Source organism: Streptomyces sp. NPDC058619, assembly GCF_042717785.1.
Lineage (GTDB): Bacteria > Actinomycetota > Actinomycetes > Streptomycetales > Streptomycetaceae > Streptomyces.
Genome location: NZ_JBHXQN010000049.1, coordinates 1 through 47611 on the forward strand (window position 1 = coordinate 1; position 47611 = coordinate 47611).

The 47611-nt window shown below is 73.2% G+C and carries 42 protein-coding genes; 16 read left to right on the forward strand and 26 right to left on the reverse strand.

Annotated elements, in window-relative coordinates; translation table 11 throughout:
* Together ACFWTC_RS30870 and ACFWTC_RS30875 are read right to left on the reverse strand one after the other, a co-directional pair.
* Nucleotides 1-918, reverse strand: a 918-nt coding sequence (locus ACFWTC_RS30870; protein WP_384074865.1) for a transposase, incomplete at its 3' end; no start/stop codon positions are given.
* Between the two features lie 187 nt (nucleotides 919-1105).
* Nucleotides 1106-2620, reverse strand: a complete 1515-nt coding sequence (locus ACFWTC_RS30875; RefSeq protein WP_384029338.1) for an iron-containing alcohol dehydrogenase — start codon at nucleotides 2618-2620, stop codon at nucleotides 1106-1108.
* 12 nt (nucleotides 2621-2632) lie between these two features.
* Between ACFWTC_RS30875 and ACFWTC_RS30880 the strand changes: the two genes are divergently transcribed.
* From ACFWTC_RS30880 to ACFWTC_RS30915, 8 genes are all read left to right on the forward strand, one after another.
* Nucleotides 2633-2989, forward strand: a complete 357-nt coding sequence (locus ACFWTC_RS30880; protein ID WP_383927105.1) for a hypothetical protein — start codon at nucleotides 2633-2635, stop codon at nucleotides 2987-2989.
* A gap of 254 nt (nucleotides 2990-3243) precedes the next feature.
* On the forward strand, nucleotides 3244-4146 hold the full coding sequence (locus ACFWTC_RS30885; protein WP_384029340.1) for an alpha/beta fold hydrolase: 903 nt from the start codon (nucleotides 3244-3246) through the stop codon (nucleotides 4144-4146).
* 258 nt (nucleotides 4147-4404) lie between these two features.
* The gene (gene fxsA / locus ACFWTC_RS30890) at nucleotides 4405-4569 is read left to right on the forward strand and encodes an FxSxx-COOH cyclophane-containing RiPP peptide (RefSeq protein WP_383927111.1); all 165 of its coding nucleotides are present in this window, start codon (nucleotides 4405-4407) and stop codon (nucleotides 4567-4569) included.
* A gap of 29 nt (nucleotides 4570-4598) precedes the next feature.
* Nucleotides 4599-6881, forward strand: coding sequence for a radical SAM/SPASM protein FxsBH, inactivated beta-hydroxylase extension form (gene fxsBH, locus ACFWTC_RS30895; protein ID WP_383927114.1), 2283 nt, complete (start codon nucleotides 4599-4601; stop codon nucleotides 6879-6881).
* 158 nt (nucleotides 6882-7039) lie between these two features.
* Entirely contained in the window at nucleotides 7040-7777 is a 738-nt protein-coding gene (locus ACFWTC_RS30900; protein ID WP_383927209.1) for an AAC(3) family N-acetyltransferase, read from the forward strand.
* Between the two features lie 43 nt (nucleotides 7778-7820).
* Nucleotides 7821-9215 carry a TIR-like protein FxsC gene (locus ACFWTC_RS30905; RefSeq protein WP_383927212.1) on the forward strand — a complete coding sequence of 465 codons (1395 nt, stop codon included), beginning with the start codon at nucleotides 7821-7823 and terminating at the stop codon, nucleotides 9213-9215.
* Entirely contained in the window at nucleotides 9199-13212 is a 4014-nt protein-coding gene (fxsT, locus tag ACFWTC_RS30910) for an FxSxx-COOH system tetratricopeptide repeat protein (RefSeq protein WP_384029342.1), read from the forward strand. The genes ACFWTC_RS30905 and fxsT overlap by 17 nt, the downstream gene beginning before the upstream one ends.
* Before the next feature lie 74 nt (nucleotides 13213-13286).
* Complete coding sequence (locus tag ACFWTC_RS30915; protein ID WP_383927119.1) at nucleotides 13287-14183, forward strand: DUF4231 domain-containing protein; 897 nt, start codon at nucleotides 13287-13289, stop codon at nucleotides 14181-14183.
* A gap of 28 nt (nucleotides 14184-14211) precedes the next feature.
* On the opposite strand, the gene ACFWTC_RS30920 is transcribed toward ACFWTC_RS30915, so the two are convergent.
* The 4 genes from ACFWTC_RS30920 to ACFWTC_RS30935 all read right to left on the reverse strand — a co-directional run bounded on the left by ACFWTC_RS30920 (nucleotide 14212) and on the right by ACFWTC_RS30935 (nucleotide 17998).
* Nucleotides 14212-14691 (reverse strand): hypothetical protein, encoded by a 480-nt coding sequence (locus ACFWTC_RS30920; protein WP_383927122.1) that lies wholly within the window; start codon nucleotides 14689-14691, stop codon nucleotides 14212-14214.
* An 88-nt stretch (nucleotides 14692-14779) separates the two neighbouring features.
* A complete protein-coding gene (locus ACFWTC_RS30925; protein WP_383927125.1) occupies nucleotides 14780-15664 on the reverse strand; it encodes a S1 family peptidase in 885 nt (294 codons plus the stop codon).
* Nucleotides 15665-15797: 133 nt separating this feature from the next.
* Complete coding sequence (locus tag ACFWTC_RS30930; protein WP_383927128.1) at nucleotides 15798-16613, reverse strand: DUF1684 domain-containing protein; 816 nt, start codon at nucleotides 16611-16613, stop codon at nucleotides 15798-15800.
* 77 nt (nucleotides 16614-16690) lie between these two features.
* Nucleotides 16691-17998: a DUF5685 family protein gene (locus tag ACFWTC_RS30935; RefSeq protein ID WP_384029344.1), complete on the reverse strand. Its 1308-nt coding sequence runs from the start codon at nucleotides 17996-17998 to the stop codon at nucleotides 16691-16693.
* Nucleotides 17999-18281: 283 nt separating this feature from the next.
* Here ACFWTC_RS30935 and ACFWTC_RS30940 point away from each other — a divergent pair, with 283 nt between their 5' ends.
* A complete protein-coding gene (locus ACFWTC_RS30940; RefSeq protein ID WP_383927133.1) occupies nucleotides 18282-18734 on the forward strand; it encodes a cell division protein SepF in 453 nt (150 codons plus the stop codon).
* A 9-nt stretch (nucleotides 18735-18743) separates the two neighbouring features.
* Here ACFWTC_RS30940 and ACFWTC_RS30945 read toward each other — a convergent pair whose 3' ends face one another.
* Both ACFWTC_RS30945 and ACFWTC_RS30950 read right to left on the reverse strand, forming a co-directional pair.
* Nucleotides 18744-19916: an acyl-CoA dehydrogenase family protein gene (locus tag ACFWTC_RS30945; RefSeq protein WP_383927136.1), complete on the reverse strand. Its 1173-nt coding sequence runs from the start codon at nucleotides 19914-19916 to the stop codon at nucleotides 18744-18746.
* A gap of 242 nt (nucleotides 19917-20158) precedes the next feature.
* Nucleotides 20159-21847, reverse strand: coding sequence for an MFS transporter (locus tag ACFWTC_RS30950; protein ID WP_384029346.1), 1689 nt, complete (start codon nucleotides 21845-21847; stop codon nucleotides 20159-20161).
* A 302-nt stretch (nucleotides 21848-22149) separates the two neighbouring features.
* Between ACFWTC_RS30950 and ACFWTC_RS30955 the strand changes: the two genes are divergently transcribed.
* Together ACFWTC_RS30955 and ACFWTC_RS30960 are read left to right on the forward strand one after the other, a co-directional pair.
* Complete coding sequence (locus ACFWTC_RS30955) at nucleotides 22150-23283, forward strand: glycosyltransferase family 39 protein (protein ID WP_383927142.1); 1134 nt, start codon at nucleotides 22150-22152, stop codon at nucleotides 23281-23283.
* Between the two features lie 295 nt (nucleotides 23284-23578).
* On the forward strand, nucleotides 23579-24712 hold the full coding sequence (locus ACFWTC_RS30960) for a phosphatase PAP2 family protein (protein WP_383927144.1): 1134 nt from the start codon (nucleotides 23579-23581) through the stop codon (nucleotides 24710-24712).
* 307 nt (nucleotides 24713-25019) lie between these two features.
* On the opposite strand, the gene ACFWTC_RS30965 is transcribed toward ACFWTC_RS30960, so the two are convergent.
* Together ACFWTC_RS30965 and ACFWTC_RS30970 are read right to left on the reverse strand one after the other, a co-directional pair.
* Entirely contained in the window at nucleotides 25020-26000 is a 981-nt protein-coding gene (locus ACFWTC_RS30965; RefSeq protein ID WP_383927147.1) for a helix-turn-helix transcriptional regulator, read from the reverse strand.
* A gap of 76 nt (nucleotides 26001-26076) precedes the next feature.
* Complete coding sequence (locus ACFWTC_RS30970) at nucleotides 26077-26958, reverse strand: transglycosylase family protein (RefSeq protein WP_384029348.1); 882 nt, start codon at nucleotides 26956-26958, stop codon at nucleotides 26077-26079.
* A gap of 298 nt (nucleotides 26959-27256) precedes the next feature.
* Here ACFWTC_RS30970 and ACFWTC_RS30975 point away from each other — a divergent pair, with 298 nt between their 5' ends.
* Together ACFWTC_RS30975 and ACFWTC_RS30980 are read left to right on the forward strand one after the other, a co-directional pair.
* Nucleotides 27257-28060: a hypothetical protein gene (locus ACFWTC_RS30975; protein WP_383927152.1), complete on the forward strand. Its 804-nt coding sequence runs from the start codon at nucleotides 27257-27259 to the stop codon at nucleotides 28058-28060.
* A 210-nt stretch (nucleotides 28061-28270) separates the two neighbouring features.
* Nucleotides 28271-28633: a hypothetical protein gene (locus ACFWTC_RS30980; protein WP_383927155.1), complete on the forward strand. Its 363-nt coding sequence runs from the start codon at nucleotides 28271-28273 to the stop codon at nucleotides 28631-28633.
* A 35-nt stretch (nucleotides 28634-28668) separates the two neighbouring features.
* Here the strand turns inward: ACFWTC_RS30980 and der are convergent, their stop codons facing one another.
* From der to ACFWTC_RS31005, 5 genes are all read right to left on the reverse strand, one after another.
* Nucleotides 28669-30126 carry a ribosome biogenesis GTPase Der gene (gene der, locus ACFWTC_RS30985; protein WP_383927158.1) on the reverse strand — a complete coding sequence of 486 codons (1458 nt, stop codon included), beginning with the start codon at nucleotides 30124-30126 and terminating at the stop codon, nucleotides 28669-28671.
* A gap of 75 nt (nucleotides 30127-30201) precedes the next feature.
* Nucleotides 30202-30789 (reverse strand): lysophospholipid acyltransferase family protein, encoded by a 588-nt coding sequence (locus ACFWTC_RS30990; protein WP_383927215.1) that lies wholly within the window; start codon nucleotides 30787-30789, stop codon nucleotides 30202-30204.
* 52 nt (nucleotides 30790-30841) lie between these two features.
* Nucleotides 30842-31576, reverse strand: coding sequence for a (d)CMP kinase (cmk, locus tag ACFWTC_RS30995; protein WP_383927161.1), 735 nt, complete (start codon nucleotides 31574-31576; stop codon nucleotides 30842-30844).
* Between the two features lie 253 nt (nucleotides 31577-31829).
* Complete coding sequence (locus ACFWTC_RS31000) at nucleotides 31830-32918, reverse strand: prephenate dehydrogenase (RefSeq protein WP_383927163.1); 1089 nt, start codon at nucleotides 32916-32918, stop codon at nucleotides 31830-31832.
* 136 nt (nucleotides 32919-33054) lie between these two features.
* Nucleotides 33055-33522, reverse strand: coding sequence for a YidB family protein (locus ACFWTC_RS31005; protein ID WP_384029350.1), 468 nt, complete (start codon nucleotides 33520-33522; stop codon nucleotides 33055-33057).
* Nucleotides 33523-33683: 161 nt separating this feature from the next.
* Between ACFWTC_RS31005 and ACFWTC_RS31010 the strand changes: the two genes are divergently transcribed.
* The 3 genes from ACFWTC_RS31010 to ACFWTC_RS31020 all read left to right on the forward strand — a co-directional run bounded on the left by ACFWTC_RS31010 (nucleotide 33684) and on the right by ACFWTC_RS31020 (nucleotide 35311).
* Nucleotides 33684-34025, forward strand: coding sequence for a DUF952 domain-containing protein (locus tag ACFWTC_RS31010; RefSeq protein ID WP_383927168.1), 342 nt, complete (start codon nucleotides 33684-33686; stop codon nucleotides 34023-34025).
* Nucleotides 34026-34107: 82 nt separating this feature from the next.
* The gene (locus ACFWTC_RS31015) at nucleotides 34108-34569 is read left to right on the forward strand and encodes a Rieske (2Fe-2S) protein (protein WP_383927171.1); all 462 of its coding nucleotides are present in this window, start codon (nucleotides 34108-34110) and stop codon (nucleotides 34567-34569) included.
* Between the two features lie 28 nt (nucleotides 34570-34597).
* Nucleotides 34598-35311, forward strand: coding sequence for a DNA polymerase beta superfamily protein (locus ACFWTC_RS31020; RefSeq protein ID WP_384029352.1), 714 nt, complete (start codon nucleotides 34598-34600; stop codon nucleotides 35309-35311).
* A gap of 39 nt (nucleotides 35312-35350) precedes the next feature.
* Here the strand turns inward: ACFWTC_RS31020 and ACFWTC_RS31025 are convergent, their stop codons facing one another.
* The 11 genes from ACFWTC_RS31025 to ACFWTC_RS31075 all read right to left on the reverse strand — a co-directional run bounded on the left by ACFWTC_RS31025 (nucleotide 35351) and on the right by ACFWTC_RS31075 (nucleotide 47416).
* Nucleotides 35351-36370, reverse strand: a complete 1020-nt coding sequence (locus tag ACFWTC_RS31025) for an ADP-ribosylglycohydrolase family protein (protein WP_383927177.1) — start codon at nucleotides 36368-36370, stop codon at nucleotides 35351-35353.
* A complete protein-coding gene (locus ACFWTC_RS31030; protein WP_383927180.1) occupies nucleotides 36367-37110 on the reverse strand; it encodes an NUDIX domain-containing protein in 744 nt (247 codons plus the stop codon). Before ACFWTC_RS31030 ends, ACFWTC_RS31025 begins: the two co-directional genes overlap by 4 nt.
* Entirely contained in the window at nucleotides 37107-38186 is a 1080-nt protein-coding gene (locus ACFWTC_RS31035) for an AAA family ATPase (protein ID WP_383927183.1), read from the reverse strand. The genes ACFWTC_RS31030 and ACFWTC_RS31035 overlap by 4 nt, the downstream gene beginning before the upstream one ends.
* A complete protein-coding gene (gene pnuC, locus ACFWTC_RS31040; protein ID WP_383927186.1) occupies nucleotides 38183-38791 on the reverse strand; it encodes a nicotinamide riboside transporter PnuC in 609 nt (202 codons plus the stop codon). The genes ACFWTC_RS31035 and pnuC overlap by 4 nt, the downstream gene beginning before the upstream one ends.
* A 127-nt stretch (nucleotides 38792-38918) precedes the next feature.
* Nucleotides 38919-40319, reverse strand: a complete 1401-nt coding sequence (locus ACFWTC_RS31045) for a pseudouridine synthase (RefSeq protein ID WP_383927188.1) — start codon at nucleotides 40317-40319, stop codon at nucleotides 38919-38921.
* Nucleotides 40320-40346: 27 nt separating this feature from the next.
* Nucleotides 40347-40991: an SMC-Scp complex subunit ScpB gene (scpB, locus tag ACFWTC_RS31050; protein WP_383927191.1), complete on the reverse strand. Its 645-nt coding sequence runs from the start codon at nucleotides 40989-40991 to the stop codon at nucleotides 40347-40349.
* Complete coding sequence (locus ACFWTC_RS31055; RefSeq protein ID WP_384029354.1) at nucleotides 40988-42133, reverse strand: segregation and condensation protein A; 1146 nt, start codon at nucleotides 42131-42133, stop codon at nucleotides 40988-40990. The genes scpB and ACFWTC_RS31055 overlap by 4 nt, the downstream gene beginning before the upstream one ends.
* A 60-nt stretch (nucleotides 42134-42193) precedes the next feature.
* Entirely contained in the window at nucleotides 42194-42703 is a 510-nt protein-coding gene (locus ACFWTC_RS31060; protein ID WP_383927197.1) for a hypothetical protein, read from the reverse strand.
* On the reverse strand, nucleotides 42688-43848 hold the full coding sequence (locus tag ACFWTC_RS31065; protein ID WP_383927200.1) for an AAA family ATPase: 1161 nt from the start codon (nucleotides 43846-43848) through the stop codon (nucleotides 42688-42690). Before ACFWTC_RS31065 ends, ACFWTC_RS31060 begins: the two co-directional genes overlap by 16 nt.
* A gap of 326 nt (nucleotides 43849-44174) precedes the next feature.
* Nucleotides 44175-45290, reverse strand: a complete 1116-nt coding sequence (ald, locus tag ACFWTC_RS31070) for an alanine dehydrogenase (protein WP_384074863.1) — start codon at nucleotides 45288-45290, stop codon at nucleotides 44175-44177.
* Between the two features lie 152 nt (nucleotides 45291-45442).
* Nucleotides 45443-47416 (reverse strand): tetratricopeptide repeat protein, encoded by a 1974-nt coding sequence (locus tag ACFWTC_RS31075; RefSeq protein WP_383927206.1) that lies wholly within the window; start codon nucleotides 47414-47416, stop codon nucleotides 45443-45445.
* Nucleotides 47417-47611 lie beyond the last annotated feature (195 nt).

Here is a 47611-nt window from a genome sequence, read left to right on the forward strand (position 1 = left end):
CTCCGCGACCTCGGCGGACTCGCGCAGGGTGCCGTCCTGGTCCAGGGCGGGATGCCAGAGGCCGTCGGGCAGGGCCCGGATCGCGCGGCGGACCGGCTCGGTAACCGCGCATCCGACTGAAAACCGCAGGTCCGGGCCGTGCTCGCGCAACGTCCGCAGGTGGGCAAGGAAGGCTTTCGCGCTGCCCGCGCTGTCGGCGCGAACGAGGATGTCGGTGCCATAGCGGTGGGCGTCGGGGATTTGCGCGAGGGCATCGCCGAGGACCGCGATGTGATCGGCGGCGGTGTTGGCTCCGGCGTTGCCGGGTCGCAGCCGCCCCGCCAGGGCCTCGCCGGTATTGGCCAGGAAGCACAACAGCGGGTGGTAGCCGAAGCCACCCTTGTAGGTGGGTGCGGCCTGTTCCTTCTCCGAGTGGCAGGTCACCAGCGTGGCATCGATGTCCAAGACCAGGCCGGGCAGTTCGCGTCCGCCAGCCTTCACGGCAGGGATGCCCTCGCCGTGCTCGGCGGCCTGCAGCCAGGCGATCTCCCGCGCTGACGCACGGGCCGAGCGCAGCCGGTCGAGCACATTCCCGTCAACCGCGGCCAGCAGGCGCCAGGCCGTGGGCGTGGAGGCCACCGGGCCGAACACCTCGCCCTGGTCCCGTAGCACGGACAGGTCCGCGATCGCCTCGCCGCCGTCGGCGAGCATCACCGCAAGGTCAGTGGCGACGCGGCCCGGATCGTGTCCGGTCCCGCGCGGCCGAAGTGGCCGTAGCGCGGCGGAGTACGCGGTGGTCAGCCCGGTGGCATCGGCGAGGTCCGAAAGCAGCCGTGCCCCAGCGTGCCCGGCCACCCCCGTTCCATCGGCGGATATGACAAGCGGGGGACGCGAACCGATAGCCTGCACGCAGAAAGTGCCTTCCTCTGACGACGACAGAACCCCTCGACAAGGTTCATCGTCCCAGTTCAGAAGGCACTTTCGCGTTCCCGCTCAGATTCCGGGCCCCACACGAAGTGAAACCGCGAGGCTAGAGCGCCGCCGGGGACGGGGAGGGGCCCGCCCGGTGCGTGGTGCACCGGGCGGGTCCCCGTTCCCCCACCGCCCTCGACCGGCGGGCCGGGGGTCACGCCCCGGCCGGGGCGCCCTCCGCGTTCCCGTAGTACGCCTGCCGCATGAGCTGCCGCATGTCGTCGATCATCGGCATCCGGGGGTTGGCCGGGGCGCACTGGTCGGCGTAGGCGTTCATGGCCTGGGTCGGCAGGGCCTCCACGAAGGCCCGCTCGTCCACGCCCTCCTCGGCGGGGGTGGCCGCCGGCAGGCCCATCGGCAGGACCGGGTCGACGATGGCGACGTCCGGGGTCAGCGCGTAGTCGGCGAGCGGGTACTTCTGGGCCGCGGCCGGGTCGGAGATGACCGCGAAGGGGGTGACCTCGGAGCCGGTGCCCGAGGTGGTCGGGACGGCGACCATCTTCGCCTTGCCGCCCGGCGAGGGGAACGTGTAGGCGCGCTTGCGGATGTCGAAGAACTTCTCCTTCGTGTCCCCGAACTCCACCTCCGGGTGCTCGTACATCAGCCACATGATCTTCGCGGCGTCCATCGGGGAGCCGCCGCCGAGGCCGATGATCGTGTCGGGCCGGAACTCGCGCATCAGCGCGGCACCGGCCCGTACGGTGGCCAGCTCCGGGTTGGGCTCGACGTTGTCGATGACCTGGACGGCGACCGCGCCTTCGCGGGCCTGGAGGATGTCGGTGACCCGCTGCACGAAGCCGAGGGAGACCATCGTCCTGTCGGTGACGATCGAGACGCGGCTGATGCCGTCCATCTCGCCGAGGTAGCGGATGGAGTTGCGCTCGAAGTAGATCTTCGGCGGGACCTTGAACCGCTGCACGTTGTTGTTGCGCCGTCCGATCCTCTTGATGTTGACCAGGTTCACCGCGGTCACGTTGTTGGAGACCGAGTTGTGGCCGTAGGAGCCGCAGCCGAGGGTCAGCGAGGGCAGGAAGGCGTTGCAGACGTCGCCGATGCCGCCGAACGTGGAGGGGGAGTTGGCGATGACGCGGATCGCCTTGACCCTGCGGCCGAACTCCTCGACGAGCTCCTCGTCCTCGGCGTGGATGGCGGCGCTGTGACCCAGCCCGTGGAACTCCACCATCGCGGCTGCGAGTTCGAGGCCGTGCTCGGTGCCGGAGGCCTTCAGCGCGGCCAGCACCGGGGAGAGCTTCTCGCGGGTCAGCGGCTCGCCGTCGCCGACCTCGCCGCACTCGGCGAGCAGCAGGGAGGTCCCGTCGGGGACGGTGAACCCGGCCTGCTCGGCGATCCACCGCGGGGACCTGCCGACGACGGCCGGGTTCAGCTTCGCTCCGGAGCAGTCGGCGGCGCGGGCCGTCGTACCGAAGACGAACTGCTCCAGCTTGGTCTTCTCGGCGGCGCTGACCACGTGGGCGCCGAGGCGCCTGAACTCGGCGATGCCGGCCTCGTAGACCTCCTGGTCGAGGATGACGGCCTGTTCGGAGGCGCAGATCATGCCGTTGTCGAAGGCCTTGGAGAGCACGATGTCGTGGACGGCGCGGCCCAGCTTGGCGCTCTTGTGGACGTACGCGGGAACGTTGCCGGCGCGCCCAGGGCCGGCTTGCCGCACGAGTAGGCGGCCTTGACCATGGCGTTTCCGCCGGTGGCGAGGATGGTGGAAACGCCCGGGTGGTTCATCAGCGCGCCCGTGGCCTCCATGGAGGGGACGGCGACCCACTGGACGCAGTCCTCGGGGGCGCCGGCCTGTCTCCTCGACGGCGAGCTGCGCGAGCTCGCCGTGCCGGGCCAGCGCCGCCAGAGAGGCCTTCTTGACGATGTGGTCGACCTGCTCCTGGTTGAACGACTCGAACCGGCCGAGCGCCGCGAGCGCGCCCTGAACCAGTCCGCCCACCATCTCGTTGGCCTGCATGACGGGAACTCCTTCATTTCGCCCCGGTCCGAACCGGCGATCCGCTGTTTTCCTGACGGCTCAGCCTGATGACTCAATTCCACACCCGAAAACGGAAGCCGCGGCGCCGAAAAAGCCCTTTCCGAGGGGGCCGAAGGGCCGTTCACGCCGGTTCACACCCCTCCGAACCCCTACGTGACCTGGGCATACGCCGAGCGACCAAAGACCCCGTGCGCTTGTGAAAACTTTCACAAGAATTTCGCGCGAAGTGCGCCCTACCGCGCTCCTCCCCCAGCGAGCACAATCACCGTGACGGCTCGCGTCGACCATGAGGGAGGGAGCGGGTGCGCCATCAGGTGCGTACCGCCGACGGCCGCGCTCTGACCGTGGAGCGCTGGGGCGATCCGGGCGGCAGGCCGGTCTTCCTGCTCCACGGCACCCCCGGCAGCCGCCTGGGGCCCGCGCCCCGGGGCATGGTCCTCTACCAGCGCCGGATGCAGCTCATCGCGTACGACAGACCCGGCTACGGCGGCTCCGACCGCCACCCCGGCCGCACCGTCGCGGACGTGGCCCAGGAGGTGGCCGCGATCGCCGACGCCCTCGGCCTGGACGCCTTCGCCGTGGCGGGCCGCTCCGGCGGCGCCCCCGGCGCCCTGGCCTGCGCCGCCCTGCTCCCGGACCGGGTCACCCGAACGGCGGCCATGGTGGGGCTGGCCCCCTGGGACGCGGAGGGCCTGGACTGGTTCGCCGGGATGGCCGACTCCAACGTCCAGGAGTACACCACCGCCTTCGACGACCCCGAGGAGCTGGCGGCCCGGCTGATCCCCCGCGCCGACGGCATCCGCAAGGACCCCCGCCGGCTCCTGGACGAGCTGCGCCAGGACCTGACGGCCAACGACCGCATGATCGTCTCGGACGCGGGTCTGCGGTCGATGCTGCTGCGCAACTACCGTGAGGGCCTGCGGACTTCGGCGTACGGATGGATCGACGACGCTCTTGCCTTCAGCCGCCCCTGGGGCTTCGACCCGGCCGACATCCGCTGCCCGGTGCTCATCTGGCACGGGGAACTGGACGTGTTCTCCCCCGTCGGCCACTCCCGCTGGCTGGGCCGCCGGATCCCCGGCGCCACCACCACCATCGACCCGGCCGGCGCCCACTTCGCCGCCCTGCGCGCGCTGCCCGACGTCCTGAACTGGTTGCTCCGCGACGTCCCGGCACCCCCGGTCAGCGAGCAGCAGCCCGCATAGCGGAGGCGGGGCCAGGGCCGGGACCGGGACCGGGACCGGGACAACGAAACCGTCCGGCGCAAGAAATGGATCTTGCCGTGCGGCGAACGGCCGAATACGCCTACCGTGAAATCCGCCGCGCTTTGCCTAGAATGCTTGACCAGGCGTCATGTCTCGGTTGCCAATGGGGTGTGGCCGAGTAAAGTCCACGCTTGACAGCAGCATGCCGTTGCTGTCATTCACATGCCCATTCCACATGGCTCCCCCAAGGACGGTGTCGTGAACACTTCCGCAGCCCCCGCGACCAGCACGGTCAAGGCCCGCCGGACCCCGCTCGCCCAGATCGACGTCCGCAGCGCCTCGGCGACGGCGACGCTCGGCCGTGTACTGCCGGCGGAATCCGGTCGTTCGGTTCAGGCACCGATCTTCAACTCCGCTCTCTGACGGTGTAGTAAGCGCTCTAGACTGGTGGAATGACCGGCCTGATCGCATTTCGCGAGATCGTCCTGAAAGTTCACAGCAGATGCGATCTTGCTTGTGATCATTGCTACGTCTACGAACACGCAGATCAGAGCTGGCGGGCCCGTCCAAAGGTGATCTCCCCCGAGGTCGTCTCGCACACCGCGTCGCGGCTCGCCGAGCATGCCCGTGACCATGCACTCCCCTCTGTCACGGTGATTCTCCACGGAGGGGAACCCCTGTTGGCCGGCACCGCCCGGCTCCGGCTCGTGTGCGAGGAGTTCACCCGGGCGCTCGCCGGAACGGCCGTCCTGGACCTGCGGATCCACACCAACGGGCTCCAGCTCGGCACACGCCACCTCGACCTCTTCGACGAGTTCGGCGTGCGGGTCGGCATCTCCCTCGACGGGGACCGCGCCGCCAACGACCGCCACCGCCGCTTCGCGGACGGCCGGACGAGCCACCCCCTGGTCCTGGCCGCCGTCGCCCTGCTCCGCTCCGCGCCCTACCGCCACCTCTACCAGGGCCTGCTCTGCACCGTGGACGTCGCCAACGACCCGGTCGCCGTCCTGGACGCGCTCGTCGAACTCGAACCCCCGCGCGTGGACTTCCTCCTCCCGCACGCCACCTGGGACACGCCACCGGTCCGGCCCGACGGCGCCCCCGACGCGTACGCCCGCTGGCTGCTGCGGGTCTTCGACCACTGGGAGCGCCTCGAGCGCCCGGTACCCGTACGGCTCTTCGAATCCCTGCTCTCCACCCTGCGCGGCGGCCCCAGCCTGACCGAGTCCCTGGGCCTGGCGCCCACCGACCTCGTCGTCGTCGAGACCGACGGCACCCTGGAGCAGGTGGACTCCCTCAAGAGCGCCTACGAGGGGGCGGCGGCCACCGGGTTCAACGTCTTCGACCACGCCTTCGACCAGGTCGCGGCCCACCCGGGGGTCCGCGCCCGCCAGCTCGGCCTGGCCGGGGTCAGTGAGGCGTGCCGCCGGTGCCCCGTCGTACGTTCGTGCGGCGGCGGGCTCTACACCCACCGCTACCGCGACGGGCACGGCTTCGAGAACCCCTCCGTGTACTGCACCGACCTGCGCGAGCTCGTCGACGGCGTCGAGGGCCGCACCTCCGCCCGGGAGACCGCGCCGCAGCTCGCCGACCCGGCGGAACTCGCCCGGTCCCAGGAGGAGCTGACCCGGGTGCTGCTCGCCCGGCTGCACGCCGACCTCGCCGAGGAGCCCGCCTGGGCCCGGGCCTGGGAGCTGCTGACCGCGGTGGAGCGGGCCGGGGACGCGGGCGCCGACGCCCTGGACGCCGTACTGGACCACCCGTTCACCCGGACCTGGGTGCTGGCCGCCCTGGACGGCGCGCGCGGGGACCGCCCCTCCGGCGCGGCGCCCGGCCCCGATCCCGCGGAGGCCGCGCGCCGGCTGACCGCGCTGACCGCCGCGGCCGTGCTGCGCGGCGGGCTGGACCTGCCGGCCGAGGTCGCGTACCGGGACGGCGAGGTGTACCTGCCGACGCTGGGCCTGCTGCGGCTGGGCGCGCCCGGTACCGAGGGCCGGGCCGCGCTGCGTGCGGCCGACGGGGGGTACGCCGTACGGGACGGCCGCGCCGAGCACCGCTTCGGGCCGGCCGCGGGGGACGCGCGCTGGCAGCCCGTACGGACCTGGTCGCCCGGGCCGGACTCCGCGCCGGTGGCCCTGGAGGACCTCGACCCGTACCGCAACTGCTTCGCCCGCCCGCCCCGGCTCCGGCTCGGCGCCGGGGAGGCCGAGGAGTGGCGCGGCCGGCTGGACGGGGCGTGGGCGCTGCTGTGCTCCTCGCTGCCGGAGTTCACCCGGGCCGCCACCGCCGGGCTGAGCCCCCTGAGCACCCTGACCCCGCTCGCGGGCGGCCCGCGGGCCGGCGACTGGGGCGAGGCGGGCCGGCACGGCCCCGGGGCTCTCGGGGTGCCGTACGCGGCGGGGGTCCGGGAGACGGCGCTGGCGCTGCTGACCGGGCGGCGCCGGGCCCGGCTGCGGGCCCTGACCGAGGTGGCCGACCTGTACGCGATGGACGGGCAGTGGCAGCACCCCTCGCCGTGGCGGGAGCGGCCGGTCCCGGTGTCCCGGCTGCTGGCGGACGTGCACGAGCGGGTGGCGGTGGAGGCGTACCGGCGGGCGACGGCGGCCCCCGAACCGGGTGCCTCGGACCGCATCCACCGGGCCCTGGACCGGCTGTCGGGGGCGGCCGAGCTGACGGTCACCGGCAAGCGGCTGGTGGCGGAGCTGCGCTGGGAGCTGAAGGCGGTCGACGCGTGACGGCCCCGCCGGGACCTCCCGGTCCGACCGGGACCCCCGGCCCACCCGGCGGGCCCGGCGGTGGCCCACCCGGCGGGCCGTCGTCCGCCCTGCCGCGCAGGGTGCCGGGCGCCCTGACGCTCGCGGCGCAGCTGCGGCGGCTCGGCGTGCGCCCGGGGATGCGGCTGATGGCCCATGCCTCCCTGAGCGGTACGGGGCTGCGCGCCGAGGTGCTGCGCGAGGCCCTGACCGGCCTCCTGGGGCCCCGCGGCACCCTGGTGGTCCCGGCGTTCACCTCGTCCAACTCCGTCACCTCCGCCAGCCACCGGCGGCGGACGGCGGGCCTGGCCCCGGAGCAGGTGGCGGCCTTCCGGGAGCGCATGCCCGCGTACGACCCGCTGCTCAGCCCCAGCGAGGGCATGGGCGTCCTCGCCGAGGCGGTCCGCACGGCGCCGGGCGCCGCGCGCAGCGCCCACCCGCAGACCTCGTTCGCCGCCGTGGGCCGGGACGCGGCGCGGCTCTGCTCGGACCACCGGATCGAAAGCCACATGGGCGAGGACTCTCCCCTGGGAAAGCTGTGCTGGGAGGGAGGACAGGTACTCATGATCAATGTGGGGTTTTCCGTCTGCACCGCTTTCCATCTCGCGGAGTATCGAATTCCGAAGCCCCCCTTGCGCATGTACGAGTGTGTGGTGAAGGTGAACCATCCGGGGGTCCGGCAAGGGCGTCAGCAGGGGGGAGCGTGGACCGCGTACGAGGACGTCGCGCTGGACGACAGTGATTTCGCGGAGATCGGCGGGACGTTCCCGGATTCGCGGGTGCGCAGGGGGTTGGTGGGCGGGGCTTCGGCCATGCTCTTCTCGATCCCGGACGCCGTCGATCACGCCCGTGAATGGATGACCGAAAACAGACGCTGATTGACTGAACGATGAGGGGATGTGGCGATGCAGCTCCGGAATGATGTTTCTTCGCTCGCATCTTCGGGACGGGGGGCGTGTGCCCGCATCAGTGCAGCCGTACTTTTTTCTCAGTTATGCACATACACCGAGATTCGGGGCCGGGGGGCCCGACCCGGACATGTGGGTCGAGCGTCTCTTCCGCGACCTCTGCAGCCACGTCATGGCCCTGACGGACCTCCCCGCGGGTTCGGACGCCGGATTCATGGACCGGGAGATACGCAGCGGCGAGGGCTGGTCGGAACGGCTCGGGGCGGCGCTCGCCACCTGCCGGGTGTTCGTACCCCTCTTCTCGCCGCGGTACTTCGCCAGTGAGATGTGCGGGAAGGAGTGGTTCGCCTTCACGCAGCGCCTCATCCAGAAGAGCGCCATCACGAACGAATCGGCCGATGCCATCGTGCCGGCGTTATGGGTGCCGGTGCCGCCCACCCAACTGCCCGGCCCCGCCGAGCGGTTGCAGTTCAACCACAACACGTTCGGGGAGCGGTACGTCACCGACGGGCTGTACGGGCTTATCAAGCTGCGCGGATACGCCGAGCAGTACGAGCGGGCCGTGTACGAACTGGCCAAGCGGATCGTCTCGGTGGCGGAGACCGTCCGCCTGGCGTCCACCCGCCCGGTGGACTACCGGGGCATACCGAGCGCCTTCGGTACTCCCGGAAACGCCGGCCGCACCCTCCAGGTGACCGTGGCGGCCTCGTCCCGGCACGACCTGCCGGAGGGCCGCAGCCCCGAGTACTACGGGGACAGCGCGCTGGAGTGGAACCCGTACCACCCGGTCTCGCAGAAGCCCATCGCGTACGTGGCCGAGGACCTGGTCCGGTCCCTCAACTACCGCACGACCATGGCCACGTTCGACGACGAGGCCGGGCACTTCGACAGCAAGCAGCCTCCGACCCGCCCCGAGATCCTGATCGTCGACCGCTGGGTGGTCGAGGACGAGCACCGCCGCCAGCGCCTCGCCGCCTTCGACCAGGAGTCCCGCCCGTGGATCAACGTGGTCGTGCCGTGGAACCGCTACGACCACCAGAGCCGCGCGAAGGAGGCCGAGCTGACCCGGCGGCTGGAGGAGACCCTCCCCGTCAAGATGGGCCAGGGCCGGGCCGCGTGCCGGGCCGCGGCCAACGGCGTCGCGAACATGGAGACCCTCGGCCAGATCCTGCCGCAGGTGGTCGAGGCCGCGGCCCAGCAGTTCCTCAGGCACGCCCAGGTGTACCTGCCGGCCGGCAACACCCACACCGAACGACCGCGGCTGATCGGGCCGATGGGGATGAACGAGCCGTTCACACCCGCGCCGTCCGTCCCCTTCCCGCCCGATGCCCAGCGCGCGCACACCGCAAGCAACGACGGCAACGACGCCGACATCGACCGGGGGGACGCGGATGACAGCGAGTCGTGACAGCGACAGTCGTGACGGACGGATCGTCACCTTCTACTCGTACAAGGGCGGTACCGGCCGCACCATGGCACTGGCCAACACCGCCTGGATCCTCGCCGCCAACGGCAAGCGGGTCCTCGCCGTGGACTGGGACCTGGAGGCCCCGGGCCTGCACCGCTTCTTCCACCCCTTCCTGGACCCGTCCACGCTCGGCGCCACCACCGGGGTCATCGACCTGATCAGCGAGTACGCCTGGGCCGCGACCAGCCCGGTGGCGCGGGCCGAGGACTGGCACAAGGACTACGCGCGCATCCAGCCGCACGCGGTCTCGCTCACCCCGGAGGCCCTCGGCTGGGAGTTCCCGGACGGCGGCACCCTCGACTTCGTCTCCGCGGGCCGGCAGAACCGCGAGTACTCCGCGACCGTCTCCACCTTCGACTGGGACAACTTCTACGACCGGCTCGGCGGCGGGCTGTTCTTCGACGCCTTACGCGCGGACATGAAGCGCAACTACGACTACGTCCTCATCGACAGCCGCACCGGCCTGTCCGACATCGCGGACATCTGCACCGTCCACCTCCCGGACGTCCTCGTCGACTGCTTCACCCTCTCCGACCAGTCCATCGACGGCGCCGCCTCCGTCGCCCGGCAGATCGACGAGCGGTTCAACGACCGCGGCATCACGATCTACCCGGTCCCGATGCGGATCGACGAGGGCGAGAAGGAGAAGGCCGACGCCGGCCGGGCCCTGGCCCGGATCAAGTTCGACCGCTTCCCGAACGGCCTGGTCGGTGACGAGCTCACCTCCTACTGGGGCGCGGTGGAGATCCCCTACCGCCCGTACTACGCGTACGAGGAGACCCTGGCGACCTTCGGCGACGAGGCCGGGCTCACCAACTCCCTGCTGTCCGCCTTCGAACGCCTCACCACCGTGGTCACCGGCGGCGAGATCACCGCGATGCCGGTCATCGGCGAGGAGGTCCGGCTGCGCATCCGGGACGCCTTCACCCGGCGCCGCCCCGCCCTGCCCGCCGACCTGTTCCTCTCGTACGTCGCCGAGAACCGGATGTGGGCCGACTGGATCGAGTCGGTGCTCACCCGGGCCGGCTTCCGGGTCGTCCCCCGGGACGTCTCCGCCGAACCGGCGCCGGCCGGCGGAGCGGCCGCCGGAGCCGGTGCGGGGTCGGGCTCCGGCGACACGCTCGGCGGCGCGGGCATCAGCGTCGACACCGCCGCCCGCACCGTGGTGCTGCTCTCCAGCGCCTACCTCAAGTCGGCCCGGGCCGTGGACGTGTGGAACCGGGCGGCCGCCGAGGACCCGACCGGCGGCCGACGCCAGCTGGTGCCGCTGCGCGTGGGCGACGTACGGCTCGCCACGCCCTACATCGACCGCAACCCGGTGGACCTGTTCCGGCTGGACGAGGTGCACGCCACCACCACCCTGCTGCGCGCGGTGGAGCGGCCGATGGCCCTGCCCGACAGCGTCAACAGCGCCTCGCAGCCCGGCCCCCGGTTCCCGGGGACCGTCCCGAAGATCTGGAACGCGCCGCCCCGCAACACCGGGTTCACCGGCCGCAGCATCGTGCTGGAGCGGATGCGCGACCAGCTCGGCGGCGGCATGGCCGTCGTGCTGCCGCAGCCGCAGACGCTGTACGGGCTCGGCGGCGTCGGCAAGACCCAGGTGGCCCTGGAGTACGTGCACCGGTTCATGGCCGACTACGATCTGGTGTGGTGGATCTCCTCGGAGCAGACCGACGACGTGGTCGCGGCCCTCGCCGAGCTGGCCGTACGGCTGGGGGCGCAGACCGGGGAGGACATGGCGTCCGCCTCGCAGGAGGCGATAGACCTGCTCCGGCGCGGGGTCCCGTCCGCGCGCTGGCTGCTGGTCTTCGACAACGCCGACGATCCCGAGACCCTCAAGCGGTTCTTCCCGCCGGGCGGTCCGGGCCACGTGCTGGTGACCTCCCGCAACCAGTCCTGGTCGCAGTACGGAGACGCGCTGCCCGTGGACGTCTTCCTGCGCGAGGAGTCCATCGAGCACCTCCAGCGCCGGGCGCCCGGCCTGTCCCAGGACGACGCCGAGCAGGTGGCCGTGGCGGTGGGCGACCTGCCGCTGGCCGTGGAGCAGGCCGGTGCCTGGATCGCGGAGACCGCGACCCCGGTGTCCGCGTACCTCGAGCAGCTCGCGCAGCAGGCCGCCCGGGTGCTGGGCCTGAACCAGCCGCCCGGGTACCCGGAGCCGGTGGCCGCCACCTGGAACGTGTCCATCGAGCGGCTCCAGTCCCGCTCCCCCGCCGCCGTACGGCTGTTGCAGCTGTGCGCCTTCTTCGCGCCGGAGCCGATCTCGGCCAACCTCCTCTACAGCAAGGAGATGATCGACGCGCTGAAGCCGTACGACTCCTCCCTCCAGGAGAAGCTGGTGCTGGGCCGGGTGATCCGGGAGATCGGCCGGTTCGCGCTGGCCAAGGTCGACCAGGTCAGCAACAGCATCCAGGTCCACCGCCTGGTCCAGGCGGTCATCCGGGCGCAGCTCTCGGAGGAGGAGCAGCACGAGGCCCGGCACGCGGTGCACCGGATCCTGGCGGGTGCCCGGCCGGACGACGACGAGCCGATAGACAACCCGGAGACGTGGCCGCGGTTCAATACGATCTGGCCGCACCTGACCCCGTCCGACGCCCGCCACTGCAAGGAGCCGGAGACCCGCCGGCTGCTGATCGACCGGGTGCGCTACCTGTGGAAGCGCGGTGACTTCAAGGCCGCGCACCAGCTGGGCGAGGAGCTGCGCGAGGTCTGGAAGGAGACCCTGGGCGGCGACGACCTGCAGTACCTCTACCTCCGGTTCCACCTCTCGAACATCCTGCGCTCGCAGGGCCGCTTCGTGGAGGCGATGGAGCTGGACGAGGGCACGCTGGAGCGGCAGCGGGACGCCCTCGGGGCCTCGCACCCGCACACGTACATGACCACCAGCGGCCTGGCGATGGACCTGGGCGCGCTCGGCCGCTACGGCGAGGCGATGGAGCTGGCGACGGCCGCGCACGAGGGCTTCGGGCAGATCTTCCACGAGGCGCACCCGCGCACCCTGGCCGCCGCGAACAACCTGGCGCTGAACCTGCGCATGGTCGGGCAGTACTCCCGGGCCCGGGAGATCGACCAGGAGGTCTTCGACCGGCGTACGGAGGTGCTGGGACCGGACCACCCGTACACCCTGTCCTCGGCCCAGAACCTGGCCCGGGACCTGCGTGAGGTGGGCCGCTACGACGACTCGGTGCAGCTGCTGGCCCGGACGTACGAGATCTACAAGCGGCAGCTCGGCTGGGCGTTCCCGGGCACGCTGTCGGCGGCGAAGAACCTGGCGGTGTCGCTGCGCCGGGCCGGCGAGCTGGAGGACGCGCTGCGGCTGACGACGGCGACCCGGGGCCGCTACCGGGCCAAGTACACCTCGGTCAACCCGGACCTGCTGGCCTGCGAGCTGAACCTGGCCGCGGACCTGTTCGCGACCGGGGACCCGGGCGCGGCGCGGGACCTGGCGCAGGAGGTGGTCGACGAGTACATGAAGGTGCCGGGCGAGCGTCACCCGTACACCCTGGCGGCCGTCAACAACCTGGCGGTCTTCCACTGGGGCACGGGGGCGGCGGAGACGGCGGAGCCGATGCTGCGGCAGACGATCCGGCACATGCGCGAGGTGCTGGGCGACAACCACCCGCACACGATCTTCGCGCACCTCAACCTGGCCAACGCCCGGGCCGACCTGGGCGATCCGGAGGGTGCCCTGGAGCTGGAGCGCCTGTCCGTGATGCGGCTGCGCGAGGCGCTCGGGGTGCACCACCCGGAGACCCTGGCGAGCGCCTCCAACATGGCGGTCAGCCTGGATTCCATGGGCCGCAAGGAGGAGGCGGCCCGGGTCCGTGCGGAGGCGGTGGCCGAACTGACCCGGCTGCTCGGCGAGGAGCACGGCCTGACCCGCTACGCCCGCGACGAGCGGCGGGTCCACCGGGACCTGGAGCCCCTCGCCGTGTGATCCGACCGCGGGCGGCGGGGCCGCGCGGCCCCGCCGCCCGCCACCCGACAGCAGGGGGCGCTGTGACCGACAGCATGACCTTTCGAAACGAGGACCTGCCGGCCCTCTTCCACCACACCGACCGGGCCGCGGTCTCCCGCCAGCGGGAGTCCACCCAGGCGACCCGTGCCCAGCTGCTGCTGCTGGTCACGGCGGCGGGGGCGGCCGCGTTGCCGGCGGGCCCGGAGCTCGGCCCGGTGCGCCTGTTCGGGCTGCTGAGCGCGCTGGCGTACGCCGGGGTGCTGGCCGTGGGCGTACGGGCGACCAGGCGGCGGGCCCGCCCGCAGTGGCAGCTCAACCGCAGTGCGGCGGAGTTCATCAAGTCCCTCGCGTGGCGGTACGCCGTGCACGGCGCGCCGTTCGGCATCGATGCCGCCGACGTGGGGGCGACGTACCGGACCCGGCTGGAGAAGGGCCTGGACGAGCTGCGCAAGATGGGCTGGGAGGATCCGCGGGCCGCCGGGGAGGTACCGGAGGGCGGGGAGATCACCGGCGCGATGGAGCGGCTGCGCGGGATGGGCTACCCGGCGCGGCGCGAGACGTACGTCCGGGACCGGCTGATCGAGCAGCGCAACTGGTACCGGCGGCGGACGGAGGTGTCCCGCCGGGCGACGGCGCTGTGGTCGTGGACGATCGTGTTGCTGACCTGTCTGGCCCTGCTGTTCGCGGTGTTCGGGATGTTCGGCTCGGGTCCGGGCGCGGAGCTGACCGGGCTGCTGAGCGCGGCCGCCGCGGCCGGGATCGCCTGGAACGAGGTGCGCCGCCACCATCCGCTGATCGAGGCGCACACCCTGATCGAGCAGGACCTGGCGGCGATGATGGTCGTGATGCAGACGACGATCACCGAGTCCCAGTGGCCCTCGTCGGTGTACGAGACCGAGCGGTACGTCTCGCCGCAGCACACGGACTGGCTGGCCCGGCACAGCAGCTGACGGCCGTCCGGGGGGGCGGGGGCGCGGCTCAGTCCCGGGTCGCGCCCGCCTGCCAGATGACGGTGACCGGCTTGCCGAGCGTCCGGGCGTAGGCGACGATCTCGGCGGTTCCGCCGTGCCCGCGCGCGGGCAGTCCGTCCCAGACGGCGACGAGCCGGTCGCAGGAGTCGGCGATGTAGGTGCCGGCGGCGTAGTAGGCCTCGTCGGTGGAGTGGGCGAAGTCCATCCGCACCTCCTGGGCGGCCCGGCGCTTGAGCCCCCGGTAGCGGGCCAGGGCCTCGGCGTCCTCGAAGGCGTCCTCGTAGTCCCCGCTGGGGATGACCACGGTGAGGTCGGCGCCGCATTCGAGCGCGATGGCGGCGAACAGCTGGTCCGCCCCGTCGGCGAGGCTGGAAAGGGCCTCCAACGGGCCCTCGTGACGGCCCAGTACGGCCCGCAGGGCGCTCTCCACGTGGCCGAGCGCCCTGTCGGGGATGGACCGGTGGCCGGTCACTCCGATGCGTTTCATGCGCAAGCCTCCCCCGTGGACACCCTGGACATCCTCCCAGATGGCGGGAGGACGTCCAGGGGTGCGTCCGGGGGCGCGTGGGTCACCGTCAGTAGACGCTGACCCCGTAGGCGTTGAGGGCCTCGACCACGGGCTGGAAGAACGTGGTCCCGCCGGAGGAGCAGTTGCCGCTGCCCCCGGAGGTGAGGCCGACGGCGCGGGTGCCGGAGTAGAGCGGGCCGCCGCTGTCGCCGGGCTCGGCGCACACGTTGGTGCGGATCATGCCGTAGACGACGTCGCCGCCGCCGTAGTTGACGGTGGCGTTGAGGCCGGTGACCGAACCGCTGTGGGTGCCGGTGGTGGACCCGCGGCGCTTGACGGCCATGCCGGTGGTGGCGTTGACCGCGCTGGTGATGTCCTGGCTGCCGACGGTCCCGGGCGGGACCGGCGAGTTGCTGGCGTACTTGATCAGGCCGTAGTCGTTGGTGGGGAAGCTGGACCCGGCGGTCGAGCCGAGCACGGTGGTCTTGGCGGAGTTGCTCCACCAGGTGCCGGCGCCGTCCGTACAGTGCCCGGCGGTGAGCGCGTAGTACGTACTTCCGCTGCGCACGTTGAAGCCGAGCGAACAGCGCCAGCTCGACGCGTAGATGGCGTCGCCGCCGGAGAGCAGCTTGGTCAGCTTGCCGGGGGTGCGTTCGATGCGCAGGGCACCGGCGTCGGCGCCCGCCTCGCGCTTGATTCTCGCGAGGGAGGCGGCGGAGACGGTGGAGTCGGCCGTGACCACGAGGGTCCCGGTGGCGGGGTCGGTGTGCCAGGCGGTGCCGGCGACGTCGGCGCGCAGGACGGATGCGCCGGCCGAGGCGAGACGGGAGGCGCTGAACCCGCCGTCCTGGGTGTCCGCGCTGGCGGCGGTGGGGGCGGCGAGCGCGGCTACGGCGGCCAGGCCGGTGGCCGCCGCGAGCAGCCTGGTACGGGTGATGCTCTTGATCCTCACTTATCGTCCTCCGGGAGGGTTCGGGGGCCCGGCGATCGTGGGGGTGCCGGAGCCCGTGAGGCGCAGCAGGGGCACGGGTAGCGCAGATGAACACGCCGTGTCCCTGACAAGCACTGACGGGAGTGTGCTGTCGTCAGATATCGGTCGCAAGGGCGGCTTTCAGCCGCCGCTCTCCTGCCGCCACCTCGAAGGGCAGCGTGTTCCCCGGTGGCGGGAACGGGCACACGAAGTGGTCCGCGAAGGCGCAGGGCGGCAGCACCGCGCGGTTGAGGTCCACGGTGATCGAGCCGTCGGGCGCGGGGGCGCCGGGCTTCAGGAAGCGGAAGCGGTAGCTGGAGCGGCCGCCGGTGGCGTCGCCGAAAACGGCCCACAGACTGCCGTCGTCCTCGTCGACGGCGACCTGGAGGGTGCGCTCGGCGCCCTCGTGGGCGAAGACGAGCTCCCCGCCGAGCCCGAGGCCCCGGGCCCGCCCGTCGGCGTTCTCGACCTGGACGGTCCGGTCCTCGGCGTACGGGCGGAAGCGGCCCGGCAGCGCGAGGGCCGGGTCGTACGGGGTGGCCTCGATGCCGGCGAAGGACCGGCGGGCCTCGGAGCCGGGATCGAAGACGCGGACCGCCCACTGCCCTTCCCGCCGGATCACGACGAGCCGGACCTCGCCCGAGGAGACCCGGGAGTCCGACGGCGGATCCTCGTCGGCGCCGAGTACGGCCTCGCCCGTGAGGGGCTCGCCGTCGAGGCACAGGGAGTCCCCGGCGGCGGCGGTCAGCGTCACCGCGCCGCCGGTCGCGCGCCAGCGCCCCGGAACGGCCGGAAGTCGACCTTCCGGGTAGTCGGCGAGCCAGTGGGTTCCGGTCAGCGCGAGGGGGCCGTAGGGGGCGGACACGGCGGCCAGCCGTCGCTCGTGCCATTTCCGCCAGTCGGTGTGCGGATCGTCCGCGTCGTCGCTCATGCCGCTCAACCCTTCCACGCCGGTCCGGACGGGAACCCGGGGGTACCCCGTCCGGACCTGTGGAATCTGACGGGGTCTCAATCGCAGGGGCAGCAGCAGCCGTCGCAGTCGCAGCCCGACGGGCAGTCGCAGTTGTTGCAGCAGCCCTTGCGCTTCTTGCGGGACCAGGGGCCCTCGTACTCGTCGGCGCAGCAGATCCGGCACGTGCAGAACAGGCCGATGGCGACCGCGCAGCCGGCGAGCAGCCCGCGGCGCGGCTTCGGCGGGGTCGGCCCGCCGAAGCCGCCGCCGCCTCCGAAGCCGCCGCCGCCCGGGCCCGAGGGGGGCACGCCGGGGCCGCCGGGGGCTCCCCCGCCGTACGGGGCGCCGCCCTGGGGCGGGCCGCCGTAGGGGTTCTGCGCGTACGGGTTGCCTGCGCCCTGGCCGCCGTACGGCTGGCTCCCGTGCGGCGGGCTCCCGTAGGGCCGGCCCCCGTACGGGCTGCCGCCCTGCCCGGCCGATGCCGTGCCGGTGTGGTCGTGCCCGCAGCTCAGGGTCCCGAAGGCCCGGTCCACGGAGGTGCGCAGCTCGTGCACGAGCAGCCGGTGGGCGAGGCCCGCGTCGGCGAACTCGACCTCGTCCAGTGCCAGCCGGATGCCCCGGAGGGCGTCGTCGCACAGCCTCCGGGCCTCGGCGAGCGGGGTCCCGGTGGCGGTGAGCGGGTTCCAGGCGCCCGCCTCGGCGTCGGCGCCCTGGTCCTCCACCGCGTCCAGCAGGTGCGCGAGCCGCCCGAAGTACCGGCCCGCCTCGGCGAGCGCGGGGGCGTTGCCTGGCCGTCCGGCCAGCTGCGCGGTATGCGCGAAGGCGGCGGCCGTGGCGGTCTCCGTCGGCTCGGTCACGACGAGCACGGGCGTGCCGGGGCCGGCCAGGGTCTCGATGGCCCCCTGCCGGTCCACGGCGTCGACGAGCACCGCCGTGTCGAACCCGAGCGAGGCTCCGGTCCGGGCACCGGCCCGGTCCCAGCCGCGGGCGACCGTACGGGCGGCCAGGGCGAGGGGCGCCCGGGCCAACAGCCCGTCCCGGTCCGCGACGTGGTCCCGCACCTTCGCGGAGGCCAGCACGAGCGAGACGGCGGCCGCGAGCCGCGCCCCCTCGCCCTGGGCCACCGCGGCCGTGCGCATTTCGCGCAGGGGACAGGGACCCGCGGTGCGGCGCGCGCCGGGAGCCGGACCGGACTGAGCCTCCGTCAGAACGGAGACCAGCAAACCGTCGTAGTTCGTGACGATCCGGGCGAACTGGCCGTGGTCCCCGCGAAGTGCCAGGCACAGCCCGCACAGATGGGCCATCCACTCCGCTTTGAACCGCTCCCCGAGCCGGTGCGTGCAAGGTCTGACGATGCCGAACAATCTGCTCCCCCGTGGGTCGTACGCCTGCCTGCGGGGCATCGTAGCGAGCCCCTCGCGTCACCCGTACGTCCGCACCGCTCACCCGTAAGGCCGCAGCAGTCGTATTTTCACTCAGTCAGCAGTGGTAGCCGCCTGGATCCTTGACCGTGCAACGGATGTTCTGCACCAGTACCGTCACGAAACCTGTGCGCGCCGACTATCCACTTGGCGCGTTGTCAGCATCATGGACGACCATAGGGGCAGCGGAGAGAAGACAGACTGACCGCGGTGAAAGGAGGCGTCCATGGGTTCGGTGCGCAAAGCGAGTGCCTGGCTGGGTCTCGTGGAAGACAGCGACGACGAGCGTTACTACGACGACGACTACGCGGAGGCCGCCCAGGGCGGCTCGGTTTCCGGCCCCGGCGACGCGTGGGTCACCGACCCCCGGGTCAAGGTGGCCTCGGAGTCGGCCGTCGACCAGGGACGCCGGATCGCCACGGTCACCCCGGACGGCTTCCGGGACGCGCGCGGCATCGGCGAGCTGTTCCGCGAGGGCGTCCCGGTGATCGTCAACCTGTCGTCGATGGACCCGGGCGACGCGAAGCGCGTGGTCGACTTCGCGGCCGGACTGACCTTCGGGCTGCGCGGATCGATCGAGCGGGTGGCGACCAGGGTGTTCCTGCTGACCCCGGCCGACACCCAGATCGTGAGCGGTGAGCCCGGCGGCCGTTCGCGCGACTTCTTCAACCAGAGCTAGGCAGGGCCCTCACCGGAAGGCGTCGAGCCCGGTGAGCGCCTTGCCCAGCACCAGTTGGTGCATCTCGGCGGTGCCCTCGTAGGTGAGGACCGATTCGAGGTTGGTGGCGTGCCGCATGACGGGGTATTCGAGGGAGATCCCGTTGGCACCCAGGATGGTCCGCGCGGTCCGACAGATTTCGATGGCCTCGCGGACATTGTTGAGCTTGCCGAAGCTGATCTGCTCCGGCCGCAGGGTGCCCGCGTCCATGCGCCGGCCCAGGTGGTGGGCCAGCAGGATGCCCTTGTGGAGTTCCAGGGCCATGTCCGCGAGCTTGGCTTGCGTGAGCTGGAAGCCGCCGATCGGCTTGCCGAACTGCTCCCGGGTCCTGGAGTAGTCGAGCGCGGACTCGAAGCTGGCGCGCGCCGCGCCCATGGACCCCCAGATGATCCCGTACCGCGCGTGGCTGAGACAGCCCAGCGGGCCCTTGAGACCGGTGACGCCGGGCAGGACCGCGTCCGCGGGCAGCCGTACGCCGTCCATGACCAGCTCGCTCGTCACCGAGGCGCGCAGCGACCACTTGTGCCGGATCTCCGGGGCGGAGAACCCGGCGCTGTCGGTGGGCACCGCGAAGCCGCGGATCCCCTCGTCGGTCTGCGCCCACACCACGGCGACCGCGGCCACCGATCCGTTGGTGATCCACATCTTGCGCCCGTTCAGCACCCAGTCGGTGCCGTCGCGCTTCGCGTACGTCCGCATGCCCGCGGGGTCGGATCCGTGGTCCGGCTCGGTCAGCCCGAAGCAGCCGATCAGCTCGCCGGCGGCCATGCCGGGCAGCCAGCGCTGCTTCTGCTCCTCGGAGCCGTACTTCCAGATCGCGTACATCGCGAGGGACCCCTGTACGGACACCAGCGAGCGGATGCCGGAGTCGGCGGCCTCCAGCTCCAGGCAGGCGAGGCCGTACTGGACGGCGCTGGCACCGGCGCAGCCGTAGCCGGTCAGCGACATCCCGAGGGCGCCGAGCGAGCCGAGCTCGCGGGCGATCTCGCGGATCTCCGGCAGCTCGCCCTTCTCGTACCACTCGGCGACGTGCGGCAGCACCCGGTCGGCGGCCCAGCCGCGGACGGTGTCGCGGATGGCGAGGTCCTCCGGGCCGAGGAGCTCGTCGAGCCCGAGGGGATCATGGGGCTGGAACGCGGACACGGGGCCTCCCGGCGGCCTGAGTCGGAACCTGTCAGCGCAAGTTTTCGCGCGGCGTTCCCCGACGCTAGACGCCCCCTTCCCCACCCGTCCACCCCCACCCCGGCCATGATCAGCACGGCCATGATTCAGCCCCGCCGGCGTTTGAGGCGCGGGGGTCCGGGGGCAGCGCCCCCGGCAACGGCGCCGCACGCGGGCACGCACCCGGGCCTACAGCGGCACCGCGGCACCGCGGCCCGGCACGATCAGCCCGCGCGCTCCGCAGGAGCCGGATACGACTCACCGGCGGACTGCGAAGGCACCCCGCCGACCCGCTGCCCACCCCCCTGGACAGGCAGTCGCACCGCCACGTCCCCGCCCGGCTCGCCGCCAGGCACCCCGCACTCCATCACCCGCGGCAGCTTCAGCGCCATCGCCGCCCCCGCGAGCAGCAGCCCCGCGCTCACCGCCAGGGTCACGTGCAGCCCGTGCACGAAGGAGTGCCGGGCGGCTTCGTACAGCGACGCCCCCGCGGGCCCGCCGAGCTGCGCGGCGATCTGGTAGGCCTCGCCCAGCGAATGGGCGGCGCCCTCCGACTGCGCCGCCGAGACCCCCGGCACCCGCGCGAGCCCCGGGGCGTACGCGGCGTTCATCACGCTGCCCAGCAGCGCGATGCCCATGCCCGCGCCCAGCTGGTACGAGGTCTCGCCGATGGAGGCGGCGCCGCCGGCGGTGGCCGCGGGGGCCTCGCTCAGCATCGACTCGTACGCGCCGAAGAGGGTGGTCTGGAGCCCGAAGCCGAGCAGGATGAAGCCCACGGTGAGCAGGACGGGACGGTCCTGCTGCCCCATCAGGGTCAGCAGCAGCACGGCGAAGGCAGTGAGCAGGAAGCCCAGCGAGACCATGGTCCGCGGGCCGATCCGGGTCAGGGTGTAGGACCCGGTGGCGCCGGCGGCCATGGCGGCGAAGGTCAGCGGCAGCAGCCGCAGGCCGGTCTCCAGCGGGCTGAGGTGCAGCACCAGCTGGAGGTACTGGACGGCGATCAGCTCCAGGCCGACCAGCGCCAGCATGGCGAGCACGATGCAGCCGACGGAGGTCGTGAAGGCAGCGCGGGAGAACAGCCGCATGTCGATCAGCGGGTGCGTGTGCCGCCTCTGGCGCCGTACGAACAGCACGAGCAGCGCCGCCCCGAGGAACAGCGGGACCATCGCCTCGGCGTCGAGCAGCTGCCGTTCGGCGCCCAGGCGCTTGACGCCGAGCACGGAGCCGAGCACTCCGGCGGCGGCCATCAGCGCGCCGAGCACGTCCCAGGGCCCGTCGCAGGAGCCCTTCGACTCGGGGAGCAGCCAGCGGCCCAGCGGGAGGATCAGTGCCATGAGCGGGATGTTGATGAGGAAGACGGAGCCCCACCAGAAGTGCTGGACGAGGAAGCCGCCGAGCACCGGTCCGCTGGCGGCGCCGACGGCGGCGACGGCGGTCCAGATGCCGATGGCGAGGGCCCGCTCGCGCCGGTCGGGGAAGACCTGGCGCAGGATCGACAGCGTGGCTGGCATGATCATCGCGCCGCCGATGCCGAGCAGCGCGCGGGCGGCGATGAGGACCTGGGCGCTGTCGGCGAGGGCCGCCAGCGCGGACGCCGCGCCGAAGAGCCCGTAGCCGAGGAGGAGGATGCGGCGGCGGCCGACCCGGTCGCCGAGGGTGCCGAAGAGGATCAGCAGGGCGGCGCAGACCAGCGGGTAGGCATCGACGATCCAGAGGAGCTCGATCGGGCCGGGGCGCAGGTCCTCGGTGACGGACGGGACGGCGACGTGCAGGATCGTCGCGTCGAGCGCGACGAGGACCAGGCTGACGCAGAGCACCGCCAGGACGACCCAGCGGTTGGCCCCGCCGGATGCCGCGCGGAGCCGCTGCCAGGGGCTGGGGGTCCTGCGGTCGGCCGTGTTCGTCCCCGACATGCATGTACCTCCCAGGTGATCCCCCCGCACTCGGCGGACCAGCGTCTGTGGGGCCGCGGGGATGGTGCGCTGTGCGGCTTCCGACGGGTCCGGCATCGACACGCGAGTGAACGGTCAGCGTACGCGAGTTCGCCTGTCGCCCACGTGGTCAAGCTCTCATCCCGGAGGCGGCCGGCGTGTGGCGTACGCCACTCGCCGGGCCGCTTCTTCACCCCCGCGTACACGCGCGCTTCCCCCGCGTACGCGCGCGCTCACGGCTCGTGGTGCCCGGCCGCGCCCACGGGGCGCCGCCACCGATAATCATGCCCGTGAAAGATCTTGGATTTCGCCGGGCCGCGCCCGCGCTGGCCGTCTTCGCGGCGGTCAGGCTGCTCGGGCTGATCGTCCTCGGCGGCTGGAGCGCGGCCGCGGGCAGCAGCCCGCACACGCTGCTGTCGGCCCGCTGGGACTCGCTCTGGTACGCCCGCACCGCGGCCGGCGGGTACGGCTACGAGGTGGTCCTCCCGAACGGGGACGTCCACTCGAACCTGGCCTTCTTCCCGCTCCTGCCCTGGCTGGAGCGGCTGGTGTCGGCCGTGACCGGGCTCTCGTACGGCTCATCGGGCCTGGTGGTGTCGGCGCTCGCGGGGCTCGCGGCCGCCTGGGGGATCTTCGCCGTGGCCGACCTGCTGTACGGCCGCCGGGCCGGGGTGCTGGCCGTGGCGCTGTGGGCGGTGCTGCCCGTCGGGATCGTGCAGTCCATGGCGTACAGCGAGGCCCTGTTCACCGCGCTCGCCGCCTGGGCGCTGTACGGGGCCCTGCGCGGCCGGTGGCTGACCGCGGGACTGCTGGCGGCCGGGGCCGGGCTGACCCGCCCGGTCGGTGCCGCGGTGGTCGCGGCGGTGTGGGTGGCGCTCGCCCTGGCGCTGCGGCGCGGGGAGCGGTCGTGGCGGATGGCCACGGGCGCCCTGCTGGCCCCGCTGGGGGCCGCGGCGTACGTGCTGTGGGTCGGCGCGCGCACCGGGGGCGGGCTGTTCGGCTACCTGGACGTGCAGGCGGGCTGGGGCAACGGCTTCGACGGCGGCTGGGCCTTCGCCCGCTTCGTCGGGGCGAAGCTGGCCTCCCCGGGCGCTCCGGCCTCCGCGGGCTTCGCGGCCGGGGTCGGGCTGATCGCCGGGGTCGCACTGGTGCTGTGGCTGTACGTGCGGTGCGTACGGCAGCGGCAGCCGGTGCCGCTGCTCGTGTACGGCGGGGTGGTGGTGGCGCTGGCCCTGTGCGCGTCGGGGTACTTCGGCTCCAAGCCGCGGCTGCTGCTGCCGGCCTTCCCGCTGCTGCTGCCCGTGGCGGTGGCCCTGGCCCGGTGGCGGACGCGGTGGGCGGTCCTGGTGCTGGGGGCGGCGGGAGCGGCCTCGGCGGTCTACGGGGCGTTCTGGCTGAACGGCTCCGGGCCCCCGTAGGTCCCCACGGGGTCTGCGCGAAGCTGCGCGGGGTCTGCGCGGGGCTGCGGGAGCCCTTGCGGAGATAACGGAATGAGACATTCCGATCCATCTTCCAGCAAAGGACGCGGGCTGCGGCGATAAAGCACAGGTAAGTGTGCGAAACGAATTGCGGTAACAGTGGATCAACCGGACTCCAACCGCGCTCGAAATAGCGGCAATTACGTCCCGCGTGAGACCAACTCCACATCACATGGTCATCACAAAGCGCGCGATTCGCCCGGGGCGCCCAGCAACGCGCGGTAACGTCGATTGAGTGCGTACCGACCTAATCCTGCCCCGTCTGGAGCGGGTGTTCGCCCGGCTGGACCGGGAACCAGAGCGACCGGCTCATCTGCAAACCCCGCAGATGAGCCGGCACCGCGTCGTGCTCCTGGGATCGACGCTGGCCTTCTACCTCGCGATCGTGGTGGCCGTACTGACCACGTCCTGGCTCGTCCGGCTGGACTGGCAGGTCATGTTCTTCCGCCCCTACGAGCAGTGGCCGCAGCTGCACGCCTTCCTCGACTACCTCGTCGTGCTCGGCCAGCGCGGACCCACCGCGGTGATGGTCGCCGCCTGGCTCGGCTGGCGCTCCTGGCGCCAGCACACCCTCCGCCCGCTGATCACCCTCGGCGTGGCGCTGCTGCTGCTCAACGTCACCGTCGGGGCCGTCAAGATCGGCCTCGGCCGTCTCGGCCCGCACTACGCCACCGAGATCGGCTCCGCCGAGCTCTTCGCGGGCGGCGATATATTTCCCTCCGGCCACACCGCCAACGCCGTCGTGACCTGGGGAATCCTGGCCTATCTGGCCTCCACCGTGGTCACCCGGCGGGTGCTGTCCGTGGTGTCCGCCGTCGTCTCCCTGAGCGTCGGCGCCACCACCGTCTACCTGGGGACCCACTGGGTCAGCGACGTCCTGCTCGGCTGGACCGCGGGGCTGCTGATCCTGCTGGCGCTCCCCTGGTTCGAGCCGCTCATCGCCCGCGTCGAGGCCCACGTCTTCGAGCTGCGCGAGCTGCTGCGCCGCCGTGCCGAGACCGGGCGGATGCCCGCGCCGGTCGCCGTCGCGCTCACCCCGCTGCTCTCCGCGGGCGGCAAGTGGCAGCTCAGGCTGGACGCGGACACCGCCGGGGCGACGGCGCCGGATCCCGGCGCGGCCGCCGAGCCCGCGGCCCCCGCCGCCCCCGTCAGCTCCGCCCCGTCCGCCGCCCCCGCCGCCCCCGCCGTCCCCGCGGGCGCGGCCACCGGGCACTCGCCGGCGCCCCGCCCCGCCGCGCACGCGGCCATCAGGGCGCACGTGATCCGCTCCGAGCGGACCCCGGTCACCCCGGTCGGCAGCCGCCGTCCGGCGCACACCGAGCGGGCTCCCGCCCGGGGCGCAGCGGCGCGTCCGGTGACCGGCGGCTGACGTCCGCGGGACGGTACGCACCGCCTCCCCCGCGACACCGAGGCGGGCCGGGTCACCGACCCGGCCCGCCTCCGCCGTTCCCGCCACGGGGCCCGCGGATGGCGCCGGACCGTCAGCGGCCGACCGGCACGTTAGTCCGTCCCGGGTCACGCTTGTGTCACAGAATATCGACAGCGCCCCATTGTTTTCCGGTGTACGACACGCCCGCCCGGAAGACCGTATGGAATTCCGTCCGGGAGAGGGGCAATTCCCGCCGGGGATTGCCGCGTCCTCTTGGACCGGACCAGGTGATTACCCCTCAGTTCCCTTACATTTTCTCCACGCGAACGGAGTCCACGGCCCGTCCCAGGAGATCCCGCGCCGCCCTGATCCGGTCCGTCAGCTCCGGCGGCTCGATGACTTCGAACTCACAGCCGAGCAACATGAGGTGAATCACCAGAACGGTCAGGTTCACCGCCCCGGTGCGCAGCAGGCAGCTCTCCGCGTCGACCGGTTCGAGGGTTCCGTCGCTGGGTCCGACGACCAGCGCCGCCTCCTCGGCCGGGATCTTCAGCCGGATCAGCGCCAGGGCCGCGTACACGCCCTGCGACACGCCCTGGGAGACGTACGCGGCCAGGTCCTCGGCCGGCGGCGGGCGCGGGGTGAACCGGGGGCCGTGCGGGGGCCTGGGCTCGATCCGGTCGGCCCGGAAGGTGCGCCAGGCCTCCCGGTCCAGGTCCCAGGCGACGAGGTACCAGCGCCGCTCGGTGCACACCAGCCGGTGCGGCTCCACGGTGCGGCGGCTGACGGTGCCCGCGTGGTCCCGGTACGCGAAGCGCAGCCGCTCGGTGTCCCGGCAGACGGAGGCCAGCTCCGTCAGGACGGAGGGGTCGACGGTGGAGCCCTGGGGGTCGCGCAGCATGGACACGGTGAACTCGTTGAGCGCCGAGACCCGGCGCCGCAGCCGCGACGGCAGCACCTGCTCCAGCTTCGCGAGGGCTCGTACGGAGGCCTCCCCGATCCCCTCGACCCCGTTCCCCGCGGCGGTGCGCAGGCCGACGGCGACCGCCACGGCCTCCTCGTCGTCCAGCAGCAGTGGCGGCATCTCGGCCCCGGCCCCCAGCTGGTAGCCGCCTCCGGTCCCGGGGCTGGCGTTGACCGGATACCCGAGTTCCCGCAACCGGTCGACGTCCCGCCGCACCGTGCGCGGGGTCACCCCGAGCCGGTCGGCGAGATCGGCCCCGGTCCACTCCCGGTGGGCTTGCAGCAGGGACAGCAGGCGCAGCAGTCGTGCGGAGGCATCAAGCATGCGGAGCAGTCTGCCGGTCACCCGGCGGACGGCCCCCCTCCGGGCCGCCCGGGCGCGCTTCGCCAAGGCGCCGGGTTCAGCGCGGGCGCGACGGCGGGAGCTGCGCCCGTGACGGTCCGCCGACGGACACCGCCACCGGCCCGACCGTGCCCGGCGCGGAAACCGGACGGCCCGGGGCGGGGCCCGCACCGGGCGCGGGCGCCCCGGCCGGCGGCGTCGGGGCGCCCGGACCCGGGGCCGCCGCTGCGGGCACCCTGCCCGGCGCAGCCGGGACGGCCGCTGCGGGCGCCTTGGGCGGGGCGGCCGGGCCCGGCATCGGGACGGCCGCTGCGGGCGCCTTGGGCGGTGGGGACGCGGCGGGCGGGGGCAGGGCCAGCAGCGCGCCCACGGCGATCCGCTCCGGCCGTTCCCCGATCACCCCCCGGTTCGCCTCGTACAGCGCCCGCCACCCGCCCGCCACCCGGCGCCTCGCCGCGATCGACACCAGCGTCTCCCCGCCCCGCACCACGTGCATCCGGCCCGCCAGCCCGTACCGCTTCGCACACACCGGCCACGCGTCCCACCCCTGCGCGCCGAGCAGGTCCTCCGCGACCCGGATCTGCTGCTCCCGGCTCGCCAGGTCCGCCCGTGCCGCGAAGGCAAGGCCCCCGTACTCCTCCCACGTCGGCTGCCAGAACTGCAGCCCCCCGTAGAAGCCGTTGCCGGTGTTGACCGCCCAGCGCCCGCCGCTCTCGCAGTCGGCGACGCAGTCCCAGGGCCATTCCCCGCCCGGCCCGCAGTCCCCCGGCCCGTGGCCGACGACCCCGGGCGAACCGGGGTGCGCGGCGCCCGCCGGTCCGGGCGCGGGCGGAGGCGGTGCCCCGGCCGAGGCGGCGGAGGCGGCGGCCTCCCACGGGAGTACGAGCACCAGCGCGGCCGCGGCCCCGCGCGCGGCCCGCCGGATCCGGAGGTTGGGCATCGGGTCACGCTACGGAGGAGCGCCCGGCCCGCCCCGCACGCCACACCGCGCGCCCCTGCGCCCCACCCGGTCGGCCGACGCGCCCCACGCACCCGGAACGAACAGCAACGCCCACCAACTGCACACAACCAGAAAAGAGTTGGCACGAAAACGAAGCCCCCGGCGGACGGTTCACCCCTCCGGGGGCCGGGTTCGAATCCGTTCCCTCCCATGGCGTGACCCCGGCCACCGCTCGGCCGTTGAGCCCGGCGAGCCGGGAACCCCCCGGCCCGCCGCACCTATGCCGAGGAGCCACCCCGTGCCGCCCATGCTCGACGTCAGTGATGAGGTACGTGCCGAGATCGGTGACGAAGAAGCCGACAGGCTGCTCGTCGGCGACGACGCACCGCGCAGTTACGACTGCACCTCCTGCCGCACCCCCGGAGACCCGCAGAGCGACCCCACCAGCACGGTGCTGTTCGTCGGCGAGGAGACGGCCGTCCTGGCCTTCGCGCACGCCACCTGCATCCCCTCGCAGGTCGTCACCGTCTCCGAGGAGCAGCTCCAGGGCGCCGTCGCCAGCATCACCGGCGACAGCCCGGCCCCGGCCCCCGCGGGCAACCCGCAGAGCACCCCGGGCGGGCAGGCCGTCCTCGGCATCACCAGCGGCCTGGTCCTGATCGGCGGCGAGCTGCACCCGGCCCTGGTCGTCGAGCCCACCGCACCGATCGCCCGCCCCGGCAGCGACGGCCCCGGGGACGACTTCCTCCCGCTCCTCATCGAGCAGGGCTTCATCCCCGTCACGGACACCTCCGAGCTCCCCGGCGGACTCGCAGGCTGGTCGGTCCTGCTCGCCGCGGGCCAGCTGCACGCCGTGCTGCAGCCGGGCCTCGACGGCGGCCGTCCGGTCTCCTGGTGGCAGGCGCACCAGGCCCTGTCGGTCACCGACGGCTGGCGGGCCGCCGTCAACAAGACCCAGCGCGTGCTCATCTACGCCGCCCCGGTCGGCTCCATCGGGCAGCAGCCCCGCGAGGACCTGCTGCGCGACGCACTGGACAAGGCCGCCGCCGCGGGCAAGCTGGTGGCCGCCTCGATGCCCCTGGCCGGTACGCCGGGCGCCTGACGCCCTCCCTGCCGCCGGAACGGCCGCCGGTCTCCCGCCGAGGGGGCCGGGCGGCGTGCGCCGGGGGTGCGCGGTCCGTCCCGCGCACCCCCGGCGATCTGCGTTTTCGCGCCCCTCACCCCGCATCCGCAGGGCGTCGGTTTCGTTGGCTGATACGTGCATTCATACGACTCCTCCCGCGCCCCGTCCTATCCGAGCACCGTCTCCCCGATGCGCCCCGTATGGGACCGGGACAGCGTTACGGCCGCCTCGCACACCCCGATCTACGACGCGCTGTACTCCGAGTACCTGCGGTCCTTCCGGGCCCTTCCGGGCGACCGCACGGGCGAGGAGGACCTCGGCTTCACGGCGTTCTCGTACGGCGGCGGGTACACGGGCGGCAGTGCGTACGGCAGCGGGTGGAGCGGCCCCTCCTGGCAGCAGACCGACGGCTGGCAGCCTCCGTCGGCCCCCCAGCCGCAGCCCGCGTACTCGTACGCCGGCAGCCCCGCCTACACGAACGGGCGGCAGCACCAGACCGGAATGACGCACATCCCGGCGGCCCTGCCGCCCGCTCCGCGCCGGGGCTACTGACCCCGGCGCCACACCGCGCTGCTGCTCCCGCGCTCCTACTTCTTCTTGTGCTGGGCGCCGCGCTTCTCGCGCACCCGCACCGAGATGTGGATCGGGGTGCCCTCGAAGCCGAACTCCTCGCGCAGACGGCGCTCGACGAAGCGCCGGTAGCCGTGCTCCAGGAAGCCGGAGGCGAAGAGGACGAACCGCGGGGGCTTGCTGCCCGCCTGCGTACCGAACAGGATGCGGGGCTGCTTGCCGCCGCGGACGGGGTGCGGGTGGGCGGCGACGACCTCGCCGAGGAACGCGTTCAGGCGCCCCGTCGGGACGCGCGTCTCCCAGCCCGCGAGGGCGGTCTCGATCGCCGGGACCAGCTTCTCCATGTGGCGGCCGGTGAGCGCCGAGACGTTCACCCGGGGCGCCCAGGCGACCTGCTGCATCTCGGTCTCGATCTCGCGCTCGAGGTAGTAGCGGCGCTCCTCGTCGAGCTCGTCCCACTTGTTGTAGGCGATCACGATCGCGCGGCCCGCCTCGACGGCCATGGTGATGATGCGCTGGTCCTGGACGCTGATGTTCTCGGTCGAGTCGATCAGGATGACCGCGACCTCCGCCTTCTCGACGGCGGCGGCCGTGCGCAGGGAGGCGTAGTAGTCGGCGCCCTGCTGGAGGTGCACCTTCTTGCGGATGCCCGCCGTGTCGATGAACTTCCAGGTGACGCCGCCGAGCTGGATCAGCTCGTCGACCGGGTCGCGGGTGGTGCCGGCCAGCTCGTTGACGACGACACGGTCCTCCTTCGCGACCTTGTTGAGCAGCGAGGACTTGCCGACGTTCGGGCGGCCGATCAGCGCGATGCGGCGCGGGCCGCCGACCGGGGTGCCGAAGGTCTGCGCGGGCGCTTCCGGCAGGGCCTCGAGGACGGCGTCGAGCATGTCGCCCGTACCGCGGCCGTGCAGCGAGGAGACCGGGTGCGGCAGGCCGAGGCCCAGCGACCACAGGGAGGCCGCGTCGGACTCGCCGCTCTGGCCGTCGACCTTGTTGGCGCACAGCACGACGGGCTTGCCCGCCTTGCGCAGCAGCCGGACGACGGCCTCGTCGGTGTCGGTGGCGCCGACCTTGGCGTCGACGACGAAGACGACGGCGTCGCAGGCCTCGATGGCGTACTCGGCCTGGGCGGCGACCGAGGCGTCGATGCCGAGGACGTCCTGCTCCCAGCCGCCGGTGTCGACGACCTTGAAGCGGCGGCCGGCCCATTCCGCCTCGTACGTGACGCGGTCGCGGGTGACGCCCGGCTTGTCCTCGACGACCGCCTCGCGGCGGCCGATGATCCGGTTCACCAGGGTCGACTTGCCGACGTTCGGCCGGCCCACGACGGCGAGGACGGGCAGGGGGCCGGAAGCGGCCTCTCCGAGCGCGCCTTCGACGTCCTCGATGTCGAAGCCCTCTTCCGCGGCGAGCTCCATGAACTCCGCGTACTCGGCGTCGCCAAGTGCTCCTTGGTCGTGCTGGTCGTTCATGAAGTCCGTTCCTCGTCGTTCGTGGTGATCGGTGGCACCCGCGCAGCGCGGTTCCACTACTAGGTCAAGTCTCGCTCAGCGCCCGGTGAGGCGCTTGGCATCGGCCAGGTGGGCGGTCAGCCGGTCCTGGATGCGTACGGTGGCCTCGTCCAGCGCGCTACGGGTCCGGCGGCCACTGCCGTCCCCCGCGTCGAAGGCCGAGCCGAAGACGACGTCGACCCGGCTCTTGAGTGCCGGGAGCCCCTTGACGAGGCGTCCCGGGGTGTCGCCGCTGCCGAGGACGGCCACCGGCACGACGGGAGCGCCGCTGCGGACCGCGAAGTACGCGAGTCCCGCACGGAGCGAGGCGAAGTCGCCCTCGCCCCGGGAGCCCTCGGGGAAGATCCCCAGCGCTCCGCCCTGGTCGAGCACGCCGAGGGCGCGCCCTATCGCGGTCCGGTCGGCTCCGCTGCGGTCGACCCTGACCTGCCCGATCCCGTTGAGGAAGGGGCCGAGGGGGCCGACGTAGGCCTCCTTCTTGATCAGGAAGTGCAGCGGCCGCGGCGCGGTGCCCATCACCATCGGGCCGTCGATGTTGTGGGAGTGGTTAACCGCGAGGATGACGGGGCCCGAGACGGGCACCTTCCAGGCCCCCAGGACGCGCGGCTTCCACAGCCCGTACATGAGCCCGATGCCGATGCGCCTGCCGACCGCCGCACCCTTCAGGGAGGGCGCTTCACTCACTTGCGGACCGCCCGTTCCGGGTGCTTCCGGCGGTCCGCGGGCTCTGCCGCTCCGCCACCAGCGTGACGACGCACTCGATGACCTGGTCGAGCGTGAGTTCGGTGGTGTCGACCTCGACGGCGTCGTCGGCCTTCGCCAGGGGGGAGGTCTTGCGGCCGGAGTCGGCCGCGTCGCGCTTGACCAGCGCCTCCCGGGTGGCCGCCAGGTCGGCGGCCTCCTTGCCGCGGAGCTCGCCGCTGCGGCGCGCGGCGCGCGCCTCGGCGGAGGCCGTCAGGAAGATCTTGAGGTCGGCGTCGGGCAGGACGGTGGTGCCGATGTCCCGGCCCTCGACGACGATCCCGTCGGCCTCCGCGGCGGCGATGGAGCGCTGGAGCGCGGTGATCAGGGTGCGCACCTCGGGGACGGCGCTGACGGCGCTGACCTTGGAGGTGACCTCCTTGGTGCGGATGGGTCCGGAGGCGTCCACGCCGTCCACGGTGATCGTGGGGGCGTGCGGGTCGGTGCCCGAGACGATGGCCGGCTTGCCCGCGGCGACCGCGATGGCCTGCGGGTCGTCGGTGTCGACGCCGTTGGTGATCATCCACCAGGTGATGGCCCGGTACTGGGCGCCCGTGTCCAGGTAGCGCAGCCCGAGCTTGGCGGCCACGGCCTTGGAGGTGCTGGACTTGCCCGTGCCGGAGGGACCGTCGATGGCGACGATCACGGCGGACGGAGCTACGGTTTCCACGGTGCGGGCACCTTCCTGGTTGCTGGTGCTGTGCGGGCGCGCCAAAAGCGCCCCTCCCCAGGTTACCGGGCCCCGGCGCCCCCCGTCCCCGCCCGGTGGATCCCGACCCTGCGGGCGCCCGTTCCGGGCGGCCGGAGCCCGGCGGTACGGGGCCCGGGAACCGCACCGGACCGGACCGCACCGGACCTCCACGGCCGGAGCCGACCTCCCCGGCCGGAGCCCGGCCGGGACCGTCCGGGACCGTCCGGGCCGCCTACTGCTGCCGCAGGGCCCAGCCGCGTTCCCGCAGCTCGGCCGTCAGTCCGGCCACCGCCCGCGGCTCCACCATCAGCTGGACGATGCCGGCCTGCTGGCCCGTCGCGTGCTCGATGCGGACGTCCTCGATGTTGACCCCCGCCCGTCCCGCGTCGGCGAAGATGCGGGCCAGCTCGCCCGGCTGGTCGCTGATGAGGACGGCCACGGTCTCGTACACCGTCGGCGCCGCGCCGTGCTTGCCCGGCACCCGCACCCGGCCGGCGTTCCCGCGCCGCAGCACGTCCTCGATGCCCGCCGCCCCGCCGCGCCGCTTCTCCTCGTCGGCCGACTGCAGGCCCCGCAAAGCCTCCACGGTCTCCGCGAGGTCGGCGGCGATCCCGGAGAGGACGTCGGCGACCGGTCCGGGGTTCGCGGAGAGGATCTCCAGCCACATCCGGGGATCGGAGGCGGCGATCCGCGTCACGTCCCGGATCCCCTGGCCGCAGAGCCGGACCGCCGTCTCGTCGGCCTCCTCCAGGCGGGCCGCGACCATGCTCGACACCAGCTGCGGGGTGTGCGAGACCAGGGCCACCGCCCGGTCGTGCGCGTCCGCGTCCATCACGACCGGCACGGCCCGGCACAGCGCCACCAGTTCCAGCGCGAGGTTGAGCACCTCGTGGGCGGTGTCCCGGGTCGGGGTCAGCACCCACGGCCGCCCCTCGAAGAGGTCGGCCGTCGCGGCGAGGGGGCCGGAGCGCTCCTTGCCGGCCATCGGGTGGGTGCCGATGTACGCGGTGACGTCCACGCCCAGCTCGGCCAGCTCCCGGCGCGGCCCGCCCTTGACGCTGGCAACGTCCACGTACGCCCGGGCCACCCCGCGTCCGATCACGTCCGCCAGGGTCGCGGCGACGTGGGCCGGCGGCACGGCGACGACGGCGAGGTCGACCTGGCCCTCCAGGGCCTCGTCGGTACCGGCGCCGAGGGCGGCCGCGGTACGGGCCTGGGCCGGATCGTGGTCGACCAGGTGGACGGTGATCCCGCGGGCGGACAGGGCGAGCGCCGCCGAGGTGCCGATCAGTCCGGTTCCGATGACGACGGCGGTTCTCACGGGGCGCTCCAGGGTTGCGTACGGCACGGCGGGGGCACTGCCCGGCCAGCGTAGCCACCGCGCGCGGCACGAGGGCCCGGCGGCCCGTCCCCCGGGACGGCGGCCGGGCCCTCGCGGACGGCGGTGTGCGCGCCGGTCAGAGCTTCTGCTGCCGGATGACGTCCTCCAGCGAGCCCGAGGGCACCTGTCCGTCGGGCGTCAGCTTGTCGACGGCCCGGGGCAGCGTCCTGGCGATCTCGTCGGCGGCCTTCTCGGGGGTGACGCCCGCCTGCTCGGCGACCTTCTGGAGGGTTTCGTCGGGCAGCGCCTCGGCGATCTGCGCGCCGCTGACCGCCTTGTTCTCGCCGGTGCCGACCCAGGACTGGGCCTGGTCGGCCAGCCCCGACTTGGTCAGCATGTCCATCAGGCCGCCCAGCGGGTTGCTGCCGCCGCCGGCCGCCCGGGCGCCGACCGCGCCTCCCCCGCCGCCCGCGCCGCCGCCGAGGGCGCCGAAGAGCGAACCGAGGATGTTGCCGCCACCGTTACTGGTGCCACCGCCGCCGCCCTGGCCGCTGCCGCCGCCGAGGAGGCCGCCGAGAAGGGAGCCGAGGTCGTTACCCGCCATGGTCGTGCCTTTCGGAGAGGGACCGGGCCGCGCGGACAGCGGCGTACCCGGCTTCGAGACACGGACAATGTCACCCGTACAGGACAGTGCTGCCACTTGGCGTACGCCCGCGGTCCGGCTCCGGATCCCGCCGCCCCTCCTGCTCCGGTAGAACGTCAGGCATGATCTTCCACCTCGTCCCGCTCGCCGACTGGGCGGCCTCGCCCGGCCTCCCGTACGCCCCGCCCTCGCTCGCCACCGAGGGATTCGTGCACTGTTCGGCGGACCGCCCGACCGCGCTGGCGATCGCCGACGCGCACTACCGGGAGGTACGGGGGACCCTGCTCGCGGTGGAACTCGACGAAGCAGCCCTGACGGCGGACGTCCGCCGGGAGGGTGATTCCGGGGGCCGCTACCCGCACGTTTACGGCCCGTTGAACCGGGAGGCCGTGATCCACGTGTGGGAGGTCGTACGCACTCCCGGCAGCCCTGCCTCACTGGCCCCATGGCAGCCGGGTACCTGAAAAGGCGCGGCGGACTCCGCCCCGGGGCCCGCCACAGGCCAGGATGCTGCACGCCATCCGGCCACAGAGCGAGGAGACAGTCATGAGCTACCCCACGCGTACCGCCCGGCGCACCGTCCTGGCGGCAGGCGCGGCCACCCTGGCGGGCGGCGCGCTCGCCGCCTGCGGCGGCGAGTCGGAGCCGAAGCCGGCCAGCGACCCCGGCAGCGCGACCACGCCCTCCGCGGCGTCGTCCGCGCCCGCCGCGGGCGCCGCGAACGCGATCGCCAAGACGGCGGACGTACCGGTCGGCGGCGGCACGGTACTGAAGGACGAGAAGCTGGTGATCACCCAGCCGACGGCTGGCGAGTACCGCTGCTTCTCGGCGGTCTGCACCCACTCGGGCTGCCTCGTGAACAAAGTGGCGGACGGCACCATCGTCTGCCCCTGCCACGACAGCAAGTTCAAGGACACGGACGGCGCGGTCACCAAGGGTCCGGCCACCCGCCCGCTGCCCGAGAAGAAGATCAGCGTGGCGGCGGACGGCAGTATCTCGCTCGCCTAGCGGCAGGCCTCCTGCCTAGGCTCCCCGGATGGACGATCTGACGCTGGTGCGGGACCACACGGTCTACCGCTGCGTGATGGGCTCCCGGGCGTTCGGACTGGCGACGGAGGCGAGCGACACCGACCTGCGCGGTGTCTACCTCGCCCCGACGCCGCTGTTCTGGCGCTTCGACAAGCCCCCCACGCACGTGGAGGGCCCCCGGGACGAGGAGTTCTCCTGGGAGCTGGAGCGCTTCTGCGCGCTCGCCCTGCGCGCCAACCCGAACATCCTGGAGTGCCTGCACTCCCCCCTGGTGGAGGAGGTCACCCCGGTGGGCGAGGAACTCCTTTCCCTCCGCGGGGCCTTCCTCTCCCGCCGGGCCCACACCAGCTTCAGCCGGTACGCCGCGTCCCAGCGCGGCAAGCTCCTCGCCGACGTCCGCGTCCACGGGGCACCGCGCTGGAAGCACGCCATGCACCTGCTGCGCCTGCTGCTGTCCTGCCGGGACCTGCTGCGCACGGGACGCCTGACCATCGACGCGGGCCCGCAGCGCGACCGCCTCCTGGCGGTCCGCCGCGGGGAGCTCACCTGGGACGAGACCGACGCCTGGATGGCCCGCCTCGTCGAGCAGACCGCGGCCGCCCTGGCCGGGACGTCCCTCCCCGAGGCGCCGGACCAGGCCCGCGTCGAGGACTTCCTCCTCCGCACCCGCCGCGCCTCGGCCACCCGCCACGAACCCGCCGGGGCCTTCCCCCGCCCCTGACGGGGCCCGTCACGTCACCGGGTCACGCGTCCCGCCGGGTCACGCGTCCCAGAGGGTGCCGAAGGACAGGAGTTCGTCGCGGTACTCGATGCGGCCCTCCCACGCGTGCGGCCAGGCGTCCGCGCCGAGGTGGGCGCCCGCGAAGGCGCCGGCCAGGCAGGCGATGGAGTCGGAGTCGCCCGCGGTGCAGGCCGCGCGGCGCAGGGCCGTGAGCGGCTCCTCCGGGAAGAGCAGGAAGCACTGCAGGGCCGTGGCGAAGGCCTCCTCGGCGATCCAGCCGTCGCCCGTCGTCAGGCAGGGGTCGGTCTCCGGGGAGGGGGTGCGCAGGGCCGCCGCCACGCGGTCCAGGACGCCCAGGCACTCGTCCCAGCCCCGGGCGATGAAGGACGTCGCGGAGGCGTCGCAGGACGTCCGCGTCCAGAGGTCGCCGAGCCAGCGCTCGTGGTAGCGGGTGCGGTTCTCCAGGGCGTACGAGCGCAGCTGCCCGACCAGCCCGGTCACCTCGGTGCCCCGGGCCAGGAGGTACACCGTCCGCGCCGTCAGGTCGGAGGCGGCCAGCGCCGTCGGGTGTCCGTGGGTCAGGGCCGACTGGAGCTGGGCCGCGCCGGCCCGCTCCTCCTCGGTCCAGCCGGGCACCAGCCCGACCGGCGCGACCCGCATGTTCGCGCCGCAGCCCTTGGAGCCGAGCTGGCTGGCGTCGCGCCAGTCCCGGTCGGGGTGGTCGAGCAGCCGGCAGGCCGTCAGGCAGGTCCGGCCGGGGGCCCGGTTGTTCTCCGGGGAGTGGTACCAGTCGACGAACTCCTCCCGGACCGGCCGGGCCAGGCGCAGCGGGCCGACGCGGCCGCGTTCGGCGGCCGTCCGTATGCCGCGGGCCAGGGCGAGGGTCATCTGGGTGTCGTCGGTGACGATCGCCGGGCGGGGCAGCTTCATCTCGCGCCACGGGCCGGTCTTCGCGAGGATCGACGGGACGTCGTTGAACTCGGTGGGGAAGCCCAGGGCGTCGCCCAGCGCGAGGCCCATGAGGGCGCCCGTCGCCGCTCGTTTCGTGGTCGTCGTCATCGGGGGTGTCCTTCCGAGGGGCGGAGCAGGGGCGGGTGCAGGGTGGTGGCCGGTCCCGGCCGGTAGAGCGCGGCGGGCTTGCCGCGGCCGCCGGTGAGCCGGGCGGCGCCGGGCACGGCCTCCACGAAGCCGGGGGTGGCCAGCACCTTGCGGCGGAAGTTCGGGCGGTCGACGGTGGCGTCCCAGACGGTCTCGTAGACGGCCTGGAGCTCGCCGAGGGTGAACTCGGGCGGGCAGAAGGCGGTGGCCAGGCAGGTGTACTCCAGCTTCGCGCCGACCCGTTCCCGCGCGTCCGCCAGGATCACCGCGTGGTCGAAGGCGAGTCCGGCGGCCTCCCCCACCGGCGCCCAGCGGGCGTGGGCCGCGTCTCCGCCGCCGCCGGCCGCCGGCTCCGGCAGGTCCGGGACCAGTGCCGTGAAGGCGACCGAGACCACCCGCATCCGGGGGTCCCGGTCCGGTTCGCTGTACGTGCGCAGCTGTTCGAGGTGCAGGGCCGCGACCACCGCCTCCGGCAGGCCGGTCTCCTCGGCCAGTTCCCGGCGGGCGGCCGTCTCGGCGGACTCGCGCGGCAGGACGAAGCCGCCGGGCAGCGCCCAGGCGCCCGCGTACGGCTCCTGCCCGCGCCGGATCAACAGCACGTGCAGCCGCCCGCCCCGTACGGTGAACACCGCCAGGTCGACGGTCACCGCGAACGGCTCGAAGGCGTACGGGTCGTAGCCCGCCGGCGCTCCCCCGCTCATCGTGCCTCCGGCAGCGGGTCGGCGAGGTGCCAGCCCTCGGCGAGCAGTCCGTCCACCGCGGCCACGGCCGTCGCCAGCCGCTCCTCCCGGTCTCCGCGCACGACGAGGAACCGCCTCCCGGTGGCTTCGAGCTCCTCGCGGAACCGGCCGGTCATCCACGGTCTGAGGTGCGGCCCGTCGCGCAGTCCGTCGTCCTCGAAGGGGACGTCCGCGTGGTCGGTCAGCAGGTAGAGGTCCCGGCGGGTCAGCGCGGCGGTCTTCTCGACCTCCTCGTTGCGTCCGCCCAGGTAGCGCTCGTGCCAGATGCCGGTCGCGAAGGAGTCGGTGTCGCAGATCAGGACCGGGGAGCCCCGCCGGGCGGCCCGCTCCTCCTCCGCGTCCTGGCGCCGGGCGATCACCGGGAACTCCTCCGAGGCGAAGGAGACGTCCGTCCAGGAGGCGTCCGGGTCCGCCGCGCGCACGGCGGCGAGCTTCTCCTCGCTGTACCGGCGGCCGTACTCGGCGACCCAGCCGGTGCCCGCCCAGACCCCGCCGCGCCGCCGGTAGTGCGCGGCCAGGGCCCGGGACAGCGTCGTCGTCCCGGTGGACTCGGCGCCGAGTACGACGACCCTGCGGGCCAGTGAGGCCCGTACGGCGGGCCCCAGGAAGTCCCAGCAGGCCGCAGGGTCGGCCCGTACGGCCGTCCCCGACACCGGGAACAGTGTCCGGCCGGGGTCCACGCAGACCTCCTCGGCGCCGAACCGGCGGGCGAGTTCGGCCCCGTAGCCCTCCGAGGTGAAGACGGCGTCCACCGGACCGGCCACCGCGCCGCGGAACACGGCCATGTGGGCCTCCCAGACCGCCGGGTCGTTCAGGTCGACGGGGATGTCGTCCACCGCGCCGACCACCTCCGCCCCCGGGTGCGCCTCGCGCATCCAGGCGACGCGGTCGGCCAGCGGCACCGACTCCACGGAGGCCGCGCAGACCAGTACGGTCAGCCGCTCGCAGCGGTCCTGGGCGGTGCGCACCAGGTGGTGGTGGCCGGCGTGCGGCGGGTAGAACTTGCCGAGCACCAGCCCGTGCCCGAAGCGCCTCACGCCCTCGCCCCCAGGGCCGTACGGGCGGCCGGCGCGGGCAGCGACCGCCGCCAGCCGATCAGGCCGGCCACGCACAGGGCGAGGAAGCCGACGTACAGGAGGGCGGTCAGGTACAGCTCCTTGTACGCGTACAGGGGGATGTAGACCAGGTCGGCGGCGATCCACAGCCACCAGGACTCGACGAGCTTGCGGCACTGGCCGTAGGTGGCGGCCAGCGAGAGCCCGGTCGTGGCCGCGTCCCAGAAGGGGACGGTCGAGTCGGTGGCCCGTGAGAGCAGCAGGGTCAGGCCGAGCACCACCACCGCCCCCGCCGCGGCCAGCCAGACCCATTCGGTGCGCGTGGTGCGGCGCACCGGCAGGGCCCCCTCGGTTCCCGGTCCACCCCCGTGGGTCCAGGACCACCAGCCGTACGCGGCGAGGGCGATGAAGACGATCTGCAGTCCGGCGTCGGCGTACAGGCCGGCCTGTGTGAAGAGCGCGATGAAGAAGATGTTGTTGGCGATGCCGATCGGCCAGTTGGCGACGTGCTGCCGGGCGACCAGCCACACGCACAGGGCGCCGGTGGCGAAGCCGAGCACCTCGGTCCAGCTCAAGGTCCAGTTCATTCCGGGCCCCCTCCCTTTAATAGTCAGCCTGACTATAAAGGACCGGAGGGGGCCGGGACAAGGGAAAAGCCCGCGGCGCCGTGGGGCGCTGCGGGCTTCTCCGTGAGCCGGTGGGGGCGGGCGGTCCTTACAGACCGACCTCGCGCATCAGCATGCCGACCTCGGTGTTGGTCAGGCGGCGCAGCCAGCCGGACTTCTGGTCGCCCAGCTCGATCGGGCCGAAGGAGGTGCGCACGAGCTTCTCGACCGGGAAGCCGGCCTCCGCCATCATCCGGCGCACGATGTGCTTGCGGCCCTCGTGCAGGGTGACCTCGACCAGGTAGTTCTTGCCGACCTGGTCGACGACGCGGAAGTGGTCGGCGCGGGCGTACCCGTCCTCCAGCTCGATGCCGTCCTTCAGGCGCTTGCCGATCTCGCGCGGCAGCGGGCCGGTGATGGCGGCGACGTACGTCTTCTTCACGCCGTACTTCGGGTGCGTGAGGCGGTGGGCCAGCTCACCGTGGTTGGTGAGCAGGATGATGCCCTCGGTCTCGGTGTCGAGCCGGCCGACGTGGAACAGCCGCGTCTCACGGTTGGTGACGTAGTCGCCGAGGCACTGGCGGCCGTCCGGGTCCTCCATGGTGGAGACGACGCCGGCCGGCTTGTTCAGCGCGAAGAACAGGTACGACTGGGTGGCGACGGTCAGGCCGTCCACCTTGATCTCGTCCTTCGGCAGGACGCGCTTGCCCTGCTCCAGCACGATCTCGCCGTTGACCTCGACGCGGGACTGCTCGATCAGCTCCTCGCAGGCACGGCGCGAACCCATGCCGGCACGGGCGAGCACCTTCTGCAGGCGCTCACCCTCCTCCTCGGCGCCCGGGAAGGTCTTCGGGGTCTTGATGACCGGCTTGTCGGCGTACCGGTCGCGCACGCGCTCCTCGATCCGCGCGTCCAGCTCGCGCGGACGGGACTGGCCGCTGCGGCTGCCCGGGCCGCGGCGCGGGCCGCCGGCCCCGCCGATGCCGGGGGTCTTGGAGGTCTTGGGGCCGCCCTTGGCACCACCGCGCGCCGCGGCGCCGCGGGCACCGGAGCCGCCGCGGGGACCGTCGGCCGCGCCGCGGGCACCGCCGCCGCCGGCCTTCGCTCCGCCGCGGCCGTTGCGCTCGCCCTCGGGGCCCACGTCGTAGCGGCGTTCCTCGGGGCGCGGGTTGCGGGGGCGCTGGGGGGCCTGGTCGCGGTCGCGGTCCTGGGAGCCGCCCGCGCCGCGGTAACCGCCGCCGGAGCCGGAGGAACCGGAGGAACCGCCCCGGTAGCCGCCGGAGCCGGAGCCCGTGGAGCCGGAGCCCCCGCGGTAGCCGCCGCCGGAGCCGGAGCCGCCGCCGCTGGAGCCCCCGCGGTAGCCGCCGCCGCCGGAGCCGCTGCCGCCGCCGGAGCCGCCGCCGCGGTAGCCACCACCGCCGGAGCCGCTGCCGCGGGCGCTACCACGCCCGCCGCCGCTGCTGCCGCTGTTCCTGTTGCCGCCACCGTTGCCGTTGCCGCTGCTTCGCATCAAAGTTCCGTCGTCTTGTCGTCGTCTTCACATTTCTGGGGCGTACGGTGCCTCCAGATCGAACGACGGCACACCTTCCTGCGTCTCGGCTTCGATCGCGTCCGCCTCGGGGAGGAAGGGCGCGAGTTCCGGGAGCTCGTCCAGGCCGCGTAGGCCCATCCGCTCCAAAAAGTGGTTCGTCGTCCTGTACAGGATCGCACCTGTTTCGGGTTCCGTCCCCGCCTCGGCCACCAGACCCCGCTGGAGGAGGGTCCGCATGACCCCGTCGCAGTTGACTCCGCGGACCGCGGAGACCCTCGACCGGCTGACCGGCTGCCGGTACGCGACGACCGCCAGCGTCTCCAGGGCCGCCTGGGTGAGCCGGACCTGCTGACCGTCCAGGACGAAGGCCTCCACGGCCGGCGCGTACTGCGCGCGGGTGTAGAAGCGCCACCCCCCGGCGACGAGCCGGAGCTCGAAACCCCGGCGGGCCGCCGTGTACTCGTCGGCGAGCTCGCGCAGGGCGAGCGCCACCTCCCTCGGGGTGCGCTCCAGCACCTTGGCGAGGTGCGCCTCCGTGGCCGGCTCGTCCACCACCATCAGGACGGCCTCCAGGGCGGGCTTCAGCTCCAGGGCCGTCACCGCACCCGTTCCGCCCGCCGGGGCCTGCGCCCCCGCGTCGCTGCTGCTCAATCCTTCGCCTCCACGATCCGGTCGAACTCGTCGGTCACCGTCGGCATGCCGTCGCCGTCCCCGCCGCTCCAGCGCACGGTCAGGGTGTCCAGGGCCTCCTCCTGGTCCAGGACCACGGCCTTCTCCCGGTAGAGCTCCAGGAGGGCCAGGAACCGCGCGACGACTGTCAGGGTGTCCCCGGCGTCCTCGGTGAGCTCCTGGAAGGTGGCCTCGCCGCGCGCCTTCAGCATCCGCACCACGAGCCCGGCCTGCTCGCGCACGCTGACCAGCGGCGCGTGGATGTGGTCCACGTACACCTGGGGCTCCGCCCTGGGCTGCATGGCGCGGGCGGCGATGCGGGCGAAGCCCTCCGCGCCGATGCCGATGACCACCTCGGGCAGCAGTTCGGCGTGGTGCGGCTCCAGGCCCACGGTGCGCGGGTAGCGCCGGCCCTCGGCCTCCGCCCGCGCCTCGAAGATCTCCGCGATCCGCTTGTACGCCCGGTACTGGAGCAGGCGCGCGAAGAGCAGGTCGCGGGCCTCCAGCAGGGCGAGGTCGCCCTCGTCCTCGACCTCGGCGGCCGGCAGCAGCCGGGCGGCCTTCAGGTCGAGCAGGGTGGCGGCGACCACGAGGAACTCGGTGGTCTGGTCGAGGTCCCAGTCGGGGCCCATGGCCCGGATGTGGACCATGAACTCGTCGGTGACCCGGGACAGCGCCACCTCGGTGACGTCCAGCTTGTGCCGGGAGATCAGCTGGAGCAGCAGGTCGAAGGGGCCCTCGAAGTTCGCCAGCCGCAGGGTGAACCTGCCGTCGCCCGGCGCCGCGGACCCGCCGCCGGGTCCCGTACGGCCCTCAGGGGGCGCTGGGGCGGCCTCTGCGGCCCCCACGGCCCCCGGCGCGCCCGGGGCCTGTCCGGGGGCCTCAGCCGGCGCCTCGGGGGCTTCCGGAGCCCCGCCGCGTGTGGCGGGCGGCTCGGCGGCGGTTTCCCGTACGGCTCCCGGCTCGGCGGCGGTTCCCCGTACGGCTTCGGCGTCGGGCTCCCCCGCGAGGGAGCCGGGCTCCCGGACCGCTTCGGCCGCCAGGTCCCCCGCGGGTGGCCCCGCTCCGGGACCGCGCCCCAGGGGGCGGCGGGTCGGCGGGCCGGGTTCGGCGGGGAGGTGCATCGCGGTCCAGGCTGGTGCGGAGGGGCGGGGTGCGGACGGGGCGCGCCCGAGAGGACCGGGTCAGCGCCCGCGCAGCCGCCGTACGAGGATGCTCGCGTCCCCGCGGGACTCGAGATCCGCGAGGACGACGGCCACCGCCTCACGGACGATACGGCCACGGTCGACCGCAAGCCCGTGCTCGCCGCGCAGCACCAGCCGCGCGTGTTCCAGGTCCATGAGCTCTTCGGCGGAGACGTAGACCGTGATCTTCTCGTCGTGCCGCTCGCGCCCGCTGGGGCGCCGGTTCGCGCCCCGGCCCTGCCCCTTGCCGCGGCCGCCCGGCTGGGCCGGTCCGTTCGCGGAGCTGACAGAACCTTCCTGCGGCCGCCTGGGTGCCCCCACCACGGGGTCGGTTCCGGCCGCCGCCTCCCGGCTGCGCCCCTCACCCGCCGTGCCCTCCGCCGAAGCCGCCGCGTGCTCCGTTCCGGGCGCCTCCTCGGCTCCCCGCCGCGGCGAGGACGACTGGAGGGCCATCCCCCCGGTCGTGCGGAACAGTTCGTCGGCTCCGGGCAGACTCACTCGGCGTGACACCGGGCGAGCACCTCCCTGGCGAGCTGGCGGTAGGCGGCGGCGCCGACGGAGTTGGAGGCGTACGTGGTGATCGGCTCACCGGCGACCGTGGTCTCCGGGAAGCGCACCGTGCGGCCGATGACCGTGTGGTAGACGTGGTCGTCGAAGGCCTCGACGACGCGCGCCAGGACCTCGCGGCTGTGCACCGTGCGGGAGTCGTACATCGTCGCGAGGATGCCGTCGAGCTCCAGCTCGGGGTTGAGCCGCTCCTGCACCTTCTCGATGGTCTCGGTCAGCAGCGCCACGCCGCGCAGCGCGAAGAACTCGCACTCCAGCGGGACGATGACCTTGTGAGCCGCCGTCAGGGCGTTCACGGTCAGCAGGCCGAGCGAGGGCTGGCAGTCGATCACGATGTAGTCGTAGTCGGCCATCAGGGGCTTCAGGGCCCGCTGGAGGGTCGACTCGCGCGCGACCTCGCTGACGAGCTGCACTTCGGCGGCCGACAGGTCGATGTTGCTCGGCAGCAGGTCCATGTTGGGGACCGCCGTCTTCAGCAGCACCTCGTCGGCCGACATGCCCCGCTCCATGAGCAGGTTGTAGACCGTCAGGTCGAGTTCCATCGGGTTCACGCCGAGGCCCACGGACAGCGCGCCCTGCGGGTCGAAGTCGACGAGCAGCACACGGCGCCCGTACTCGGCGAGCGCGGCACCCAGGTTGATGGTCGACGTGGTCTTGCCCACGCCGCCCTTCTGGTTGCACATCGCGATGATCTTCGCCGGACCGTGGTCGGTCAGCGGACCCGGGATCGGGAAGTACGGCAGCGGGCGTCCGGTCGGGCCGATCCGCTCACGGCGCTGGCGGGCAGCGTCGGGGGCGAGGGTGGCCGCGTACTCGGGGTCCGGTTCGTACTCCGCGTCGGGGTCGTAGAAGTGCCCTTCGGGCACGTTTTCGTAGTCGGCGAAACCCACGGGCTTGTCGCCGCTCGGGTCGCCGGCCCTGGAGTTCACGTCTAGGCCGTCCATGCTCTTTCGGGGCGTCTGCATGTGCTGGTGGTTTGCGAAGGTGCGGACTGCGACGGAGCCGACAGCCTCGGGCCCGGCGGGGCCTGGGCCCCGCTCCGGCGTCCCTGCGCGACCACCCCCAGGAGCAAATGTCGACTCATTCACAAGTCGTCTTACCTCCTCGGACGTGACCAGGACACTTATCGATAGGTCAGCGTTGCACCATGCCGACGGTTGGCGACTCTATGGCGTGTCACCGCCCAGCGGCAACACAATCCGTCGGACGCGGCACGATGTGTCGGCAACCGAACACGTCTCTGTCAAGGGCGTCCGAGCTGTCGCCGCGAAGTTTCGCGGGTGTGCGAAAGGGCGAAAGGGTTACGTTCGAGGCGAGTTGAGCGAGGTCGCCGGGCACCCCGCGAACGCCTCCGGCCGGACCTCGCGAGCAAGGTCCGGCCGGATACGTGAGATTGACGTCAGTCGTTGACGCGTCAGCCGAGCAGCGTGTTCAGCTCAAGGGTCGGGAGACCGTGCGCGTCGGCGACCGGACCGTAAACGACCTGGCCGTCATGGGTGTTGAGGCCCAGGCCGAGCGCCGGGTCACGGCGGAGCGCCTCCACCCAGCCGAGGTTCGCGAGCTGCACGATGTAGGGCAGCGTGGCGTTCGTCAGCGCGTAGGTGGAGGTGTTCGGAACCGCGCCCGGCATGTTGGCTACGCAGTAGAAGACCGAGTTGTGGACCTGGAAGGTCGGCTCGGCGTGGGTGGTCGGACGGGAGTCCTCGAAGCAGCCGCCCTGGTCGATCGCGATGTCGACAAGGACACTTCCGGGCTTCATCCGGGAGACCAGCTCGTTGGTGACCAGCTTCGGGGCCTTCGCACCCGGAATCAGCACCGCGCCGATGACGAGGTCGGCCGCGAGGACGGCCTTCTCGAGCTCGTAGGCGTTGGAGACGATCGTCTGGATCTTCGTGCCGAAGATCTTGTCGGCCTCGCGGAGCTTGTTGATGTCGCGGTCCAGCAGGGTCACGTGGAAGCCCATGCCGATGGCGATCTGCGCCGCGTTCCAGCCGGAGACGCCGCCGCCGATGACCACGGCCTCGCCGGCCGAGGTGCCGGGGACGCCGCCGGGGAGGACGCCGCGGCCGCCGGCCGAGCGCATCAGGTGGTAGGCGCCGACCTGGGGGGCCAGACGGCCCGCGACCTCGGACATCGGGGCGAGCAGCGGGAGCGCGCGGTTGGCGAGCTCGACCGTCTCGTACGCGATGGCGGTGGTGCCGGACTCCAGCAGGGCGTCCGTGCACTCGCGGGAGGCCGCCAGGTGCAGGTACGTGAAGAGGGTCTGGTCCTTGCGGAGGCGGTGGTACTCCTCGGCGATGGGCTCCTTGACCTTCAGCAGCAGGTCGGCGGTGGCCCAGACCTCGTCGGCGGTGCCGAGGATCTCGGCGCTGGCCGCGACGTACTCGGCGTCCGTGATCGAGGAACCCGCACCGGCGTTCTGCTCGACGAAGACCTGGTGGCCGCCCCGGACCAGCTCATGCACGCCGGCGGGCGTGATGGCGACCCGGAACTCGTTGTTCTTGACCTCGCGGGGGATGCCGACCTTCATCGTCGATCACGGTCCTTGGCTCAGGGGATTTTTCGGGTCACTTCCATACATACCCGCCCACAAGAACGCGCAACGGGATGCACCACAGGATGACGTGGTGGAGCCAGTCTAATGAAGGATGAGTCGCTGTCTAGCCTTGCAAACGAATAATCTTAGTCGGAAGCACTGCGGATTTCGCAGGCTGCGGGGTCATCTCCCAGCAATCTGTCCGCCGCGGACCGGTGCAGCCTGGCAGCCGCGGGGTCGCCGAGGCGGTCCAGCGTGTCGGCCAGCCGGACCTGGAGGGCGGCCTGAAGCCGTTGGTCCCCGACGCGGCGCGCCAGCTCCACCGCCTCCCGGCAGGTGTGCAGCGATTCCTCGGGCCGCCCCGCGTACTCCTGCACCCGCGCCATCTCGCTCAACGCCTTTGCCTGGCCGGGGACATCGGCCAGCTTCCGGTAGCCCGCGGCGGCGGCCCGCCAGCTGCGCAGCGCGTCCCCGTAGCGGCCCGCGTAGGTGTGGACGTTCCCGAGCCGCCCGTAGAGCCGTGCCTCGTCCGCACGCTCCCCGCGGGCGAGCGCCTGGGACAGGGCCCGGCCGAACCAGTCGGCGGCCCGGTGCCAGTCCGTGAGCTCCTGGTACGCGCCGCCTACGGATTCCATCGCGCGGCCGGTCGCGTACGGGTCGTTCGCCGCCTTTCCGGCGGCCAGTGCGGCCCGGTAGCGCTCCAGGGCCTTTTGGGTCCGCCCGGTCTCGGCGTCCAGGTCGGCCAGGTTCAGCAGGGCGGCGGCCTGCTCGCGGTGCAGGTCGCGGCGCTCGGCGACGTCCAGGACCAGCCGGTGCAGCCCGTACAGCTCGGGGGCGGCCACGGCGGTGCCCCGGTGGTCCGCGAGGGCCCGTACGAGCCCGGCGACCAGCCGGCGGGCCAGCGTGTCGAGCCCGCCGTCGGCCACGGCCACCGTGGCGGCCGCCGACAGGGCGGGCAGCCGGGTGTCCAGCCAGGTCGCGGCGGCCCGCCGGTCGGGGAAGCGCAGGGCGCGCGGCAGGCCGTCCAGCTTCTCCGGTCCGCCGACGGGCCCGTCCTCGTCCGTCTCGGCCATGGCGCGGCAGGAGTGCAGCAGCCGTACGGTGCGCTCCAGCATCCGGGCCCGGGCCAGCTGGACCTCGGCGGGGCGCTCCTTGGCCTCCAGCAGGGCCTGGAGCAACGGGGCGAGGCAGCCGGGCACCAGGAACAGCCCGTCGCGGGAGGAGTGCAGGAGGCCCAGTCCGGCGAAGTCGTCCAGGGTGGACTGGGCTGCGGCCACCGAGCACCCGGCGAGGGCGGAGGCGGTGTGCGAGTCGACGACCCCGGCGGGGGCGAGCGGCAGCAGCCGCAGGGTCCGCTGGGCGGGCTGCGGCAGGGACTCGTAGACGAGCCGGAAGCCGCGGGCGAGCGGGCCGCCGGTGCTGGACGGCATGTCGTGCAGCTGCTTGGCCACGTCGACGACGGAGGCCTTGGGGTGGGCGGCGAGCCAGCCGCCGACGAGGCGCAGCGCGGCGGGCTGGGCGCCGCACTCCTCGGCGAGGGCCTCGGCCGCGCGGGGGTCGACGGTGACCCGGATGTCGCCGATGCGGTGGGTGAGCATGCTTACGGCGGAGGGGGTGTCGAGTCCGCCGAGGGTGCAGGGCCGCACGTCGGGGATGCCCGTGAGGGGGCCTTCGGCGGTGACCACGACCAGGCACTCCGGGGTGTCCGGCAGCAGGGCGTCGACCTGGTTGGGGTCGGCCGCGTCGTCGACCAGGACGATCGCCCGGCGCCCGGCGAGCGCGGTCCGCAGGGCGGAGCTCAGGTCGTCCTCGCCGGCTCCGGCCGGGGCGACGTGCCCCAGCCCCTCCAGGAGGTCCCTGACGGCGCGCTCGGTGGGTACCGTCTCGCCTCCCGGCAAGGTCAGCCGGGTGCGGAGGACCCCGTCGGGGTACTGCTCGGCGATCTCGCGCACGAAGGCCTCGGCGAGGGCCGTACGCCCCGAGCCGGGCCGCCCGGCGATGAGCAGCACCCGCGCCCGGGGGGCCTTGGCCTTCCGGCCGGAGAGGGTGTCGAGCCCGGTCCGTGCGATGTCCTCGCGCAGCTCCTTGAGCTCACGCCGCCGCCCGACGAAATCCGTCACGGATCCGCTCCTCTCGCTGCCTTCGGATTGCGAGCGTAGTTCACGCAGAGCGACGAGACGGGTGGAGCGCGGCGGACAAATCCCCCAATCGGATCAGCGGATGGTCACATCACTGGGCCGTACCGGGCCTGCGGGCCTCCCCGACCGCCCGCGCGCCGCCGGCCGGGCGCCCGGCCGGCGGCGCGCGGGCGGTCG

What these genes read in the sequence shown, in the direction of transcription:
- ACFWTC_RS31010 (WP_383927168.1), top strand. Translation starts at nt 33,684, where the DNA reads ATGATCTTCCACCTCGTCCCGCTCGCCGACTGGGCGGCCTCGCCCGGC.
- ACFWTC_RS30905 (WP_383927212.1), top strand. Translation starts at nt 7,821, where the DNA reads ATGTTTCTTCGCTCGCATCTTCGGGACGGGGGGCGTGTGCCCGCATCA.
- ACFWTC_RS30900 (WP_383927209.1), top strand. Translation starts at nt 7,040, where the DNA reads ATGCGGCTGATGGCCCATGCCTCCCTGAGCGGTACGGGGCTGCGCGCC.
- ACFWTC_RS30915 (WP_383927119.1), top strand. Translation starts at nt 13,287, where the DNA reads ATGACCTTTCGAAACGAGGACCTGCCGGCCCTCTTCCACCACACCGAC.
- fxsT (WP_384029342.1), top strand. Translation starts at nt 9,199, where the DNA reads ATGACAGCGAGTCGTGACAGCGACAGTCGTGACGGACGGATCGTCACC.
- ACFWTC_RS31030 (WP_383927180.1), bottom strand. Translation starts at nt 37,110, where the DNA reads ATGAGCGGGGGAGCGCCGGCGGGCTACGACCCGTACGCCTTCGAGCCG.
- ACFWTC_RS31020 (WP_384029352.1), top strand. Translation starts at nt 34,598, where the DNA reads ATGGACGATCTGACGCTGGTGCGGGACCACACGGTCTACCGCTGCGTG.
- ACFWTC_RS30965 (WP_383927147.1), bottom strand. Translation starts at nt 26,000, where the DNA reads ATGCTTGATGCCTCCGCACGACTGCTGCGCCTGCTGTCCCTGCTGCAA.
- ACFWTC_RS31045 (WP_383927188.1), bottom strand. Translation starts at nt 40,319, where the DNA reads ATGCGAAGCAGCGGCAACGGCAACGGTGGCGGCAACAGGAACAGCGGC.
- ACFWTC_RS31005 (WP_384029350.1), bottom strand. Translation starts at nt 33,522, where the DNA reads ATGGCGGGTAACGACCTCGGCTCCCTTCTCGGCGGCCTCCTCGGCGGC.
- ACFWTC_RS30950 (WP_384029346.1), bottom strand. Translation starts at nt 21,847, where the DNA reads ATGTCGGGGACGAACACGGCCGACCGCAGGACCCCCAGCCCCTGGCAG.
- pnuC (WP_383927186.1), bottom strand. Translation starts at nt 38,791, where the DNA reads ATGAACTGGACCTTGAGCTGGACCGAGGTGCTCGGCTTCGCCACCGGC.
- der (WP_383927158.1), bottom strand. Translation starts at nt 30,126, where the DNA reads ATGAACGACCAGCACGACCAAGGAGCACTTGGCGACGCCGAGTACGCG.
- ACFWTC_RS31025 (WP_383927177.1), bottom strand. Translation starts at nt 36,370, where the DNA reads ATGACGACGACCACGAAACGAGCGGCGACGGGCGCCCTCATGGGCCTC.
- ACFWTC_RS30980 (WP_383927155.1), top strand. Translation starts at nt 28,271, where the DNA reads ATGCGCCCCGTATGGGACCGGGACAGCGTTACGGCCGCCTCGCACACC.
- ACFWTC_RS30940 (WP_383927133.1), top strand. Translation starts at nt 18,282, where the DNA reads ATGGGTTCGGTGCGCAAAGCGAGTGCCTGGCTGGGTCTCGTGGAAGAC.
- ACFWTC_RS31055 (WP_384029354.1), bottom strand. Translation starts at nt 42,133, where the DNA reads ATGCACCTCCCCGCCGAACCCGGCCCGCCGACCCGCCGCCCCCTGGGG.
- ACFWTC_RS31015 (WP_383927171.1), top strand. Translation starts at nt 34,108, where the DNA reads ATGAGCTACCCCACGCGTACCGCCCGGCGCACCGTCCTGGCGGCAGGC.
- fxsBH (WP_383927114.1), top strand. Translation starts at nt 4,599, where the DNA reads ATGACCGGCCTGATCGCATTTCGCGAGATCGTCCTGAAAGTTCACAGC.
- ald (WP_384074863.1), bottom strand. Translation starts at nt 45,290, where the DNA reads ATGAAGGTCGGCATCCCCCGCGAGGTCAAGAACAACGAGTTCCGGGTC.
- ACFWTC_RS30920 (WP_383927122.1), bottom strand. Translation starts at nt 14,691, where the DNA reads ATGAAACGCATCGGAGTGACCGGCCACCGGTCCATCCCCGACAGGGCG.
- ACFWTC_RS30930 (WP_383927128.1), bottom strand. Translation starts at nt 16,613, where the DNA reads ATGAGCGACGACGCGGACGATCCGCACACCGACTGGCGGAAATGGCAC.
- ACFWTC_RS30955 (WP_383927142.1), top strand. Translation starts at nt 22,150, where the DNA reads ATGCCCGTGAAAGATCTTGGATTTCGCCGGGCCGCGCCCGCGCTGGCC.
- ACFWTC_RS30970 (WP_384029348.1), bottom strand. Translation starts at nt 26,958, where the DNA reads ATGCCCAACCTCCGGATCCGGCGGGCCGCGCGCGGGGCCGCGGCCGCG.
- ACFWTC_RS30990 (WP_383927215.1), bottom strand. Translation starts at nt 30,789, where the DNA reads ATGTACGGGCTGTGGAAGCCGCGCGTCCTGGGGGCCTGGAAGGTGCCC.